Annotated in this window: 58 protein-coding genes (2 of these 58 cut by a window edge); 42 read left to right on the top strand and 16 right to left on the bottom strand. The window is 63.4% G+C overall.

The features are described 5' to 3' along the window. The 5 genes from FKL89_RS16105 to tsaB all read right to left on the bottom strand — a co-directional run. Nucleotides 1-184 carry the start of a TPM domain-containing protein gene (locus FKL89_RS16105; protein WP_156863764.1) on the bottom strand. Its footprint begins 866 nt before the window's first position, so 184 of the gene's 1,050 nt are visible here — the first part of the coding sequence; it begins with the start codon at nt 182-184; its stop codon lies beyond the left edge, outside the window. 12 nt (nt 185-196) lie between these two features. Beyond that, nucleotides 197-823, bottom strand: coding sequence for a LemA family protein (locus tag FKL89_RS16100; RefSeq protein ID WP_156863763.1), 627 nt, complete (start codon nt 821-823; stop codon nt 197-199). A gap of 187 nt (nt 824-1,010) precedes the next feature. Further along, nucleotides 1,011-1,817 carry a uracil-DNA glycosylase gene (locus FKL89_RS16095; RefSeq protein ID WP_156863762.1) on the bottom strand — a complete coding sequence of 269 codons (807 nt, stop codon included), beginning with the start codon at nt 1,815-1,817 and terminating at the stop codon, nt 1,011-1,013. Continuing rightward, nucleotides 1,814-2,344: a ribosomal protein S18-alanine N-acetyltransferase gene (gene rimI, locus FKL89_RS16090; RefSeq protein WP_156863761.1), complete on the bottom strand. Its 531-nt coding sequence runs from the start codon at nt 2,342-2,344 to the stop codon at nt 1,814-1,816. The genes FKL89_RS16095 and rimI overlap by 4 nt, the downstream gene beginning before the upstream one ends. Continuing rightward, nucleotides 2,344-3,084: a tRNA (adenosine(37)-N6)-threonylcarbamoyltransferase complex dimerization subunit type 1 TsaB gene (gene tsaB, locus FKL89_RS16085; RefSeq protein WP_156863760.1), complete on the bottom strand. Its 741-nt coding sequence runs from the start codon at nt 3,082-3,084 to the stop codon at nt 2,344-2,346. The genes rimI and tsaB overlap by 1 nt, the downstream gene beginning before the upstream one ends. Before the next feature lie 106 nt (nt 3,085-3,190). Between tsaB and rlmD the strand changes: the two genes are divergently transcribed. The 13 genes from rlmD to FKL89_RS16020 all read left to right on the top strand — a co-directional run bounded on the left by rlmD (nt 3,191) and on the right by FKL89_RS16020 (nt 19,307). Next, a complete protein-coding gene (gene rlmD / locus FKL89_RS16080; RefSeq protein ID WP_156863759.1) occupies nt 3,191-4,495 on the top strand; it encodes a 23S rRNA (uracil(1939)-C(5))-methyltransferase RlmD in 1,305 nt (434 codons plus the stop codon). Between the two features lie 666 nt (nt 4,496-5,161). Then, on the top strand, nt 5,162-5,719 hold the full coding sequence (locus tag FKL89_RS16075) for an ANTAR domain-containing response regulator (RefSeq protein WP_156863758.1): 558 nt from the start codon (nt 5,162-5,164) through the stop codon (nt 5,717-5,719). A 209-nt stretch (nt 5,720-5,928) separates the two neighbouring features. Further along, nucleotides 5,929-7,242, top strand: a complete 1,314-nt coding sequence (locus tag FKL89_RS16070) for a CmpA/NrtA family ABC transporter substrate-binding protein (RefSeq protein ID WP_238363391.1) — start codon at nt 5,929-5,931, stop codon at nt 7,240-7,242. A gap of 101 nt (nt 7,243-7,343) precedes the next feature. After that, on the top strand, nt 7,344-8,249 hold the full coding sequence (gene ntrB, locus FKL89_RS16065; protein WP_420361148.1) for a nitrate ABC transporter permease: 906 nt from the start codon (nt 7,344-7,346) through the stop codon (nt 8,247-8,249). A gap of 17 nt (nt 8,250-8,266) precedes the next feature. After that, nucleotides 8,267-9,061, top strand: a complete 795-nt coding sequence (locus FKL89_RS16060; RefSeq protein WP_156863757.1) for an ABC transporter ATP-binding protein — start codon at nt 8,267-8,269, stop codon at nt 9,059-9,061. 10 nt (nt 9,062-9,071) lie between these two features. Next, a complete protein-coding gene (gene nirB, locus FKL89_RS16055) occupies nt 9,072-11,540 on the top strand; it encodes a nitrite reductase large subunit NirB (RefSeq protein ID WP_156863756.1) in 2,469 nt (822 codons plus the stop codon). A 32-nt stretch (nt 11,541-11,572) separates the two neighbouring features. Further along, nucleotides 11,573-11,890, top strand: coding sequence for a nitrite reductase small subunit NirD (gene nirD, locus FKL89_RS16050; RefSeq protein ID WP_156864747.1), 318 nt, complete (start codon nt 11,573-11,575; stop codon nt 11,888-11,890). 5 nt (nt 11,891-11,895) lie between these two features. Further along, nucleotides 11,896-14,757: a nitrate reductase gene (locus tag FKL89_RS16045; RefSeq protein ID WP_156863755.1), complete on the top strand. Its 2,862-nt coding sequence runs from the start codon at nt 11,896-11,898 to the stop codon at nt 14,755-14,757. Nucleotides 14,758-15,056: 299 nt separating this feature from the next. Next, a complete protein-coding gene (gene rpsP, locus FKL89_RS16040) occupies nt 15,057-15,326 on the top strand; it encodes a 30S ribosomal protein S16 (RefSeq protein ID WP_156863754.1) in 270 nt (89 codons plus the stop codon). A gap of 138 nt (nt 15,327-15,464) precedes the next feature. Continuing rightward, nucleotides 15,465-15,977, top strand: coding sequence for a ribosome maturation factor RimM (gene rimM / locus FKL89_RS16035; RefSeq protein WP_156863753.1), 513 nt, complete (start codon nt 15,465-15,467; stop codon nt 15,975-15,977). A gap of 24 nt (nt 15,978-16,001) precedes the next feature. Continuing rightward, complete coding sequence (gene trmD, locus FKL89_RS16030; RefSeq protein ID WP_156863752.1) at nt 16,002-16,748, top strand: tRNA (guanosine(37)-N1)-methyltransferase TrmD; 747 nt, start codon at nt 16,002-16,004, stop codon at nt 16,746-16,748. Between the two features lie 168 nt (nt 16,749-16,916). Next, on the top strand, nt 16,917-17,321 hold the full coding sequence (gene rplS / locus FKL89_RS16025; protein WP_156863751.1) for a 50S ribosomal protein L19: 405 nt from the start codon (nt 16,917-16,919) through the stop codon (nt 17,319-17,321). Nucleotides 17,322-17,471: 150 nt separating this feature from the next. Beyond that, complete coding sequence (locus FKL89_RS16020) at nt 17,472-19,307, top strand: RDD family protein (protein WP_156863750.1); 1,836 nt, start codon at nt 17,472-17,474, stop codon at nt 19,305-19,307. Between the two features lie 33 nt (nt 19,308-19,340). Here the strand turns inward: FKL89_RS16020 and FKL89_RS16015 are convergent, their stop codons facing one another. The 5 genes from FKL89_RS16015 to FKL89_RS15995 form a co-directional block, all read right to left on the bottom strand. Then, complete coding sequence (locus FKL89_RS16015) at nt 19,341-19,577, bottom strand: sulfurtransferase TusA family protein (RefSeq protein WP_156863749.1); 237 nt, start codon at nt 19,575-19,577, stop codon at nt 19,341-19,343. Nucleotides 19,578-19,699: 122 nt separating this feature from the next. Further along, nucleotides 19,700-20,290, bottom strand: a complete 591-nt coding sequence (locus tag FKL89_RS16010; RefSeq protein ID WP_238363390.1) for a BON domain-containing protein — start codon at nt 20,288-20,290, stop codon at nt 19,700-19,702. An 11-nt stretch (nt 20,291-20,301) separates the two neighbouring features. Beyond that, entirely contained in the window at nt 20,302-20,940 is a 639-nt protein-coding gene (locus tag FKL89_RS16005; protein WP_156863748.1) for an SIS domain-containing protein, read from the bottom strand. 5 nt (nt 20,941-20,945) lie between these two features. Next, nucleotides 20,946-21,311 carry a YraN family protein gene (locus tag FKL89_RS16000; RefSeq protein ID WP_238363389.1) on the bottom strand — a complete coding sequence of 122 codons (366 nt, stop codon included), beginning with the start codon at nt 21,309-21,311 and terminating at the stop codon, nt 20,946-20,948. Between the two features lies 1 nt (nt 21,312). After that, nucleotides 21,313-22,581 carry a type 1 periplasmic-binding domain-containing protein gene (locus FKL89_RS15995; RefSeq protein ID WP_156863747.1) on the bottom strand — a complete coding sequence of 423 codons (1,269 nt, stop codon included), beginning with the start codon at nt 22,579-22,581 and terminating at the stop codon, nt 21,313-21,315. Between the two features lie 104 nt (nt 22,582-22,685). On the opposite strand from FKL89_RS15995, the gene rsmI reads away from it, so the two are divergent. The 20 genes from rsmI (at nt 22,686) to FKL89_RS15895 (ending at nt 39,459) form a co-directional block, all read left to right on the top strand. Further along, nucleotides 22,686-23,504, top strand: coding sequence for a 16S rRNA (cytidine(1402)-2'-O)-methyltransferase (gene rsmI / locus FKL89_RS15990; protein ID WP_238363388.1), 819 nt, complete (start codon nt 22,686-22,688; stop codon nt 23,502-23,504). A 168-nt stretch (nt 23,505-23,672) separates the two neighbouring features. Further along, a complete protein-coding gene (locus FKL89_RS15985) occupies nt 23,673-24,569 on the top strand; it encodes an ABC transporter ATP-binding protein (RefSeq protein WP_156863746.1) in 897 nt (298 codons plus the stop codon). A gap of 5 nt (nt 24,570-24,574) precedes the next feature. Further along, complete coding sequence (mlaE, locus tag FKL89_RS15980; protein ID WP_156864743.1) at nt 24,575-25,363, top strand: lipid asymmetry maintenance ABC transporter permease subunit MlaE; 789 nt, start codon at nt 24,575-24,577, stop codon at nt 25,361-25,363. Between the two features lie 29 nt (nt 25,364-25,392). Then, nucleotides 25,393-25,938, top strand: coding sequence for an outer membrane lipid asymmetry maintenance protein MlaD (gene mlaD, locus FKL89_RS15975; protein ID WP_156863745.1), 546 nt, complete (start codon nt 25,393-25,395; stop codon nt 25,936-25,938). Next, the gene (locus tag FKL89_RS15970) at nt 25,935-26,633 is read left to right on the top strand and encodes an MlaA family lipoprotein (protein ID WP_156863744.1); all 699 of its coding nucleotides are present in this window, start codon (nt 25,935-25,937) and stop codon (nt 26,631-26,633) included. Before mlaD ends, FKL89_RS15970 begins: the two co-directional genes overlap by 4 nt. Before the next feature lie 12 nt (nt 26,634-26,645). Continuing rightward, nucleotides 26,646-27,239: an MlaC/ttg2D family ABC transporter substrate-binding protein gene (locus tag FKL89_RS15965; RefSeq protein ID WP_156863743.1), complete on the top strand. Its 594-nt coding sequence runs from the start codon at nt 26,646-26,648 to the stop codon at nt 27,237-27,239. A gap of 16 nt (nt 27,240-27,255) precedes the next feature. Beyond that, nucleotides 27,256-27,492: an STAS domain-containing protein gene (locus FKL89_RS15960; RefSeq protein WP_156863742.1), complete on the top strand. Its 237-nt coding sequence runs from the start codon at nt 27,256-27,258 to the stop codon at nt 27,490-27,492. 66 nt (nt 27,493-27,558) lie between these two features. Next, nucleotides 27,559-28,479 (top strand): ABC transporter ATP-binding protein, encoded by a 921-nt coding sequence (locus FKL89_RS15955; RefSeq protein WP_156863741.1) that lies wholly within the window; start codon nt 27,559-27,561, stop codon nt 28,477-28,479. An 8-nt stretch (nt 28,480-28,487) separates the two neighbouring features. Beyond that, nucleotides 28,488-29,306, top strand: a complete 819-nt coding sequence (locus FKL89_RS15950; protein WP_156864742.1) for an ABC transporter permease — start codon at nt 28,488-28,490, stop codon at nt 29,304-29,306. After that, entirely contained in the window at nt 29,306-29,569 is a 264-nt protein-coding gene (locus FKL89_RS15945) for a BolA family protein (RefSeq protein WP_156863740.1), read from the top strand. Before FKL89_RS15950 ends, FKL89_RS15945 begins: the two co-directional genes overlap by 1 nt. Further along, nucleotides 29,562-30,824, top strand: a complete 1,263-nt coding sequence (gene murA / locus FKL89_RS15940; protein ID WP_156863739.1) for a UDP-N-acetylglucosamine 1-carboxyvinyltransferase — start codon at nt 29,562-29,564, stop codon at nt 30,822-30,824. The genes FKL89_RS15945 and murA overlap by 8 nt, the downstream gene beginning before the upstream one ends. Beyond that, nucleotides 30,821-31,465: an ATP phosphoribosyltransferase gene (hisG, locus tag FKL89_RS15935; RefSeq protein WP_156863738.1), complete on the top strand. Its 645-nt coding sequence runs from the start codon at nt 30,821-30,823 to the stop codon at nt 31,463-31,465. The genes murA and hisG overlap by 4 nt, the downstream gene beginning before the upstream one ends. A 37-nt stretch (nt 31,466-31,502) precedes the next feature. Next, the gene (gene hisD, locus FKL89_RS15930) at nt 31,503-32,792 is read left to right on the top strand and encodes a histidinol dehydrogenase (protein ID WP_156863737.1); all 1,290 of its coding nucleotides are present in this window, start codon (nt 31,503-31,505) and stop codon (nt 32,790-32,792) included. A gap of 139 nt (nt 32,793-32,931) precedes the next feature. Then, nucleotides 32,932-34,026 (top strand): histidinol-phosphate transaminase, encoded by a 1,095-nt coding sequence (hisC, locus tag FKL89_RS15925; RefSeq protein ID WP_156863736.1) that lies wholly within the window; start codon nt 32,932-32,934, stop codon nt 34,024-34,026. 68 nt (nt 34,027-34,094) lie between these two features. Further along, nucleotides 34,095-34,697, top strand: a complete 603-nt coding sequence (gene hisB / locus FKL89_RS15920) for an imidazoleglycerol-phosphate dehydratase HisB (protein ID WP_156863735.1) — start codon at nt 34,095-34,097, stop codon at nt 34,695-34,697. Nucleotides 34,698-34,699: 2 nt separating this feature from the next. Beyond that, entirely contained in the window at nt 34,700-35,350 is a 651-nt protein-coding gene (gene hisH, locus FKL89_RS15915; protein ID WP_156863734.1) for an imidazole glycerol phosphate synthase subunit HisH, read from the top strand. A gap of 72 nt (nt 35,351-35,422) precedes the next feature. Next, nucleotides 35,423-36,151 carry a 1-(5-phosphoribosyl)-5-[(5-phosphoribosylamino)methylideneamino]imidazole-4-carboxamide isomerase gene (hisA, locus tag FKL89_RS15910; protein ID WP_156863733.1) on the top strand — a complete coding sequence of 243 codons (729 nt, stop codon included), beginning with the start codon at nt 35,423-35,425 and terminating at the stop codon, nt 36,149-36,151. 5 nt (nt 36,152-36,156) lie between these two features. Next, complete coding sequence (locus tag FKL89_RS15905) at nt 36,157-36,396, top strand: hypothetical protein (RefSeq protein WP_156863732.1); 240 nt, start codon at nt 36,157-36,159, stop codon at nt 36,394-36,396. 79 nt (nt 36,397-36,475) lie between these two features. Then, on the top strand, nt 36,476-37,237 hold the full coding sequence (gene hisF, locus FKL89_RS15900) for an imidazole glycerol phosphate synthase subunit HisF (RefSeq protein WP_156863731.1): 762 nt from the start codon (nt 36,476-36,478) through the stop codon (nt 37,235-37,237). A gap of 230 nt (nt 37,238-37,467) precedes the next feature. Beyond that, nucleotides 37,468-39,459 carry a sialidase family protein gene (locus FKL89_RS15895; protein ID WP_156863730.1) on the top strand — a complete coding sequence of 664 codons (1,992 nt, stop codon included), beginning with the start codon at nt 37,468-37,470 and terminating at the stop codon, nt 39,457-39,459. A gap of 183 nt (nt 39,460-39,642) precedes the next feature. Here FKL89_RS15895 and FKL89_RS15890 read toward each other — a convergent pair whose 3' ends face one another. Further along, nucleotides 39,643-40,134 carry a DUF456 domain-containing protein gene (locus tag FKL89_RS15890; protein WP_156863729.1) on the bottom strand — a complete coding sequence of 164 codons (492 nt, stop codon included), beginning with the start codon at nt 40,132-40,134 and terminating at the stop codon, nt 39,643-39,645. A gap of 82 nt (nt 40,135-40,216) precedes the next feature. Between FKL89_RS15890 and FKL89_RS15885 the strand changes: the two genes are divergently transcribed. Continuing rightward, complete coding sequence (locus tag FKL89_RS15885) at nt 40,217-42,340, top strand: exo-alpha-sialidase (protein WP_156863728.1); 2,124 nt, start codon at nt 40,217-40,219, stop codon at nt 42,338-42,340. A gap of 10 nt (nt 42,341-42,350) precedes the next feature. Here the strand turns inward: FKL89_RS15885 and FKL89_RS15880 are convergent, their stop codons facing one another. Then, complete coding sequence (locus FKL89_RS15880) at nt 42,351-43,292, bottom strand: LysR family transcriptional regulator (protein WP_156863727.1); 942 nt, start codon at nt 43,290-43,292, stop codon at nt 42,351-42,353. 115 nt (nt 43,293-43,407) lie between these two features. Between FKL89_RS15880 and FKL89_RS15875 the strand changes: the two genes are divergently transcribed. The 4 genes from FKL89_RS15875 (at nt 43,408) to FKL89_RS15860 (ending at nt 48,409) form a co-directional block, all read left to right on the top strand. Beyond that, nucleotides 43,408-44,262 (top strand): SDR family oxidoreductase, encoded by an 855-nt coding sequence (locus FKL89_RS15875; RefSeq protein WP_156863726.1) that lies wholly within the window; start codon nt 43,408-43,410, stop codon nt 44,260-44,262. 99 nt (nt 44,263-44,361) lie between these two features. Then, nucleotides 44,362-45,471 carry an alkene reductase gene (locus FKL89_RS15870; RefSeq protein WP_156863725.1) on the top strand — a complete coding sequence of 370 codons (1,110 nt, stop codon included), beginning with the start codon at nt 44,362-44,364 and terminating at the stop codon, nt 45,469-45,471. A 1,057-nt stretch (nt 45,472-46,528) separates the two neighbouring features. Then, nucleotides 46,529-47,335 carry an RCC1 domain-containing protein gene (locus FKL89_RS15865; RefSeq protein ID WP_162527550.1) on the top strand — a complete coding sequence of 269 codons (807 nt, stop codon included), beginning with the start codon at nt 46,529-46,531 and terminating at the stop codon, nt 47,333-47,335. 270 nt (nt 47,336-47,605) lie between these two features. Next, the gene (locus FKL89_RS15860; RefSeq protein ID WP_156863723.1) at nt 47,606-48,409 is read left to right on the top strand and encodes a DUF1190 domain-containing protein; all 804 of its coding nucleotides are present in this window, start codon (nt 47,606-47,608) and stop codon (nt 48,407-48,409) included. A 97-nt stretch (nt 48,410-48,506) separates the two neighbouring features. Here FKL89_RS15860 and FKL89_RS15855 read toward each other — a convergent pair whose 3' ends face one another. Continuing rightward, entirely contained in the window at nt 48,507-49,244 is a 738-nt protein-coding gene (locus FKL89_RS15855; protein ID WP_156863722.1) for an SDR family NAD(P)-dependent oxidoreductase, read from the bottom strand. Between the two features lie 202 nt (nt 49,245-49,446). On the opposite strand from FKL89_RS15855, the gene FKL89_RS15850 reads away from it, so the two are divergent. Next, nucleotides 49,447-50,343, top strand: coding sequence for a hypothetical protein (locus FKL89_RS15850; protein WP_156863721.1), 897 nt, complete (start codon nt 49,447-49,449; stop codon nt 50,341-50,343). 141 nt (nt 50,344-50,484) lie between these two features. On the opposite strand, the gene FKL89_RS15845 is transcribed toward FKL89_RS15850, so the two are convergent. The 3 genes from FKL89_RS15845 to ettA all read right to left on the bottom strand — a co-directional run bounded on the left by FKL89_RS15845 (nt 50,485) and on the right by ettA (nt 53,613). Then, complete coding sequence (locus FKL89_RS15845) at nt 50,485-50,817, bottom strand: hypothetical protein (RefSeq protein WP_156863720.1); 333 nt, start codon at nt 50,815-50,817, stop codon at nt 50,485-50,487. 183 nt (nt 50,818-51,000) lie between these two features. Continuing rightward, entirely contained in the window at nt 51,001-51,699 is a 699-nt protein-coding gene (locus FKL89_RS15840; protein ID WP_156863719.1) for a hypothetical protein, read from the bottom strand. Nucleotides 51,700-51,951: 252 nt separating this feature from the next. Continuing rightward, on the bottom strand, nt 51,952-53,613 hold the full coding sequence (gene ettA, locus FKL89_RS15835) for an energy-dependent translational throttle protein EttA (RefSeq protein ID WP_156863718.1): 1,662 nt from the start codon (nt 53,611-53,613) through the stop codon (nt 51,952-51,954). A 193-nt stretch (nt 53,614-53,806) separates the two neighbouring features. On the opposite strand from ettA, the gene FKL89_RS15830 reads away from it, so the two are divergent. The 3 genes from FKL89_RS15830 to FKL89_RS15820 form a co-directional block, all read left to right on the top strand. Then, entirely contained in the window at nt 53,807-54,676 is an 870-nt protein-coding gene (locus FKL89_RS15830) for a PhzF family phenazine biosynthesis protein (RefSeq protein WP_156863717.1), read from the top strand. Nucleotides 54,677-54,804: 128 nt separating this feature from the next. Further along, on the top strand, nt 54,805-55,980 hold the full coding sequence (locus tag FKL89_RS15825; RefSeq protein WP_156863716.1) for a sensor histidine kinase: 1,176 nt from the start codon (nt 54,805-54,807) through the stop codon (nt 55,978-55,980). Next, on the top strand, nt 55,977-56,260 hold the beginning of the coding sequence (locus FKL89_RS15820; RefSeq protein WP_156863715.1) for a LytR/AlgR family response regulator transcription factor. Its footprint extends 472 nt past the window's final position; 284 of the gene's 756 nt are visible here — the first part of the coding sequence; its start codon is at nt 55,977-55,979; the stop codon falls past the right edge of the window. The genes FKL89_RS15825 and FKL89_RS15820 overlap by 4 nt, the downstream gene beginning before the upstream one ends.

Raw genomic sequence — 56,260 nt, 5'->3', positions numbered from 1 at the left:
CCCGCGACGACAGCGGTGGTATCGCAGCGAGGTCCTGCGCGCCGGCCGCACACAGTGCGAACAGCCAGAGCAGCACACCAACAAGCCACCGGGTGGCAGGGCGGCGCGCGTCGGTGGCGATAGCGTCAGCGCGCGGGTGCGCAGACAGGGGCGTGACGATCGGCACGCTGGTCAGCGAGGCCAACGATTCGTGAGCTTACGGCTTGGCCGGAGCGGGCGCGGCAGGTGCCGGTTTGTTGAAATCGACCTTCGGAGCAGTCTTGATCTCGGCTTCGTTTTCCACGGTGAACTGCGGCTTTTCCTTGAAGCCGAACACCATCGCGGTCAGGTTGCTCGGGAACGATACCACCGAGTTGTTGTAACCCTGGATGGCCTTGATGTAGCGATTGCGCGCTACCGTGATGCGATTCTCGGTACCTTCCAGCTGTGCCGTCAGATCGCGGAACAGGGCGTCACTCTTGAGGTTCGGGTAGTTTTCGGCTACGGCGAGCAGGCGGCTCAGGGCGCCCTGGAGCTGGCCCTGTGCGGCGATGAAGTTCTTGAACGCAACCGGGTCATTGACCAGCTCCGGCGTGGCCTGGATGCCCGTAGCCTTGGCGCGCGCTTCCACGACCTTGGTCAGCGTGTCCTGCTCCTGTGCGGCGTAACCCTTCACCGTGTTGACCAGGTTCGGGATCAGGTCGGAGCGGCGCTGGTACTGGTTGAGCACTTCCGACCATGCGGCCTTGATCGACTGATCGCCCTGCGCCATATCGTTGTAGCCACAGCCGGAGAGGCCGGCGGCAGCGATGACGGCAGCAAACGCGAGAAAAATTCGTTTCATCAGAGGTTCCTCCGCTGGCGCCCACAGCGTGAATGGAAGAGCGCAAGTTTGACGATGCCCGCAATATGCCCGCTGCGCGGGTGATTTTCAAGCGACATTGAAAAGGACGTGACGGTGAGGTGTTGCACGCCACCGGACGACGCCATGAGCGATGGACTGCGGGGAGGCGGCGTTGCAGATGGCGGGCTCAGGGCACCAGTGTGCAGGCTTTCATCAGATCATCCCATGCCTTGGCCTTCTCGGTGGGGGTGCGCAGCAGGTAGGACGGGTGGTAGGTCACCACCACCGGGATCGACTCGTAGTTGCCGCCACTGGCGCGCATGGCGCCCACCGTGTCTTCGCGATTCAGCAAAGTCTGGCCCGAGAATTTTCCTGCCGCCAGCAGCAGTTTTGGCTGTGCCAGTGCGATCTGCCGCCACAGATAGGGCTCGCAGGCGGCAATTTCATCCGGTTCGGGGTTGCGATTGCCGGGTGGGCGACACTTGATCACGTTGGCGATGTAGACGCCATCGCCGCGCTTTTTGCCGACGGCCGCAAGCATGGCGTCAAGCAGTTGCCCCGCCTTGCCGACGAAGGGTTCGCCGCGTTTGTCCTCCTGCTCGCCGGGCGCTTCGCCGATCACCATCCACAATGGCGAGCGGTCGCCGACGCCCGGCACCGTGCGGGTCCTTGTCTTGCACAGCTTGCAGGCGGTGCACTTGGCAATGCTGGCAGTGAGTTCGTCCCAGGACATATTGGCAATGGTCGCCGCGCGATCGTGGTGTGCCAGTTGCCCGGGGGCGCCATCGACAGGTAGCTCCGCACTTGGCGTTTCCGGCACGGCCGCCGGGGTGGCAACGGCGGTGACCGCGGGTTCAGCGATCGTCACTGCAATGTCTGCCTCGCTCGCAGCGATCTTCGACGCGGTTGAGTCGCCGACGGCACCAGGGACACCTCGCGCCTGCCAGATGGGCGTGAGCCCGATTTCCCGCAGCATCACTTCGCGCGAATTCACGCCGCCTCCGCGTTGTCGTGGTTGCCCGGTACGGGCTCACGCAGTGTCAGGGGTACCTGCATCAGCCACGCATCCTCACGTTCGCCGTCGTGCGATCCACTCGGGTAATACTTGCGACGCATTCCGGTCCGCACAAAACCGCGCGATGCGTAGAACGCCTGTGCGCCCTGATTGGAGGCACGCACTTCCAGATGCACGGTGCGGGCGCCACTGGCGTAGAGCCGATGCGCCAGATCGTTCCACAGCAGCGCCGCCACTCCCTGCCGGCGGCCGGCCGGGGTGACTGCGATGAGTAACAACTCTGCCTCGTCAAGTAGCAGTCGGGCGACGGCAAAACCACAAAGGCGCCGATGTTCGCGGGCGGTCAGGCACAGATAACCGGAGGTCAACGCATCCTGAAAGTTGCGTTCCGTCCACGGATGCGAGTTGGATTGCCGCTCGATGTCGAGCACCTCGGGCAAGTCGTCCTCTCGCATCAAGGCGACGGCTGCGTCCGAGAAACTGAGGGTGCTGGCCGTGGTCAGCATCAGGCGGCGACAGCTTGTGTTGCCCGGCGGTGGGCGAGGCGTTCCACTTCGGTTTGCGCTACGTTATTGCGCACATAAATGGGTTCTGCTGCGAGTGGGTCAACGTTGGCGCCCTGCGCCAGCATCACGGTGGCCACGCGCGCCACGCCAACCGCCCATTGGTTCTCGATGGTGCGATTGCGCTCGCGGTCAATGACACTGGCAAGCGCATCTGGTTGCGCCGCCGCCACCAGCGGCGCACCGGAGCCCAGCAACAACGCGTTGCTGGCGAGTGTGACGGAAGACGGGTGTTGTACCGTGGTCGCTGCCATACGTTGCATGGGGGCGCCGCTCGCTTTGAGCTGACGCACGAAACTGGCGACATAGACCTCGCCCATACGAGCGTCCAGGGCGACCGTGACCTGCGCGCAGTCGTCCACCGCCTGTTGCGCGAGGGCATCGAGCGAGTCGACCGCCAGCAGCGGCTTCTGCCAGGCATAAGCCAGCGACTGCGCGGTGCTACAGGCGGTGCGCACCCCGGTGAACGAACCGGGGCCGGCACCAAAAGCGATGGCTGCAATCTGGCCCACGTGGCCGCCCCAGCGGGCGAGTACGCGTTCGACGGCGGGCAGCACCCACGCGGACAGTTTGGCGTCATCCCGAACGATCTCCACGATGGCACTGTCCGATTGCGGCGCGTCCGGCAGCAGCGCGACGGCGCCCACATGGGCAGAGGTTTCGATGGCGAGAATCACGGGCATGGCAGGGATTTTAGGTGCCGGCGGCAGCGCCACCGGAGTCGGCGCGCGGGCTGCTGGCCCGTCGGATCCCTAAAATCGTGGCCACTTTGCCGTTTGGCCCTCTGCCATGTCTGTCACGCTCCACATTGAATCCACCGATCACGAAGGCCAGGGCATCGCCCGCAATGACGGCAAGACCGTATTCGTCGAGGGAGGGTTGACCGGCGAAACGGTGGTGGCGCGCATCATGCGGTCGAAGCCGAACTATGACAAGGCAACGGTGGAGCAGGTGCTGCGGCCGAGTCCGTTTCGCGTAGCGCCGGATTGCCCGCACTTCGGTGTCTGCGGCGGCTGCAGCATGCAGCACCTGGATGCCCGCGCGCAGGTCGCCGCCAAGCAGCGCGTGCTGGAAGACAACTTCAAACACATCGGCAACGTGCAGGCCGAGCAGATGCTGCCGCCCATCGAAGGGCCACACTGGGGGTATCGCCATCGTGCGCGACTGTCGGTGCGCCATGTCGTGAAGAAGGGCGGCGTGCTGGTTGGCTTTCACGAAAAGCGGTCAAGCTATGTCGCCGACATGCGCGAGTGCCGCGTGTTGCCGCCAGCCGTTTCGGATCTGCTGGTGCCGTTGCGGGCGCTGATAGCGAGCCTCGCGATCCGGGATCGCGCACCGCAGATCGAGTACGCCCAGGGCGATGGTCTGCCAATGCTGGTGCTCCGCCATCTGGAGCCGGTCGGCGATGCTGACCTCGCCCTGTTGCGCGCTTTCGCTGCCGAACACCAGGTGCAGTGGTATCTGCAACCTAAAGGCCCGGAGACTGCGCACCCGCTGCCGGGCGAGGCGCATACGCTCGGCTACGTGCTCACCGAGTTTGGCCTGCGCTACCGTTTCCAGCCGACCGAATTCACCCAGGTCAACCCGCACATCAATGCGATGCTGGTGCGCCGGGCGATGCGGCTGCTGGAGTTGCGACCGGATGACCGCGTCGGCGATCTGTTCTGCGGCCTCGGCAATTTCACCCTGCCGATTGCCCAGCGGGCGGCGTTTACCTACGGCATTGAGGGCTCGGCGCCGCTGATTGCCCGGGCGCGCGAGAACGCTGCTGGAAACGGGCTGGCCGATCGCGTGGACTTTGCCGTGGCCAACCTCTTTGAAATTGCGGAAGACTGGTTCGACACGCTGCCGCAGCTCAACAAACTGCTGATCGATCCGCCGCGCGACGGCGCGTTGGCGGTGGTGAAGGCGTTGCCGCCGGCCGCCAGCGGGCGTCTTGAGCGACTGGTGTACGTGAGTTGCAGCCCATCCACGCTGGCGCGCGATGCTGCAATTTTGATTCATGAAAAAGGCTATCGGCTGGCGGGCGCGGGCGTGGCCAACATGTTCCCGCACACGGCGCACGTCGAATCCATCGCGCTTTTTGTGCCCTGAAGCCCTGCTTGCCGAGGCGCTTGCAGGCGCCGGCAGTAGCCCTGAATCAGGCGATTTTGGCCGCCATTTCTGGTGGCTTGCAGACGTTATTCGATTGTCATTTCGCGTCGGTTTGCGGGTTCGTTCTCAGCCGCAAGACTTTGCGCAACCTATTGATTTATAAGGTTTTTACTATTTCAGGCAAAAAAAAGCCGGGGTTTTGCCCCGGCCTCAAATTGCTGTTGATTCTAACTAAGTCACCCCAGAAACTATACCGAGCGAGGGTCTCTCGCACGACATAACCCCTGATTTGACCAGACGATTATAGCCACAGGATTTTCTGCAAAAAAAGCCCGCTGAAAGCCAAAACGGCACTGCTCCGGGTCTGTTGTAGCAGCGTCACAACTGCGTCGCTGAATTGCGACACCGGGCATCTGTGGGCAACAGCTTCATCGACTTATCGTTATTTGTAAAGGGCTTAGCGCAGTATTTTTACCAAAGTCGACTTGAGAAATTTTCTGTCTATTGCCCTCACCGGGACGTAATTTCACGCAAAAGGCGTTGCCAAAAATCTTGCTGGTCCACACGTTGCACAAAAATTGCTGTACTGCAGCATAAGTGCGCATCACGTGGTTCAGTGCACCGTTGCTGAACATCGTAAGCGCTCGCTCTCCCGGAGCACACCAGTTGCGCGTTCTGTTGCTTCATAACACCCAGCATGACCTGCCAGCGGTCGAGTCGATGCTCGCATCGAGCGGCTACACGGTGCGCAGCGTGCCGGTGAATGCGCTGACGCTGCAGGCCGAGGTGGACCACTGGAACCCGGACCTTATCCTGATTGCGTCGGACGATGCGGCGCGCGATGTCATGGAGCAGGTCTGCGTGGTGTCGCAGTTTCGCGAACGCCCAATCGTCGTATTTACCGAGGATGACGATCCCGTTGCCATGCGCTCGGCGATGCAGGCGCGGGTGTCGGCCTATGTGGTCGCCGGGCTCAGCCCGAAGCGTCTGCGCACGGTGATTGACGTCGCGCTGGAGCGCTTCAGGCACGATCAGGACCAATATGCGCAGTTGCTTGATGCCAGACGTCAGGCCAACCGCGAGCGGGTGATTGCCCAAGCCAAGGCGCTGCTGCGTCGACAAGGGCTCAGTGAATCCGACGCCTATGCACAACTGCGCAGTCAGGCAATGCGTGATCGCTGCACCATTTCCGAAATTGCCGAGCGCCTGCTTGCTGGTGCATGAGCGAATGTTGCGGCGCAAAATTGGTGCATGCACACACGCAGGCGGTAATACGGGTCAGTTGCGACGCTGGCACGACTCTCGCTTAACGGGCCTGTAGCGATCAAAGGCGATCGCAACAGTCTCTCCAGTCCGAACAATTCGCTTTTCCTTGAGCACAGGGGCTCGTGACCAACCGGTCGCGCGCCCCTTTTTCTTTTGCGGAGTACGTCATGAGCGCTATGCGCAACCCGGTTTCTGAATTGAATGGTGAAAGCGCAGCCGATCAGGATTCGGTATCGACCGCGTTGGCGCCGCAGTCTGCTGTGCGCCGCAAGATTGTGAAAAGCGCCGGCGCTGCGAGCCTGATGTCGCTGGTGCCCGCCGCCGTCCGCCAGGGCGCGTGGGCGCAGGGTTCCGACGCACCGGAAAAGAAGGAGGTGAGGATTGGCTTCATCCCGCTGACCGACTGCGCCAGCGTGGTGATGGCGTCGGTGCTGAAGCTCGACGAGAAATACGGCATCAAGATCATCGCATCCAAAGAAGCCAGCTGGGCTGCCGTGCGCGACAAGCTGGTGAATGGCGAGCTCGACGCGGCGCATGTGCTGTACGGCTTGGTCTACGGCGTGCACATGGGCATCGGCGGGCCGAAAAAGGACATGGCAGTGCTCATGACGCTCAACAACAACGGGCAGGCGATCACGCTGAGTAATCTGTTGAAAGACAAGGGCGTGACCGACGGCCCTTCGCTCGCGGCGCTGATGAAGAAAGAGAAGCGCGAATACACCTTCGCGCAGACCTTCCCGACAGGAACGCACGCGATGTGGCTCTATTACTGGCTTGCCGCCAACGGCATCAATCCGATGAGCGATGCGAAGGTAATTACCGTGCCGCCGCCCCAAATGGTGGCCAACATGCGCGTGGGCAATATGGACGGCTACTGCGTTGGTGAGCCGTGGAACGCACGCGCGATCTTCGACAAGATCGGCTTCACGGCGGTCACCACACAGGATATCTGGACGGATCACCCCGAAAAGGTGCTTGGCACCACCGACGAGTTCACCAAAAAGTATCCGAACACGGCGCGTGCGATGACCGCCGCGATCCTTGAAGCGTCGCGCTTCATCGATCAGGAAGTCGACAAGAAGAAGACCGCCACCATCCTCGCTGACAAGGCCTATGTGAACACCACCATGGAAGTGATTGAGGATCGCTGGGAGGGCAAGTACGACAACGGGATTGGCAAGAAGTGGACCGATCCGAACGCGATGAAGTTTCACAAGGACGGTGCCACCAACTATCCCTATCTTTCAGACGGCATGTGGTTCCTCACCCAGCACAAGCGCTGGGGCCTGCTGAAAGAGCACCCGGACTATCTCGCTGTCGCGAAGGCAGTCAACAAGATCGACATCTACAAAAAGGCGGCCGCCGCTGCCAAGGTGAATGTGCCGAAGAGCGATCTGCGCTCGTCGAAGTTCATCGATGGCGTGGTGTGGGACGGCAGCAACCCGAAGGCCTACGCCGAAGGTTTCAAGATCAAGGCCTGAGTGCCCCCCAAGGCCTTAGCGCCCCATTTCGAATGACGGAGCAACGCATGAGCGCCACTCTCACCGCAGACAGCATGATGACCACGACCACCGCGAGCACCATGACGCCCGCACCACTTATGCACGCAACCCCGGCCCCGGAGGCGGCGACGGAAGTTGCCGCACCCACCGAAGCCCAGCTCAAGGCGGCGGCTGAGCGCGATGCACTGACCCAGGCGGCGGCGCGCCGCCGCCGCGAGCGGCTGGCTGCGTTCGTGCAGCAAGTGGTGCCCGGCATCGTCGGCATCCTGTTGTTCCTGTTGCTCTGGCAGGGCGTGGCGCAACTCGTGGGCAACTTCCCCGGCCCGGCCAAGGTGTGGGACAGCGCGGTGAAGCTGTTCAGCGATCCGTTCTACCAGAAGGGACCGAATGAGCAGGGCATTGGCTGGAACATCCTCTCGTCGCTCAAGCGCGTCGGCATTGGCTTCGGGCTCGCCGCGCTGGTGGGCATTCCGCTCGGCTTCGTGATCGGCCGCTTCGCCACGATGGACCGCATGACTGCACCGATCATCTCGATCCTGCGTCCGGTCTCTCCGCTGGCCTGGCTACCGATTGGGCTGATGGTGTTCAAGGCGGCCAATCCCGCTGCGATCTGGGTGATCTTTATCTGCTCGATCTGGCCGATGATCATCAATACGGCCGTCGGCGTGCAGCGAATTCCACAGGATTACCTCAACGTTGCGCGCGTGCTGAACCTTTCCGAATGGAAGGTGTTCACGAAGATTCTGTTTCCCGCCGTGCTGCCCTACATGCTCACCGGCGTGAAGCTCTCCATCGGTGTGGCGTGGCTGGTGATCGTTGCGGCAGAAATGCTCACGGGTGGCGTTGGCATTGGTTTCTGGCTGTGGGACGAATGGAACAACCTGGTGATGGAGCACATCATCATCGCCATCTTCACCATTGGCATTGTCGGCCTGATCCTCGAGCAGGCGCTGATCTGGATCGCCAGGCGCTTCCAGTTTGAATAGATGTTTGGAGACAAACCATGACGCAAGGCTTCCATCTCGTCGTCGACAACGTCGACAAGCGTTTCAACACCAAACAGGGTGAATTCATCGCCATCCGCGACATCAATCTGCGCGTGCAGCGCGGCGAATTTGTTGCACTCATCGGGCACTCCGGCTGCGGCAAATCAACGCTGCTGAACCTGATCGCGGGCCTCAGCACAGCGAGCAATGGCGTGCTCGTCTGCGCGGGCCGCGAGATCGCCGGGCCAGGGCCGGATCGGGGTGTGGTGTTCCAGAACCACTCGCTGCTGCCGTGGCTGACCTGCTTTGACAATGTGTATCTCGCCGTCGAGCGTGTGTTTGCTGCGTCGGAGTCGAAAGCCCAACTCAGGGCGCGTACCGAAGCCGCGCTCAAGATGGTTGGCCTTGCGCATGCGATGCACAAGCATCCGAACGAAATCTCCGGTGGCATGAAGCAGCGTGTGGGCATTGCCCGGGCGCTTGCCATTGAACCTGCCGTGCTGCTGCTCGACGAGCCGTTCGGCGCGCTCGATGCACTCACTCGCGCGCACCTGCAGGACGAGCTGATGCGCATCGTCGCCGAGACGAAATCGACGGTGGTGATGGTCACTCACGATGTGGACGAAGCCGTGCTGCTCTCCGACAAGATCGTGATGATGACCAATGGCCCGTCGGCGACGATTGGTGAAATTCTCGAGGTGAACCTGCCACGTCCGCGTGACCGGCTCGCGCTGGCCGAGGACACCGACTATCACCACTATCGCAAGGCAGTGGTGGAGTTTCTGTACGCCAAACAGAAGAAGGCTGCGTAGGAGCCCCGCCATGAGCGCAAAGCAGAAACTGGCCGTGATCGGCAACGGCATGGCGGGCATCCGCACGATCGAGGAGTTGCTCAAGATCGCGCCGGACAAATACGAGATCACCGTGTTCGGGGCGGAACCACACCCAAACTACAACCGCATCCTGCTGTCACCGGTGCTGGCAGGCGAGCAGACGATCAAGGACATCGTGCTCAACGACTGGGACTGGTACCGCGACAACTGCATCAATCTCGTTACCGGCAAGAAGATCACCGACATCCACCGCACACGACGGGAATTGACGGCCGACGACGGTGAAAAATACAGCTACGACCGCCTGCTCATCGCCACCGGCTCGAATCCCTTTATCCTGCCGATCGAAGGCAACAAGCTGCCCGGCGTGATTTCCTATCGCGATATCGCTGATACCGAAGCGATGATCGACGCTGCGAAGCGCTACAAGAAAGCCGTGGTCATCGGTGGTGGCCTGCTGGGCCTCGAAGCGGCGAACGGTCTCAAGCTGCGCGGCATGGACGTGACCGTGGTGCACGTGATGCCCTGGCTCATGGAGCGCCAGCTTGACGAGCGCGCCGGCAAGCTGCTGCAGGCATCGCTGGAGGCAAAAGGCATCGAGTTCCGCATGCAGGCGCAGACCGAAGCACTGGTCGCGGGTGAGTCTGGCCGCGTCGCCGCGCTGCGCTTCAAAGGCGGCGAGCAGATTGCAGCTGACCTCGTGGTGATGGCGGTTGGCATCCGACCCAACACTGAGCTTGCCGCGAAGTCAGGCCTCGCCGTGAGCCAGCGCCCCGGCGGCATTCTGGTCACGGATACGCTGCAGACGCTGACTGATCCCCGCATTTACTCGGTGGGTGAGTGCGTCAATCATCGTGGCATGGCGTATGGCCTGGTGGCGCCACTGTTCGAGATGGCGAAGGTCTGCGCCAACCATCTGGCCGAGTACGGCATTGGCCGCTACGTGGGTTCGGTGACCTCGACCAAGCTCAAGGTGACCGGCATTGATCTGTTCAGCGCCGGTAACTTCCAGGGCGGTGAAGGCACTGAGGACATCGTGCTGTCCGACCCGATGGGTGGTGTCTACAAACGCCTGGTGATCAAGGACGACAAGCTGGTCGGCGCCTGCCTGTATGGCGACACCGTGGATGGTTCGTGGTACTTCAAGCTATTGCGCGAAGGCAAGACCATCAACGAGATTCGCGATCACTTGATGTTTGGTGAATCCAACATCGGTGACGTCGGCCACGAAGGGCACAGCAAAGCCGCCCAGATGAAGGACACCGATGAGGTCTGTGGCTGCAACGGCGTCTGCAAAGGTGTCATCGTCAAGGCGATCAAGGACAAGGGCTTGTTCACGCTGGACGAAGTGCGGAAGCACACCAAGGCCTCATCATCATGCGGATCGTGCACGGGGCTCGTCGAACAGATCCTGATGTTCACCGCAGGGGGTGATTACAGCGCGACGCCGAAGATGAAGCCGATGTGCGGCTGCACCGATCACACGCATCAGGGCGTGCGCGACGCGATTCGCGAGGCCAGGCTGCTCTCGGTGCAAGGCGTGATGCAGGCGTTGCAGTGGCGCACGCCAAACGGTTGCGCGTCGTGCCGCCCAGCGCTCAACTATTACCTGATTTCGACGTGGCCGAAGGAGGCGCTGGACGATCCGCAGTCGCGCTTCATCAACGAGCGAGCGCACGCCAACATCCAGAAGGATGGCACCTTCAGCGTGATTCCGCGCATGTGGGGCGGCGAGACAACTGCTGACGAACTGCGCCGCATCGCGAACGCAGTCGACAAATACAAGATTCCCACTGTAAAGGTCACCGGCGGCCAGCGTATCGATTTGCTTGGTGTGAAGAAGGAAGATCTGCCCGCCGTGTGGAAGGACATCGGCATGCCGTCCGGTCATGCCTATGCCAAGGCGTTGCGCACGGTGAAAACCTGCGTCGGCTCCGAGTGGTGTCGCTTCGGCACCCAGGACAGCACACAGATGGGCAAGGACCTCGAACGTGCAATGTGGCGCATGTATGCGCCGCACAAGGTCAAGTTTGCGGTGAGTGGCTGCCCGCGCAACTGCGCCGAGGCGGGCATCAAGGATGTCGGTGTGATCGGTGTTGATTCCGGCTGGGAGCTTTACGTCGCCGGCAATGGTGGCATCAAGACCGAAGTCGCGCAATTCTTCGTCAAGGTGAAAACGTCTGCGGAAGTGCTCGAATACACCGGTGCCTTCATGCAGTTGTACCGTGAAGAGGGCTGGTACCTTGAGCGCACGGTTCACTACGTTTCACGCGTCGGCCTCGACTACGTGAAGAAAAAGGTGCTCGACGACGCGGCCAATCGCAAGGCGCTGTGGGAGCGGCTGCAGTTTGCACTCGACGGGGAGCCCGATCCGTGGTTCGAGTTCGACAAGGCGCGTGTTGACACGCGGCAATTCATTCCGATCAAACCCGTAGCGGGTGCCGCGGTGGCAGCCTGAATGCAAATCACATGAGCGCAATCGAGACACAAATGGGCTGGAGATATGTCTGCAAACTGGACGAGCTGCCGGTGCTGGGCGCCCGCGTCGTCGAACGGAGCACGGAAGCGGGAGGTAACGTCGCCGTCTTCCGCAACGATCAGGATGCCGTGTTCGCGCTGCTCGACCGCTGTCCGCACAAGGGCGGCCCGCTGTCGCAGGGCATCGTGTTTGGCGAACGCGTCGCCTGCCCGTTGCACAATTGGTCGATCGAGCTGAAGAGCGGCGAAGCGGTAGCGCCGGACGCGGGATGTACCCAACGATTTCCGGTCCGGATTGAAGCCGGTGAGGTTTTCGTCGACCTCGGCTGATTGGCATGCACGAGGTCCGTACGACCTGCCCTTACTGCGGCGTTGGCTGTGGCGTGCTCGCTACGACTGATGGCGAGAAGATTACTGCTGTCCGTGGCGACCCCGATCACCCGGCGAATTTTGGTCGCCTCTGCACCAAGGGCAGCACGCTGCACCTGACGACAACGCCCTATGGTCGCGCGCTTTACCCGGAGATGCGCGACAGCGCTGACCGTTTGCAGCCCCGAAAGCGCGTGTCGTGGGACGCGACCCTCGACGCACTGGTCGACAAGTTTGCCTCCACCATCGCTGCCCACGGCCCCGATAGTGTCGGCTTCTACATCTCCGGGCAGCTGCTGACCGAGGACTACTACGTCTTCAACAAGCTCGCCAAGGGTCTGATCGGTACCAACAATATCGACACCAATTCGCGACTTTGCATGTCGTCCGCGGTTGCCGGCTACAAGGCGACCCTCGGCGCCGATGCGCCGCCCGCCTGCTACGACGACCTGAATCACGCCGAGCTGATTGTGATTGCTGGCAGCAATGCGGCTTGGACACATCCGATTTTGTATCGGCGTCTGGAGGACGCAAAGGCGAAGAACCCGAACCTGACCGTCGTCTGCATTGATCCACGGCGTACCGAGACGGCCCGTGCCGCAGATCTGCACCTGCCAATCCTGCCCGGCACTGACGTGGCGCTGTTCAACGCCGTGCTGCACTGGCTTAGCTGGGAAGACGCAATTGATGCGGCGTACATCAATGCCCACACCGAAGGTTTCGGCGAACTCAAGTCATTGGTGCGCGAGTGCACGCCTGCGTGGGCGGCGCGCATCTGTGGCGTAGACGAGGTGCAGATCGTTGCGTTCGCGAAACTTTGGCAGCGTTCGGCAGCAACGCTTTCGCTGTACTGCCAGGGGCTCAATCAGTCGTCTTCTGGCACGGACAAGAACGCCGCGCTAATCAACCTGCACCTGGCCACGGGGCAGATCGGCAAGCCCGGCGCCGGTCCGTTCTCGCTGACCGGGCAACCGAATGCGATGGGCGGCCGTGAGGTGGGCGGCTTGGCCAACCTGTTGCCTGGGCATCGCGACGTCACCGATGCTGACCACCGGGCAGAAATCGAAGCGCTGTGGTGCCTGCCGGCTGGGCGCATTTCGGCAACATCGGGCAAGACGGCGATCGAAATGTTCGACGCGGTCAAGCGCGGCGAGATCAAGTTGCTCTGGATTGCCTGCACCAATCCTGCGCAGTCGTTGCCCGATTTGCCATCAGTGGCCGAAGCGTTTGCCAAGGCCGAGTGCGTGATCGTGCAGGAAGCGTTCAAGACCACCGAAACCGCGCGGCTGGCCGACGTGCTGCTGCCAGCATCGACTTGGGGAGAAAAGCACGGTACGGTGACCAACTCGGAGCGCCGTATCACGCACTTGAACGCCGTACTGCCGCCGCCTGGCGAGGCGCGGCATGACTGGGACATCGTGGTGGAGTTTGCGCGGCGGCTGGAGGCAAGACTTTCCCCCCTCTCCCTTGAGGGGAGAGGGGCGGGGGAGAGGGTGAACGTTGCAAGGGAGCTTCCTCTCCCGCCACCATCCCCCTCTCCCCATCCCTCCCCCACGAGGGGGGAGGGGGCTACCTTGTTTCCCTACGCAAACCCCGAAGACATCTTCAACGAGCACCGCGAGACAACGCGCGGACGCGACCTTGACATCACCGGGCTCGACTACGCGTTACTCGATCGTGCCGGCCCGCAGCAGTGGCCACTGCGCGAGGGCGAGGCGACGGGGCGAGCGCGGCTCTATGCGGACGGTGTCTTCGCTACCCCCAGCGGTCGTGCCAAATTCCGTGTGACGCCGTACAAGGGCGTAGCCGAACCAGTCGATGCGCGTTATCCGCTTGCGCTGACGACTGGCCGGCTGCGTGACCAGTGGCACGGCATGAGCCGTACCGGCCGCGTGCCGCAGCTTTATGGCCACGAGCCGGAGCCGATGCTCACCATGAACCCGAACGACATGGCGCGACGCGGGCTCACGGCAGGAGAAGTGGTGCGCGTGGCGTCGCGTCGTGGCGAGCTGCTGATCCGGCTGGCGGCTAGCGAGGACATCCGCTCGGGGCAGTGCTATGTGCCGATGCATTGGGGCAAACTGTCGCTGGCGGCGAGTGGCTCACACGGCATCAACGCACTGACGGTGCCGGCGTTCGATCCGGTGTCGAAGCAGCCGGAGCTCAAGCACACGGCCGTGCGGGTAGAGCGCGCAGCGCTGCCGTGGTCGCTGGTGGCCTTTGCCTATGTCGAGGGCGGTCGCGATCCGGTGGCTGTGACCGACGAGCTGCGCGAGATTGCGCGGGGGCTGCCCGGCGATCCGCAGGGGGTGTTCGCCAGCACCACCCTGATTGGCAGTGAACATCCGGGTGTCGTACTGCGGTTGGCGGCCGAAAAGGCGCCGGAACGCACGACGCTGGAGCAGATTGATCGCGTGCTGGGCCTGGTTGGGCGGGCGACGCTGGCTTACGACGATCCAAGGCGTAACCTCAGCCGTCGGGTGCGCGTTGACGACGACCGTCTTGCCGGCGTGCGGCTGGCGGGCGATCTGGCGGCCGAAGCATGGATGCGCGACTTCTTCCTGTCGGGTGCGTCGGTGGCGGAGCTGCGGCAGCGCCTGCTCGCCGGCAGCGCGCAGGCGCCGCAGGGCTTCAAGCCGCGCGGCAAGGTGGTCTGCAACTGTTTCAACGTGGCGGAGAGCGAGATCGCGGAATTCTGTGCCGGTGTGCCAGGCGACGCTGCGGGCAAGCTCGGCGCGCTGCAGGCGGCGAAGCGATGCGGCACCAACTGCGGGTCCTGTCTGCCGGAGCTGCGGACGCTCGTTGCCAGCGCTGTCGCTGCAGCGTGAGCGTTGCCGGTGTGTCGGCCTACTGTGAATTTGCCGATAACAGCTCTTTGTGCAAAGCCTTATCTTAATTGGGCGAAGCACGTAAAATCGCTATAAGTCGATAAATAGCACTTTCGGTCGTCTAGCCAAACTTGAATGCGGGTTTAACAAGAAAGCTGATACTAACTGGCAGTGGCTAACCGACCACTGGAGCGCCGAGACTAGGCAAAAGTCGCTCGGCGAGCTACAATTTAAGGCTAACCAAATTTCTATCCGGTCCCGGTGCAACCGTTCACGTGGGACGCTAACCGAGAATACTCATGGTTGTTATCCGTCTTTCCCGCGGTGGTTCCAAAGGTGCCCCGTTCTACAACATCGTTGTCAGCGATTCGCGCAACCGTCGCGATGGTCGCTTCATTGAGCGTCTGGGTTTCTACAACCCGGTCGGCAAGGAAGGCGCCGAGAACTTCCGCGTTGCTTCTGACCGCCTGACCCACTGGGTCGGCAAAGGCGCGCAGATGTCCGACACCGTGGCCCGTCTGGTCAAGGTTTCGGCCAAAGCTGCTGCGGCTGCTCCGGCCGCCGCTTAACGCAGGCTGGACTTCGGGGCGCCGCTGATTCGGCGCTGCGCCCCGGTCACTGCGGTGGCTGCTGATTCCTTGCAGATCCTCCACGCGGTCGCCTCTGTACCCGCCCGACCGGCTGGTATTTTCCCAGCGTAGCGAACCGTGGCGCAGCCCCCCGATCTCATCGCACTCGCCAAAGTCGGTCGTCCGTACGGATTGACCGGCGCGGTGCATTTGTACCCGTATTCCGCAGACGCGCAGACACTGCTCAAGGCCAAAACGCTGACCATCGGCAATGCCGATTTCGCGGTCACGCGCTCGCGTCGGCACGGTGAAAGCATCGTTGCCCAACTGGTCGGCATTGATTCGCCCGAAGCGGCTGCCAAACTGACCAACAAGGAAGTGTTCGCGGACCGCGCGGCCTTCGCGCCGCTTCCAGATGGTGAGTTCTACTGGATTGACCTGATTGGTCTCACCTGCACCAACGGCGATCGCGTGTTCGGTGAAATTACCGAAATCTTTGAGGCTGGTGCACACCCCATCCTGCGTATCCGCCTTGCGCCACCCGAAGCCCGGGCCGGCGAGGACGAGCTGATTCCCTTCGTCGACGCCATCGTGCGTTCGGTCGATCTGGCGGCACGCCGGGTTGATGTTGACTGGGCTGGTCTCGACTAGCTTTCACTGAGAGCGACTACTCACATGCTCTCGGTTTCCCTGCTGGCTGCATTTCCCGATCTGGTTGAGCATGCGCTCGACTACGGCGTGACCGGTCGCGCACGCGAGCGCGGGCTCTGGCGCTGGCGCGGCTTCGGGCTGCACGAGTTTGCCAACGATGCCCGCAAATCGATCGACGCACGCCCTGCGGCTGGCGGACCGGGCATGGTGCTGATGGCCGGACCGCTTGACCGTGCGCTGACGGCTGCCCGCGAATGGCATGGCGCTGCGCCGACGGTGGTTTTTTTGAGCCCGGATGGCGCGCCGTTGACGCAGCCGCGCGTGCGCGACTTTGCACAAGCCCCTCATCTCTGCTTTGTCGCGGGCCGCTACGAAGGCATTGACCAGCGCTGGATCGACGGCAATGTCGACGCTGTCGTTTCCCTCGGCGATTACGTGCTGTCGGGCGGTGAGCTGGCGGCGGCGGTTGTGGTGGATGCCTGCATCCGCCTGCTGCCCGGCGCGCTGGGCGACAACGAATCGACGGCGTTCGAATCCTTCGCTGACGATCAAGGTGGTTGGCTCGACTGGCCGCAGTATGCGCTCACTGTCGGCGATGAGCCTTTGCCGCTGGGGCTCTCGGGTGGTGATCACTCGGTGATTCAGCGCTGGCGGCTGAAGCAGGCGCTGGCGCGCACCTGGCGCCGACGCCCCGATCTGCTGGCGCGCGCCAAGCTGTCGCTCGAAGAGCGTGCACTGATCGACGAAATTGCGCTAGAATCAAAGGCTTAGCGCAGAATTTCTGCACTGATTTCCAGCGCGTCGGGTCGTTTGTCGGGCAACCGCGAACCCTGCGCACGGAACCTGATGTGTGTTGAGCGTGCTGCTTTGGTCGGCATCGCAGGCTGGGTTGTCCCACCGCACACCTCTCAGACTCTGAAAACACCAAAAGGAAACATCATGTCAAAAACCGCACGTGGCGGCGCCACCAAGTCCCTGATCGCAACGCTCGAACAGGAAGAAATCGCCCGCCTGAACAAGACCGTTCCCACCTTCGCCCCCGGCGATACCGTCATCGTCAACGTCAACGTCGTTGAAGGCGAGCGCAAGCGCGTTCAGGCTTACGAAGGCGTGGTGATCGCCAAGCGCAACAAGGGCCTCAACAGCTCGTTCATCGTGCGCAAGATTTCCAACGGTGAAGGCGTCGAGCGTACGTTCCAGCTGTACTCACCGCTGATCGCGTCGATCGAACTCAAGCGCCGTGGTGCTGTGCGCCGCGCCAAGCTCTACTACCTGCGTGATCGTTCGGGCAAATCGGCTCGTATCCGCGAAAAGCTCGAGACCAACAAGCCGGCTGCCGCGTAATTCCGGCCCGCACGCTGTCGCGCAGAAGTTTGCGCAGCAAAGAGACGGCCCTTCGGGGCCGTTTTTCTTTGGTAGGACACGACAGCGTCATAGTTCGAGTGCGGCAATTGCAGCGGCTATCATCGCGGTATTCCTTTCACGGCAACCGGCATGCGCAACAGCATTTACGACGCGCTTGAGATCAGTGCATCGAGTTCTGTCGCAGCAATTCAGGCGGCAGTGCGTACCGTTGTCCGGCGGTTCTGGGCGGTGCCGCGCGACGCATCGGGCGACTCGGAAGAAGCCGTCCGCTTCGCCGCGCTGGCGGCATCCATCCTCGGCAATCCGGTTCGGCGCAAGGACTACGATGTCGCACTCAATCCCGGTGTCGGCAGTGGTCCCTGGCGTCTGCCGATTGGCAACCGGGAGGCGTCGGCAGGCGAGGGCAGCACCAACTCCCGTGTGCTGGGCGAGGGCGCCGAGGTTTCGCAACTTTCGGTCGATGCCGCTCCTCCCAAGGCGCTACCCGGTGTTGACGCCCTCGCGGAGCCGCTGCCGGATGGCAAAGCATGGCAGTCCCCGCTGATTTGGGGTGGCTTCGCGATTGCCTTTCTGCTGCTGTGGTTTGGCTGCTCCCAGTTGCTGGGTGAGCTGGCCCGCTGGAACCTGATGCACTCGGTGGCGGTCGCGGGTGCGTTGGCAGGCCTGCTGTTTGCGGCGGCGCTCTGGTTGGGGCGTGCCCGGGAACCGGCCGCTGCGGTGGCCAGCTTGTCGCGGCTGGCAATCATCAAATGGCGGCGCGAAGGCTCAATCTTCATTGGCTTGCCACCACCGCAGCACGACACGGCGTGGATTTTCAAACTGCGTCTGATGGAACTCACGCGCAGTGCAGCCGGCTTCGTCACCGCCACCAATCCGTGGCGACGACTGGTAGCCCGTCTGGTGGACTACTCGCTGGTTGCGCTCGCAACCTATGGTCTGATTGCGCTGGCCGACGCTTTCGTTCCCGCCTCCGGCCTCTGGTTTGCGGCATTACGTTCGCCCCTGCTGTTCCCGGCCATCGTCGTTCTGCTGACTATCCCGTTTGAAGCCATCACCTTGCGCACGCTGCACACGACCCCTGGCAAATGGTTGCTGAGCATGGTCGTTGTGCTCGCGGCCAGCCGGCCTGCCGATCAGGCGATGCCGGGCGATGCCCAATTGGCGTGGGGGCGGTCGCTGCGCGTTGCGTGGTCCGGCGCAGCCCTGGGCGTGTGGCCGGTGGCACTGGTTCGCCTCGCGGCCAATCTGCGGGCGGCCCGGGACCGGGAAACTGAATGGGATGCGAGTGGTGATTCCATCGTGATGGCACGATCACTCACGGTTGTTGCAGTAGCGACCGCGCTGAGCCTGCTGGTCGCCGCCGCTCTGATCGTGCTCGGGGCGTGGTATCGCGATGCGGTTACCTTCGGGCCACAGTTGTTGACGACCACGACGCATGTGGGCAGTGACATCGCCCGGCTGATCGGTACCGACCACAAGCCGTCATCGGTGAATCCGCCCGCAGCGGTGCCCAGCACGTCGCCGGCAGTCGGCAGTGAAATCCGTCAGCCTGAACCGTCGAGCCCGGCGCCGGTGGTGGCACCCCGGCCCGAGGTGGTGGCGCCAGCGCCGCGTCCTGCACCCGCCGCGCCCGTGATGGCGGCAAAGCCGGCACCGAACTCAGTGGCCGAGTCCGAGATGGAGAAGCAGGCCAATGCAGCGCATGCCCGACGCGTCCGCATCGATGGCTACGCCAGACAGGCCGAAGCGGCGCGCCGTTCCGGCAATTACGCCGGTTTGCAATCAGCCTGCCAGCAGTGGACACAGGAACAGCCGGGAAGCCCGGAAGCCTGGCGTTGCTACGGTTTGGCGCAACAGCAGAATGGCGCCGGTCGCGATGCCTTGCCGGCGTTGCGTCAGGCCCTGAAACTGGAGCCCAAAGACTCACAGGTCGAAGCCGCGATCTTGCGCATCCTTCGTCCGTAGTGACTCGCGAACGGCAACTGCGCGATCAGGCTGCTATTTGCGACGCAGCAGGAATACGAACTCGCCGTTGGCGGCCGACTGATCAACCAGCGTATTTCCGGTCTGCCGGGAGAATGCCTGAAAGTCGCGTTGCGACGCAGGGTCGGTCGCCACCACCTTCAGCACTTGTCCGCTCAGCATGTCGTTGAGAGCCTTCTTGGTGCGCAGGATCGGCAGCGGGCAGTTGAGCCCGCGCGCATCGACTTCGCGATCTACAGTGACTGGGTTCATGGCGGTGGTTCCGGAACAAAGCGCTGGCGACCGGAAGACAACTGATCGCGTCGCGCGGGCGATGATTGCCGCAACTGCAGTGCGGCTGGCGGCCGCACCCCCTGTGCGGCAATCTTCTGATTTTAGTCGAGGTACTCGAACAGGCGCACCACCCGGCTGACGCCGGCCGTCGTACTGGCCAGTTGCGCGGCCGCGTCCGCTTCGCTGCGCTTGACGATGCCCATCAGATAGACCACGCCGGCTTCGGTGACCACCTTGACGTGATTGGGCTGGAAGCGATTGGCTTCGAGGAATCGCGTCTTGACGATGGTGGTCAGGCGGGTGTCATTGCTGACCGCCATCACACCGGCCTGCGGACCAACGGCCATCTCGTTGAAGATGCGCTTGATACCGGCAACGGTCGCGACTTCCTCCTCGACGCCCTTTTTCACCGCCTCGCTCGCTGCTTCACCGCTGATCAGCACGTGCCGGTTGTAGCTGGTGATGTTGACGTGCACCTGATTGTTGTAGCGCGTCTTTACCTTCAGCAGCGCGCGATTCTCGATGTTCTCGTCATCGACAAAAACACCCGAACTCCGCCGGTCTTCGGCCATCATCACCGCCGTGGCGGCGCCACCGATGACCAGGGGCGCACAGCCCGACAACAGTGTTACCGCCGTTACTGCAGCCACGCTGACCAGCATCAGGGTACGGGTGGTAACCGGGGAATTCACACGCTGACTCATCACAAGCCTCCAAGCAAGATTCGATCAATGACATCACACAGCGCATGAATGCCGACGCGGTGCAGTTCCTGTACGCGCATTATGCGGGTAGCGGGTACGTTGATGAGATGGTCGTTCGCGCCCAGATGTTCCCGCAGCCGGCCGCCGTCTTCGCCGGTGAATGCAATCACCAGCATCTCGCGTTCATGTGACGCCGTGATGGCGGCGATCACATTGCCCGAGTTGCCGCTGGCCGAAAACGCAATCAGCACGTCGCCGGCGCCGCCCAGCGCCCGCACTTGCCGTGAGAACACGTCGCTAAAACCGTAGTCATTGCCAATGGCGGTGACGGTACTGCTGTTGGCCGACAGCGCGATGGCCGGCAGGCCCGGCCGTTCCTGCTCCAGTCGTCCCACCAGTTCGGCCACCAGATGCTCGGCATCGGAGGCCGAGCCACCATTGCCACAAGCAAACACGCGGTGGTTGTCCATGAAGGCCTGCACAATGGCCTGCGCGGCGGCGGCAATGCTGTGCGCCGTCGCGCGGCCGGCGGTCGCGGCCGCCTCTGCGGCGTCGTGGAAATGCTGTGCGATCACAGTAACGCCCGCAGCGCGCGCAGGATCGCCGCTCTCGGTCGCAGGTTCCCCCGGTGCTGTCATCGCCGTCAATCTCCAAAAACATTCTTAAGCCATTCTGCACGACGGGTAGCGTCGAACAGCACCGCGTCAACGCGGCAGGGCGGCGTACGGTTCAAGCCGCTCAGGTAGAGGCCGATGGCGCGCTCCAGTCGTTCGCGCTTTTGTCGTCCGATGCTGCCGGCGGCGCCGCCAAAACGCTGGCTGTCGCGCTTGCGGACCTCAACGAAGACCAGCGTCTCGCCGTCACGCATGATCAGATCAATCTCACCCATGCGGCAACGCCAGTTGCGTTCGACCGGAATCAATCCGTGCTGCATGAGAAATGCTTCGGCGTCGCGCTCGAAACGCTCGCCGATGTCGCTGCGTGTTGCGTCGGGCAAGGCGCCAGCCAAGTCAGGGCCCGATCCTGACCAGACTGCGTTCGCGGAATTCGCCAACCATCGGCGTGCGGCGGTATTGCGAGTCCCGCAGTGTCAGACGGCCGATGGCACCGTCGAAGGCGGTCGGCAGCGCTTCACGTCCGGCCACAAGCGTCAGTCGCGCAGCGTCAACACCGAGGGCATAGAGCCGCGCCAGTGTCGGCGAAACAGCTGCGGCGTCGGGGGTTCCGGTCTGAGTTGGTGCCGGTGCAAATCCGGCGAATTCGGCGCGTTCAGCATCAATCAGCCACGGTGCGTCGGCGATGCGCACGCCGGTCCAGTCGACTGTGCGCTCCAGCGAGGTTTCATAAGCCGCGCTGGTGGCATATACGGCGATATTGCGCAAATAGGGTCGCAGCTCGGTCAGTACTGCGCCGCCACCGGCAAAGAGGACGCAGTCAACGTGCTCCTGCCGCCAGCCATCCGCCGCCCGGCGCCAGCTCTCGCGACTACCCAGTCGGGTCTGTTGAATGGCAATGGCATTGCGCTCGCGCCACGCCGCGTACATCGCCACCGCAACCCGGTTGGCGATCGGGCCGGCGGCTTCCACCACCAGCGGTTTGCGGCAAGCGTCCTCGCCCGCCTGCTGCGTGATGGCCTCTGCTTCCGATTCAAGATCCGGCGCTAGCACTGCCAATGGAGTTGGTGGGGATGCGCCCAGCGGCGACAGCATCAGGGTCGGGCGCACCACGGGCAGCTTCGCCGCCGCCAGTGCGGTGACGTCGGCGCGACTCAGCGGGCCAATGACCCAGTCCACCGAGTCATCGACGCAGCGACTGTAAGTCGCGACCACGCCGTCCACCGGATAGGCACAGTCAATGACCACGACATCCTGCTTGTGGCCGCCGAACACGGCCATCGCGCCATCACGCACACTGCCAGCGGCACGACGCAACAACGCCTGCTCGGTCGGCAACAGCAGCACCACACGCAAGGCATTCCCCGGCTGCGTTGTCGCCGCCGCGCTATCGGAGCCGGCGGCAGCCGGCGCTGTGGGGTCTTTGGCCGGCGGTTGCGCCAAAATGGATGCTTCTGGCCGGGCGGCTGGTGCAGGGCCGGGGCGCGTCGCGGCGGGCGTGGTGGCCGGTGCCGTCGGTGTTGCGGCAGGTGTCGTGGCGGGTTGCGCCACCGCCAGGGTTGCCAGCGCTGCGCCAAGCCATGCCACACCACGCAGCAGATGCCTTCGGCCAGCGCCGGATGGGCGGGTTGCCAGCGGTGTCAGCGGGTAATTTCGGGCAGCCATTGATCAGAGTGATGAGAGGAGCGCAGCGCGTGACGCAGATGCAAAACGGGCAGGGTAGGCCAGACAGGCCCACACAGGAGCCCTTGCAGGCGGGATTGTATGTAGTGGCGACGCCGCTCGGGAACCTCGGTGACATCACGCTGCGTGGCAAACAGGTGCTGGCGGGCGCTGCCTGCATTGCCTGCGAGGACACACGGATGACGCGCGAGCTGCTGCGCCTGCTCGATATCGCGCCGCCGATGCTCGTCTCCGTGCGTGAGCACAACGAGCGGGAAGCCTCGTCTGGCGTGGTTTCCCGCATCGCCGCCGGCGACGCGGTGGCGTATGTCAGCGACGCTGGCACGCCGGCGATTTCGGACCCTGGCGCGCGACTGGTGGCGGCGGTCCGCGCTGCGGGGTTTCCGACAATTCCGATTCCGGGCGTGAGTGCCGTGACCGCTGCGCTGTCGGTGGCGGGGTTTGAATCGACGGCGTTTACCTTCCTTGGCTTTGCGCCGACCGCAAAAGGCGAGCTGACCACGTTCGTCGAAGCCATCGCTGCGCGGGTGGAAACCAGCGTCTTCTTCGAATCGCCGCACCGGATCGACAAGACGCTGCTGGCGCTGGCGGGCGGCTTGCCGCCCGAGCGTCGCGTCGTCATTGCCCGGGAGCTGACCAAGAAGTTCGAGACCGTGTCGGCATTGAGCGCGGGCGAAATCGGTGACTGGCTGGTCAGCAACGCCGAACGCTTGCGTGGGGAATTCGTCGTCGTGGTAGCCGGCGCCGATCAGGCCGCGCGAGCATCGGCCATCAACGGCCGCACCCTGCTCAAGGCACTGCTCCCGGAGCTGCCGCCTGCCCGCGCAGCCAAAGTGGCTGCCAAGCTCAGCGGCGAGGATCGCGAGACGCTCTACGCGCTGGCCGAATCCATGAAGTTCGGCTAGCAGCTTTTCAATGAAATGACGACTGAATAGGGCTCCAAGGCAAAAATTGCAAAAAGTCGACTATTCAGAAAAAAGGCTCGAAGCCCTTGATAAATGGCGTTTTGACACAAAAGTTGATGCAACTGTGCAGTGCAACGAAACGCCCGTAAGCCCGATACAATCGATCCAATGACTGTGGCCGACGCCTCCCTTTCCATCGCTGCGCCTGCCGCTTCCGCCGCTCCCGTCGGGGCGGCTGCTGGCGCGCCTGCGCCATCGTCGCCGTGCGCTGCCGGCGACGCGCTGGTCGAACTCAAAGACGTCAGTTTCGGCTACACCAAAGACCGGCAAATTCTGTCCGGCGTCACCCTGACCGTGCCGCGTGGCAAGCTGGTCGCCGTCATGGGCGGCTCTGGTTGCGGCAAGACGACGGTGCTGCGGCTGCTTTGCGGGCAGATTCGCGCGGGCGCCGGCGAGGTGCTGGTTGGCGGCAAATCAGTCGCCACCATGACGCGTGACGAGATGTACGCTCATCGCCGACGTCTGGGCATGCTGTTCCAGTTCGGCGCGTTGTTTACCGACATGACCGTGTTCGACAACGTCGCCTTCCCGATGCACGAGCACACTGACCTGCCGGACGAAATCATCCGCGATCTGGTACTGATGAAGCTCAATGCCGTCGGTTTGCGCGGCACTGCGCACCTGAAGCCGAGCGAGCTGTCCGGCGGCATGGCACGGCGCGTTGCGCTGGCGCGCACCATCGCGCTTGACCCGCAGATCGCGCTGTACGACGAGCCGTTCGCCGGCCTCGATCCCATCTCGCTGTCGGTGGTCGGCCAGCTGATCCGCCGCCTGAACGACGCGCTTGGCATGACCTCCATTCTGGTGACGCACGATGTCGCCGAGTCGCTGAAGATCGTCGACTACATCTATTTCATCTCCGAAGGCAAGGTCGTCGCCCACGGCGATGTGGCGTCGATCAAGGCCAGCACCGATCCGTTCGTCCGCCAGTTCGTCGACGGCGAGCCCGACGGCCCGGTGCGCTTTCACTATCCGGCCAAGAGTCTCGCCGAGGACTTCGCGTGAAGCCCGTGCTGCGCATCCTGTCGCGTCTTGGCCACGCGACGATTGGTGGTGTCGAGCGGCTCGGCTTCGCGGCACGCTTCTTCTCGGCAATCCTGCGCCAGAGCGGCACCTCGGTGGTGCGCCCGCAACTGGTGATCAAGGAGATTTACCAGGCGGGCGTGCTGTCGCTGATCATCGTGCTGATGAGCGGCATGTTCATTGGCATGGTGCTCGCGCTGCAGGGCTACGAGACGCTGGTGCGCTTTGGCGCTACCGAGTCGATGGGTGTGCTGGTAGCGCTGTCACTGGTGCGCGAGCTGGGGCCGGTGGTCGCAGCGCTGCTGTTCGCCAGCCGCGCCGGCTCCGCGATGACCGCCGAGATCGGCCTGATGAAAACCACCGAGCAGCTCTCGGCCATGGAGGTGATGGCGGTTGATCCCATCGCCCGCGTGGTGGCACCGCGGTTCTGGGCGGGCGTGATTTCGCTGCCGTTGCTGGCAGCGCTGTTCTCCGCGCTGGGCATCTATGGCGGCTATCTGGTCGGCGTGCGCCTGATTGGCATCGACGGCGGCGCCTTCTGGGGGCAGATGCAGGCGGCCGTGGACTGGCGTTACGATGTCTTCAACGGGGTCATCAAGAGCCTGGTGTTCGCCGTGGCGGTCAGTCTGATCGCCGTGTTCGAAGGGTATGATGCCAACCCGACGGCAGAGGGCGTCTCGGCGGCCACCACGCGCACCGTTGTGATATCGGCGCTGGCAATTCTGGCGCTTGATCTCATGCTGACCATCTTCATGTTCCGTGGCGGCACGCATTGACCGCCCGGGCCTAATCTTCAAACCACGTCATGAATCGAAAAGTCATTGATCTCTGGGTTGGCATCTTTGTGGCGATCGGGCTCGCCGCGATGGCCTTTCTTGCGCTCAAGGTTGGCAATCTGCTGACAACGAGCGAAGAGCGCACCGGCTATCAGGTGGAAGCGCGTTTCGACAATATCGGTAACCTCAAGCCCCGCGCGCCGGTCAAAAGCGCTGGTGTGGTGGTCGGCCGCGTGGAGTCGATTCGTCTCGACGACAAGACCTTTGAAGGCGTGGCGCGGCTGCACATTTACTCGCACCACCAGTTCCCGCGCGACACCATCGCCGCGATCTTTACCTCCGGCCTGCTGGGCGAACAGTTTGTCGGCCTCGAAGCCGGCGGCGACAGCGTGATGCTCAAGGACGAGGAGCGGATCAAGAAGACGCAATCCGCCGTGCAGCTCGAAAAACTGATTTCCCAATTCATGTTCAGCAAGGCACAGGAAGCGCCGTCGCCAGCGCCTGCTGCTGCCGCCACCCCCGCCACTGCATCGCCTGCGCCGGCTGCCGCCGCAGCGCCCGGAGCCAAACCATGAAGTCTGCCGCGATCCTGACCCTGACTGCTGTTGCCACGCTTGTACTCGGCGGCTGTGCATCGTTCCGCAGCGCCGCGCCCGGCGACCCGCTGGAGCCGATCAACCGCGGTATTTTCTCGTTCAACAGCACCTTCGATCACTATCTGTTCAAGCCGATCGCGAAGGGCTATGACGCCGCCGTGCCCAATCCGGTGAAGAAGGGCGTCAGCAATGTGTTCCAGAACGCCTCTGACGCGCAGTCGATCGTCAGCGATGCGCTGCAACTGAAGGGCGCCAAGATGGGCGATGACCTCGGTCGCGTGATGATCAACACCACGTTTGGCCTCGGTGGCATCTTTGACCTCGCCACACCGATGGGTATCGAGCGCGGCAACGAGGACCTTGGGCAAACGCTGGGGTATTGGGGCATCGGTGCTGGTCCCTATGTCGTGATCCCTTTCCTTGGCCCATCGTCGGCCCGTGATCTGGTTGGTCGCTATGGCGATGGCAAGATTGACCCGGTGGCGCTGGTGTCATCCGTTCCGGTGCGCAACTCGTTGATGGGCGCGCGCGTGGTCGATACCCGTGTCAGCCTGTTCCCGGCGGAGGCGCTGATGAATCAGGCGGCACTGGATCGTTACACGTTCATGCGCTCGGCCTACCTGCAACGGCGTCAAAGCCTGGTGCTCGATGGCAAGCGTCCGAAAGAAGAATAGGAAGTACAGGCAATGAAATTCCCGAAATGGCTGTTTGCGCTGTTCGCAGCCACCGTTTTCGCTACCGCGCAGGCGGAAACCGCCCCTGACGCTCTGGTCAAGACTGTCGCCACCGACGTCACCAATGTTCTCAAGAGTGATCCCGGTGTGCTGGGTAATGCCGCCAAGCTCAGGGACCTGATCGAGTCCAAACTATTGCCCAATTTCAACTTTGGTCGCATGACGCAATTGGCGATGGGCCGCAACTGGGCGAAGGCGTCACCGGAGCAGCAGACCGCACTGACCCGTGAGTTCCAGACCCTGCTGGTGCGCACCTATTCCGGCGCGCTGGCCAACTTCCGCAACAACACGATTGACTACCGTCCGCTGCGCATGCAGCCGACCGAAACCGATGTCACCGTCAAGACTGTGGTTAACCAGGCCAACGGTCAGGGCATCCCCATCGACTACTCGATGGAAAAGGGTGCCGACGGCAAGTGGCGCGCCTATGACGTGGTCGTAGCGGGCGTCAGCCTGGTCACCAACTACCGCGAGGAATTCAACACCGTGGTGCGCGACCAGGGCGTGGATGCATTGGTGAAGCAGTTGCAGGCCAAGAACAAGTAGGGCACAGACCGTCGTCATGCAACTCGTCGGTGAACTCACCTTTGCCAATGCCCACACCTTGTGGGAGGGCTTTTCCGTTGACGCCAAAGGTGTTGATCGCATCGACGTTTCTGGTGTGACGCAGGTGGATTCCGCCGGGCTGGCGCTGATTTCGGCGCTCAAGCGCCAGGCCGGCCCGCAATGCCGCGTGGTCGGCCTGACCTCCAAGCTGGCGGCGCTTGCCGCCGCTTACGATGTAGAGTCGCTGTTCTGACGGGGGCCGCAGCGGCTGGCAAGTCGCCGCCAGATAAAATTGCGGGTTGTCCAGAAAGCTTGTGCCGTGACCACCGCTTCCGCCTGTGCCGCCGTCGAAGTTGTCGACGTCTGTAAATCATTCCCGAATGTCCGCGCACTCAACCACGTTTCGCTACGGGTTGAGCAGGGCGAGTTTTTCGCGCTGCTGGGGCCGAATGGCGCCGGCAAGACCACGCTGATCAGCATCCTCGCCGGGCTCGCCCGCGCCGATAGCGGTGTCGCCAGGATCATGGGTTTTGACTCGGTCAGCCACTATCGCGAAGCGCGCAGCAACCTTGGCGTCGTGCCGCAGGAGCTGGTCTTCGATCCGTTCTTCACGGTGCGTGAAACGCTGGCGTTGCAGGCCAAGTATTACGGCGTTGCCGGCGCCGACGCATGGATCGATGAGATCCTGCATAACCTTGATCTGACTGGCAAGGCCAGCACCAACATGCGCGCGCTGTCGGGTGGCATGAAGCGCCGCGTGTTGGTCGGGCAGGCGCTGGTGCACAAGCCACCGGTGATCGTGCTCGATGAGCCAACGGCTGGGGTTGATGTCGAGCTCAGGCAAAACCTGTGGACCTTCATCAAGCGCCTGAACAAGGAAGGCCACACCATCATCCTCACAACGCATTACCTCGAAGAAGCCGAAGCGCTCTGCAATCGCGTGGCGATGCTCAGGGGCGGTGAAATTGTCGCGCTCGACACCACGGCCAATTTGCTGCGCGGCATGTCAGGCATCACCGTGCAAATATCCGCTGACGCCCTGCCGCCGGCATGGCACGCGCGTGGCAGCGTGCAAGCCTCGGGCGCATGGGGCTTCACACTCTCCGGCTATGCCGAGCTGGAAACGCTGCTGGCGGCGTTTCGCGAGGCCAACATCACCGTGCGCGAGATGAAACTCGGCGAAGCCGATCTCGAACAGGCGTTCCTGAAATTGACCTCACGTGAAGGAGCGAGCGCGTGAGCGATGCCCTGCCGTCTTCTCCTGCGGTGCGTTCGGCATCTGCAACCGGCTTGCGCCTCGGCCCCGGCTTCAAGGCGCTCTTCTACAAGGAGTGCCTGCGCTTCTGGAAGGTGGCGTTCCAGACCATCGTCGCGCCGGTCGTCACCACGCTGCTCTACCTGCTGATCTTCTCGCACGTGCTCGAATCGAACGTCAAGGTCTACGATGGTCGCGTCGCCTACACCGCATTCCTGATTCCGGGCCTGGTGATGATGGCGGTGCTGCAGAACGCATTTGCCAACAGTTCGTCTTCGCTCATCCAGTCCAAAATGATGCGCAGCATTATCTTTGTGTTGCTGCCGCCGATCACCTCGTTTGAGCTGTTCTGCGCCTATGTCTTCGGCGCCATGGTGCGTGGCCTCGCGGTGGGTCTGGGCGTTTGGCTTATCACCTTTCCGTTTGTCGGTGCGGCCGCCGCCGTGCCGCAGCATCCGTTGTGGGTCATCGGCTTCGCGGCGGGTGGCAGCGCCATCCTCGGCACACTCGGACTGATTGCCGGCATCTGGTCGGAGAAGTTCGATCACCTCGCGGTGTTCCAGAACTTCATCATCATGCCGCTCACCTTCCTGAGCGGCGTCTTCTACTCGATTCACTCTCTGCCGTCGTTCTGGCAGGGTTTGTCGCACGTCAATCCGTTCTTCTACATGATCGACGGCTTCCGCTACGGCTTCTTCGGTATCGCCGATGTCAGTCCGTGGCGCAGTCTGGCCGTGGTCGTCTTTTTTGTCGTCGCACTCTCGGCCATCGCGCTCAGAATGCTGGCGACGGGCTACAAATTGAGGCAGTAATGGTTACTCCTGACGACGTCAAAAACTACATCGCAGCCGGCCTGCCGTGTACTCATCTCGAAGTGGAAGGCGATGGCCAGCATTTTTTCGCCACCATCGTCAGCGAAGAGTTTCGTGGCCTCACCATGATCAGACAGCATCAGCGTGTCTACGCTGCGATGGGTGATCGCATGAAGGCGGAAGTGCATGCACTGTCGATGAAAACCTATACGCCCGAGAAGTGGGCACAACTCAACGGCGGAGACCTCGTCAACAATGGATAAGCTCCGCGTTACCGGTAACGGCCCGCTACGTGGCGCCGTGCGGATCTCGGGCGCCAAGAATGCGGCGCTGCCGATCCTCTGCTCGTCGCTGCTGGTGAAAGCGCCGGTCACTTTTGTCAACGTGCCGCAACTGAACGACACACGCACTACTGTCCGTCTGCTCAACCAGATGGGCGTGACGGCCGCGCGCACCGAGACGCACCGCGTCGAGATCGATGCCAGCACGCTGACCAAACCGGTCGCCGAGTACGATCTGGTGAAGACCATGCGCGCATCCGTGCTCGTGCTCGGCCCGCTGGTCGCACGATGGGGCGAGGCACGGGTGTCGCTGCCGGGCGGTTGTGCCATCGGCCAGCGGCCGGTAGACCAGCACCTGAAGGGACTGGAGGCGATGGGCGCCGAAGTCACCCTCGATGGCGGCTACATCAATGCCGCCGCACCGGGCGGCCGCCTCAAGGGCGCGCATATCGTGATGGACATGGTGACGGTCACCGGCACCGAGAATGTCATGATGGCCGCCACCCTGGCCGACGGCGTCACCGTGATCGAGAACGCAGCGCGCGAGCCGGAAGTCGTCGATCTGGCCAATTGCCTGATCGCGATGGGCGCCGACATCAAAGGTGCAGGCACCGACACCATCACCATCACCGGCGTTGATAACCTGCACAGCGCCACCTACCGCGTGATGCCCGACCGCATCGAGGCGGGCACCTTTGCCTGTGCCGTTGCCGCCGTGGGCGGCGAAGTCACGCTGCTCGACGCACCGGTGACCGCGATGGATGCCATCTTCGACAAGCTGCGCGATGCTGGTTGCAGCATCGCCGTCAACGGCAGCAATGTCACCGTGTCGCGCAAGGGGCCGCTCAAGGCGGTGAGCGTGAAGACCGCGCCGTATCCAGCGTTCCCGACCGACATGCAGGCGCAGTTGATGGCGATGAACGTCGTCGCCGAAGGTACCGCAGTGATGACCGAAAACATCTTCGAGAACCGCATGATGCACGTCTCCGAGCTGTGCCGTCTCGGCGCGAAAATCGACATCACTGGCAACACTGCCGTAGTACAGGGCGTGAGCGAGTTGAAGGGCGCCAACGTAATGGCCACCGACCTGCGCGCCTCGGCCAGCCTGGTCATTGCGGGCCTCTGCGCCACTGGCACAACCATGATCGACCGCATCTACCACCTCGACCGCGGCTACGAACATATCGAGGACAAGCTGATCGGCCTCGGCGCCACCATTGAGCGCGTGTCGTCGTGATCACCTTCGCGCTGTCCAAGGGCCGCATCCTGGACGATACCCGTCCGCTGCTACGCACGGCGGGCATCGACGTGCTGGAAGACCCGGAATCCTCGCGCAAACTGATCCTGCCGACGCAGCGCGACGACGTGCGCGTAGTACTGGTGCGCGCCAGTGACGTGCCCACCTACGTGCAGCAGGGCGGCGCCGACATCGGCATCTCCGGCAAGGACGTGCTGATGGAGCAGGACACGGCCGGTCTCTACGAGCCGCTCGACCTCAACATCGCCAAATGCCGTCTGATGGTCGCCGTGCGTAACGAGACCGATTACGAAGCGCTAGTGCAGCGCGGCCGCCGACTGCGCGTGGCGACCAAGTACATCCAGACCGCGCGCGCCCACTTCGCCAAGAAAGGCGTGCACGTTGACCTGATCAAGCTCTATGGCTCAATGGAGCTGGCCCCCCTGGTGGGCATGGCTGACGCCATCGTTGACGTGGTGAGTAGTGGTGCCACGCTCAAAGCTAACAATCTCAAAGCAGTAGAAAAGATCGCCGACATTTCAGCGCGCCTGATCGTCAATCAGGCCGCGCTCAAGACCAAGCGCGACGCACTGATGCCGATTGTGGAGAGCTTTGCGAAATCAGTCGAAGCGCGCACTTGAAGCGCGAGACATTGCATCCAGGCCCATCGCTGTCACCATGAAACTCCTTGATTCTTCCGTCCCCGATTTCCTGGCCTCGCTCGATGCGCTGACGCATCATGCGGGTGCACTGGACGAGAGCGTGGATCGGGCGGTGGCGGACATCCTGGCCGACGTCCGCACGCGTGGCGACGCGGCGGTGCTGGCTTACACGCAGAAATTTGATCGCCTCAGCGCTGAGTCAATGGCGGCGCTTGAACTCTCCAAGCACGAGATGAAGGCGGCGTTCGACACGCTGGATACTGACTTGAAAGCCGCGCTGACGCTGGCGCGCGACCGCATCGAGGCCTATCACCGGCGGCAGGTCATGGAGAGCTGGCGCTATACCGAGGCCGATGGCACGCAGCTTGGCGTTAAGGTAACCCCGCTGGATCGCGTAGGGCTGTACGTGCCCGGCGGCAAGGCGGCGTACCCGTCGTCGCTGCTGATGAACGCGGTGCCCGCCAAAGTCGCGGGTGTGCGCGAAGTCATCATGGTGGTGCCAACACCGGACGGCGTGAAGAACGCGACGGTACTCGCCGCGGCACATCTCGCTGGTGTGGATCGCGCGTTCACCATCGGTGGTGCGCAGGCGGTGGGCGCGCTGGCCTACGGCACTGGCACCGTGCCCGCGGTGGACAAGATCGTCGGCCCCGGCAATGCCTATGTGGCTGCAGCCAAGCGCCGCGTGTTTGGTCTGGTCGGCATCGACATGATCGCCGGACCGTCGGAGATTCTGGTGATCGCGGACGAACATGCCAACCCGGACTGGGTGGCGATGGATCTGTTTTCGCAGGCCGAGCATGATGAGGTCGCGCAGTCGATTCTGCTCACGCCGAGTGACTCGCTGATCGCCGCCGTGCAGGCCAGCATCGCGAAACTGCTGCCGACGATGCCGCGGAAGGACATCATCGCTGCATCGCTCGCCAACCGCGGCATCATCGCCAAAACGCGTTCATTGGGAGAGGCCTGCGACATCGCCAATCGCATCGCGCCTGAGCATCTGGAGCTTTCTGTGGCCGACCCCGAGATGCTGCTGCCGCTGTTGCGCCATGCGGGAGCCATATTCATGGGGTATGGCAGTAGCGAATCCATCGGCGACTATGTTGCCGGCACCAATCACGTGTTGCCCACTTCACGCTCAGCGCGCTTCTCGTCGCCGCTGGGTGTGTATGACTTCCAGAAGCGCACCAGCCTGATCCACGTCTCGCCGCGAGGCGCGGCGACACTCGGTCAGGCAGCTGCGACGCTCGCTTATGCGGAAGGCCTGCAGGCGCATGCGCGAGCGGCGGAACTGAGGATCAAGTAAGTGTTTTCTCCCTCTCCCCTTGTGGGAGAGGGCCGGGGAGAGGGGGTAGTGGATAGGAATCCACACTTTCCTCTTCCTGCGACCATACCGCTCTCCCTAACCCTCTCCCACAAGGGGAGAGGGAACCAAAACGACCGACATGACGAAATCCGAATTCATCGCCAGAACCATCCGGCCCGAAGTGCAGGCGCTCAAGGCCTACCCCGTCACCCCGCCATGGACAGGGATCAAGATCGAGTTGATGGAGGACAACCACCTCGATGCTGCCAACAACACCGCCACCTCGCGCGCGATGCGTGATGCCATCGCGCGTGCCGTGGCGGACGCAGCGTTCAACCGCTACCCCGATCCGGCAGCACCTGCGCTGAAAGCGAAGCTGCGCGAGAAGTTGGGTATCTCGCCGGAGCATGGCATCCTGCTCGGCTCCGGGTCTGACGAGGTGATCTCGATGGTCTCGCAGGCGCTGCTGGCGGGCGGTGGTACCGTGCTCTCGCTGGAGCCGTCGTTCGCGGTGTTCCGCAACGCGGCGGTAGCCTGTGCGGGCCGCTACGTGGGTGTGTCGCTGAACGCTGACTTCTCGCTCGATCTGGACGCCACTCTCGCCGCGATCCAGCGCGAGCAGCCGAAGCTCATCTGGGTGGTGTATCCGAACAACCCCACCGGCAACAGCTACAGCGACGAACAGATTGAGGCTATCGTGCGCGCTGCACCGGGTCTCGTGATTATCGACGAGGCGTACGAGCCGTTTGCCGGGCGCAGCTGGTCAACGCGGCTCAACGATTTCCCGAACCTGCTGGTAATGCGCACGCTGTCGAAGATTGGTCTCGCAGGTGTGCGCCTGGGCTACCTGTTTGGCGCGCCGGAATGGATCAACGAGATCGACAAGGTGCGCGGGCCGTTCAACGTGGGTGTGCTGCAACAGGTCGCGGCGACCGTGATGCTTGATCACTACGACGAGCTGAAGCGCCACGCCGCACTGATGGTGGCCGAGCGCGAGCGCCTGTTCGCCGAATTGCAGAAGCTGCCGGGTGTCAAAGCGTTCCCGTCAAAGGCGAACTTCGTCTTGACCCGCTTCCCGGATGCGGCGGCCGTGTTCGAGGGCCTGAAAGCACGGGGCATTCTGGTGCGCAACCTCTCGCCAATGCACCCGCTGATGGCCAACACGCTACGCATCTCGGTCGGTACGCCAACAGAGATGCAAGCGCTGCTCACAGCCTTGAAGGAAATCCTGTAGGAGCGGCGTGGCCGCGACCGCTCTTCGGTACATTCGGTCGCGGCGAAGCCGCTCCTACAATTAGGGTTATGAACACTTTCGCACCCCGCGCCGCCACCATCGAGCGCAACACCAAGGAAACGCAGATCACCGTTGCCATCAATCTCGATGGCGATGGCAAGGCCGATCTGCAAACCGGTGTGCCCTTCCTTGACCACATGCTCGACCAGCTCGCGCGGCATGGCATGATGGACGTCACGGTGCATGCGAAGGGTGACTTGCACATCGACGCGCACCACACGGTGGAAGACATCGGCATCACGCTCGGCCAGGCGTTCAAACAGGCGGTGGGTGACAAGGCGGGTATCAATCGCTACGGCCATTCGTACGTGCCGCTCGATGAAGCCCTGTCGCGCGTGGTGGTCGATCTCTCGGGGCGACCGGGGCTTGAGTTTCACGTGCCGTTCACCCGCGCCATGATCGGCACCTTCGATGTCGATCTGACGCATGAGTTCTTTCAGGGCTTCGTCAACCACGCGCTGGTGTCGTTGCACATCGACAACCTGCGCGGCGACAACGCGCATCACCAGTGCGAGACGGTGTTCAAGGCCTTTGCCCGTGCGCTGCGTATCGCCTGCGAGCGTGATGCACGCGCGGCGGGCGTGATTGTTTCGACCAAGGGCGTGTTGTAGCGATGCAGACTATCGCCATCGTCGACTACGGTATGGGCAACCTGCGTTCGGTCGCCAAGGCGTTCGCACACGTGGCACCGGACCAGCATGTGATGATTACTGCCAACGCCGAAGAAATCGCGGCGGCGGATCGCGTGGTGCTGCCCGGCCAGGCCGCGATGCCGGAGAGCATGGCGGCGCTGAATGCTTCGGGCCTGCGTGACGTGCTGTGGACGGCATCGAAAGACCGCCCGTTCTTCGGGGTCTGCCTTGGCCTGCAGATGCTGTTCGAGACGACCGAAGAGGGCGACGTACCCGCGCTGGGCTACCTGCCGGGCCGCACGGTGCGCTTTCCGTTGCAACATCGCGACTATGATGGCACCGCCCTCAAGGTGCCACACATGGGCTGGAATCAGGTTGCCTTTCCGGCGCACGCGCGCATGCACCCTTGTTGGGCGGGCGTGGCCGATGGCAGCGCGTTTTACTTCGCACACAGCTACTACGCCGTGCCGTCACAAAACGGCCTGATTGCCGCGACAACGAACTATCCTGATCCGGTTTGCGTTGCAGCGGCACGCAACAACATTTTTGCGGTACAGTTCCATCCTGAAAAGAGCGCAGACGCTGGTTTGCGTGTTCTCAAGAATTTCTCAACCTGGAACGGAACGGTCTAACTTACCGCTCTTTCGCCAATCATTGACATCCCCGGCGCTGCGTTGCACGCCGCGACTTCCCTACACATCCCCATGCTTGTCATTCCTGCGATTGATCTCAAAGACGGTCATTGCGTTCGCCTGCGTCAAGGCGACATGGACAACGTCACCGTGTTTTCTGAAGACCCGGCGCAGATGGCGCGCCACTGGGTCGACCAGGGCGCCACGCGCCTGCATCTGGTGGACCTGAACGGGGCCTTCGCCGGCAAGCCCGTCAATGAGGGCGCGATCAAGGCTATCCTCGCCGAAGTCGGTGAAGACATTGACGTGCAACTCGGCGGCGGCATCCGCGATCTCGACACTATCGAGCGCTATCTCGACGACGGCATCAACTACGTCATCATCGGCACCGCAGCGGTCAAGAACCCGGGATTTCTGCATGACGCCTGCAACGCCTTCCCCAGCGCGGTAATCGTCGGCCTCGACGCCAGGGATGGCAAAGTCGCCACTGACGGCTGGAGCAAGCTCACCGGCCACGATGCGCTGGACCTGGGCAAACGCTTCGAGGACTACGGCATCGAAGGCATCATCTATACGGATATTGGTCGCGATGGCATGGGCACAGGCATCAACATCGAGGCCACGGTCCGCCTCGCGCAGCCGCTGCGGGTGCCGGTATACGCGTCTGGCGGCATTCACAACGTCGATCACATCAAACTGCTCAAACCGCACGAAGCTGACGGCATCGCTGGCGTGGTCTGCGGGCGGGCGCTTTACGAAGGTACGCTGGATTTCAAGGCGGCCGTGGCGGCGCTCAAGTGAGTGTGATGAACGCTGAGGGCGACGGTCTCGGCTTCACTTTCAAGCGCAACAAGAACGGCGAAGTCTGGGTGGCCCATCACGGCCGAAAGGTAACCACGCTACGTGGTGCAGCAGCCGTTGACTTTCTGGCAGAAATTGATGATGCAGGCCTGGTCGAGCAGCAGCAACTGATGGCGCGCATCACGGGCCACTACAAACGCGGCAACGAGCGGCTCGCGTCGAACCATCCACGCAATCGTTCCTGACTTATCCAAGCATCGTGCGTCTCCTTCCCATTTCGTCATTCGTCATTCGTCTTTCGTCCTTACGTGCGGAGCACGCGTAATGCTCTGCAAACGAATCATCCCCTGCCTCGATATAAAGGACGGCCGCGTCGTCAAGGGCGTCAACTTCGTCGGCTTGCGCGATGCGGGCGACCCGGTCGAGGTAGCAAAGCGCTACAACGACCAGGGCGCGGACGAGCTTTGCTTTCTTGACATCACGGCCAGCGTCGAGGCACGCGGGCTGCTCTACGACCTGATTGAGCGCGTCGCCTCGCAGGTGTTCATTCCGCTTACAGTGGGCGGTGGTGTGAAGACCGCCGAAGACCTGCGACCCCTGCTGAACGCGGGTGCCGACAAAGTGAGCATCAACACCTCCGGCGTCAATAACCCGCAGATCTTCAACGACGCCAGCCACTTCTACGGCGCGCAGTGCGTGGTGGCGGCGATCGACGCCAAGAAGCGCGCCGACGGCAGCGGCTGGGAAGTTTTCGTGCACGGCGGGCGCACGCCCACGGGCAAAGACGCGGTGGCCTGGGCGCGCGAAGTGGCTGAGCGCGGCGCCGGTGAAATACTCCTCACCAGCATGGACCGCGACGGCGCCAAGATTGGCTTTGACCTCGAACTTACCCGTGCCATCGCCGATGCCGTCAGCATCCCGGTGATCGCCTCCGGCGGCGTCGGCAACCTGCAGCATCTGGTCGACGGCGTCATCAAGGGTGGCGCCGATGCCGTGCTCGCCGCCAGCATCTTTCACTACGGCGAACACACCGTGGGCGAGGCGAAGGCGATGATGCGGACCACAGGAATACCCGTACGCCTCTAGCCCGGGCTGGCGCGAAACGCCGCCACAGTGTAAATTCCAACGGTTTTGACGGGCAGATACAGCCGGAGTAAGCGCTAACAGCGTTGGCGTGGTCGCCGCGCAGGCTTCCGGCAGGCTGACACTTCCAGCTGCCACTTCCCGTCCGTTCTCATGGGCTCGCTGATCGAGCGCAGCCCCGCGCAATGGTGCCATCGGCGTCCGTTGCGACTGGAATATCCCGAGAGACCCACATGAATTCATCCTGGTTGTCGCGTTTACTGGTTTTGCTCGCCCTGTGTGGAGGTGCCGCCTGTCCGGGTGGCTCGCCCGCCGCGCAAGTGGTCACGGTAACGGTGGTCGAGTACTACAACGCAGCGCTGGACGCTTACTTCATCACCGGTCGCCCGCAGGAGCAGGGTTATCTCGACGGTCTCGGCGGTGATTTCGTTCGCACCGGCATGACCTTCGGTGCGCGTTCATCGCCATCGGGTACAGAAGGTGAAATTCGTGTCTGCCGCTTCTTTATCAGTCAGTCCAATCCGTTTGTCAGCACCCACTTCTACGGCCGTGATGACACTGATTGCGCAGCGCTGCGTAGTACCCGTCCTGCCGGGTTTACTGACGAAGGCATCGAGTTCTACACAGTGCAGCCAACGAGCAACGGTGCCTGCGTTTCGCCGAACAGCATTCCGGTGTATCGCAGCTTTCGCCCCGGCGTTGGCGGCCGATCGCCCAATCACCGCTACAGCATCACGCGCGAGCGCTTCGATGCCTTGACGGCGGCTGGCTGGGCGCCAGAGGGCGTCGTCTTCTGCGCACCCATCGCCGCGCCGTCGACCGAGCCGGCGCAGGCATCCTTCAAACGAACCGTGTCGGCAGCGGCGTCGCCGCTGGCCGGCGATTGCCGTGATTGGCCCACCGGCAGCGCGCGGGTCGGCAGCGAAGCCTCCACCCAGCTCGCCATCAATCCTGGCAATCCGCGCCATCTGACCGCCACCTGGTTGCAGGATACCGGCAGCAATGGCGCCTCGCGTGGTACCGCCAGCGCGGTGTCGTTTGATGCCGGGCAGAGCTGGCAGACCAGCAGTCCGAAGTTCACCCGTTGCTCTGGTGGCAACGCCGCCATCGGCGGCGATTTTGAGCGGGTGACCGATATTGCAACGGTGCTGACCAGCGATGGTTTGGCGCTGCAGATGGCCCGCGTGGCGAGCGGCGAGCTCTACACCACGTTCGCCCGCAGCGCCATCATGATTGCGCGCAGCAGCAACGGCGGCCGTAACTGGGACGAAATGGCGACACTCGCCATTGAGCCCACGCCGACTTACAACCTCGACAAGCCGGTGCTGGTGGCCGATGCCGACGACAGCCGTTATCTGCACGCGGCGTGGTGGCGCACCAATGTCGAGACCGGTGTCACCGCGTTGCGCTACACGCGCACTTCCGATACTGGCTACATCTGGACCGATCCGGTGCAGATTCTGACGAACGTTCCCGGCAGCTCAATGAACCAGGGGCGCCTGCTCAGCCTGCCCAACGGCGTGCTGGTCTATGCCTACATCGACGTGGTGCGGCTGTCGCCGAATCCGCAACTGGTGGGCAGCTGGTTGCGCGTGATTCGCTCCAGTGATCGCGGCCAGACGTGGTCGGCTCCGATCACGGTGTCACGTGCTGAATCGGTCGGCACCACATCAGCCGATCGCACCCGCGTTGCCCGCGACAGCGCCGGCCTGGTCTCCATCGCTGGCCGTGGCAACAAGGTCTATCTGGCCTGGCAGGATTCGCGCGTGGGGGGCGGCTCGCACGACGGCATCGTGCTGGCGCGCTCCACCGATGGCGGCGCCAACTGGTGGGACGCGGTGCGCGTGAACGGCAGCGACACCATCCCGGCCTTCACGCCGACGGTCAGCGTCCGCCGCGATGGCATCGTCGCCGTGTCGTATTACGAGCTGGCCAGCGCCTCTGCCTTGCCGTCCTCGCCAATGCCGGTTGCCTTCCGCATCGCCCGCTCAACGACCAGCGACGCCGACACCTGGCGCAATGTTGCGGTGGAGGATGCGTTTGACTTCTCGGCGGCGCCGGGCAGCAGTCGTGGTCGCATTACGAACGGTCTGTATCTGGGGGAAGTGCACGGCCTGGTGAGCACCGGTACCAGTTTCTCGGCGCTCTACGTACGCACCCGCGCGACGCCCACCGACAGCACCGAGGTGGTCTTCGCCAACGTGGCGGATGGCTCGTTGCGCTAGTCGTCGCGTAGCGGCTTTTTCGGCAAACGCTCATTCAATCGGGGCTTCGCCTCGATTCAGCAAAAAGTCGACTTAACCGCAAACCGGCCGTCAAGCCCAATTGGCTCAAGCTTGGACGGTAAATGCTGCTTTTGGCGGCTTGTGTGTGCAGCCCACCGCGCCCGGCGGGTTGGCCCGCCCGGTTCAGCCGGTGAACACCAGCGCGGCAACAAAAATGCCGATCATCATGAACACCAGCACCAGCTTGACGATGGTGCCCACGATCAGGCCGAGCCAGGTGGCAAGGCCAACCTTGGCGGCTTGCCGGGTGTTCTTCTGCGCGATGTACTCGCCGATGACCGCACCCACGAACGGCATGAACAGCACGCCGACCAGCCCCATGAAGATGCCGGCGATGGTGCCGAGTGCGGCGCCGATGATCGCCAATTTGCTGGCGCCGGCTTTTTTTGCACCGAGGACGGTGGCGAAATAGTCGGTCACCCAGGCGATGACCGCCAGCACGGCGATGATGGTGACTACCCACCACTTCACCCGCGTGAAGTCGTCCAGCCAGGCGCCGAGCACGATGCCGGCCAGCACCAGCGCCGTGCCGGGCAACGCCGGCAGCACGCTGCCAGCAACGCCGACCACAATCAGCAGCACCACGGCGACCCAGCCCAGCATTGCAGCATCCATTGAGTCCCCGCCTCCAAAATCCGACAATGCGGGCAGTGTAAGCGCGCGGTCCTGATGCGCACTGCCCACCTCCGGAGAGATCATGATCCGTTCGCGTCTGCTGTCGACCGCTACCCACATCGCCGCGATGCTGTCCCCGCTTGTGCTGGGGCCGGTGGCCGTGGCCCAAACTTCCGCTCCGGTCACAGTCGTTGAGTATTACAACGCGACGCTCGACGCTTACTTCATTACCGGTCGTACTGCTGAGCAGACGACGCTGGACGCGTTGCCCGCCGATTTTCGCCGCACCGGCATGCAGTTCGCGGCAGCCGCAGCTGGCGCAGCCGCACCAGCGGGCGATGTACGCATCTGCCGCTTCTACATCAGCGTCGCCAGTCCGGCGAGCGCGTTCACCAATTCCCACTTCTATGGACGGGAAGGCATCGACTGCGAGGCAATACTCGCGCAGCTGCCGGCCGGGTTCAGCTACGAAGGCTTCGATTTCGCAGTCACGTCGCCAGCGACACCGGGGGCCGCCGGCTTGCCTGCCGTATGCCCGGGCAACGCGCCGACCCGCGTCTATCGTGCGTTCCGGCCCGGTGCCAATGGGCGCACCGGCAATCATCGCTACACCGTCAGCAGCGCCAGCTATGAGGCGATGATCGCCGCTGGCTGGGCCGGCGAGGGCGTTGCCTTTTGCGTTTCCACAGCGACTGACGTGGCGCGGTCTCCGGAAAAGAGCTTTCAGCGCGTGCTGACCGGTGCTGCCCCCAATGTGTCACCGTTTTCGCCAACCTGCAGCATCGCCCAGAGCGGCACTGCCTACATCGGCGCCGAAGTCGAGCCCTATCTGGCAATGAACCCATCCAACGCGCAGCATCTGCTTGCGGCGTGGCAGCAGGACCGCTGGGCCAACGGCGGCGCGCGGGGCACGGCCTCGGCGGTGTCGTTCGACGGTGGCAATAGCTGGACTTCCAGCCGCGCCGCCTTCTCGCAATGTGGCGGCGGCGACTACGAGCGCGCCACCGACCCGTGGGTCACTGTCGCCCCCGGCGGTGCGGCGTACCAGATGGCGCTTGGCTTCAGCGGGCAGGAATCGACGCCAAGCTCGATCAGCGCCATGATGGTGGCACGCAGCGCCGATGGCGGCATCACCTGGGGCGCACCAACGACGCTGATCCGTGATGTCGGCGCCACCTTCTTCAACGACAAGAACATGATGGTCGCCGACCCGCAGGATGCGCGCTACGTGTACGCCGTGTGGGGCCGACTGCTCTCGAATGGCGGTGGCCCGGCGTACTTTGCCCGCACCACCAATGCCGGCACGACCTGGGACGCCGCACGCAGCATCTATGACCCCGGCAACACCAATCAGACCTTCGGCAACCAGATGATTGTGCTGCGTGACGGCAGCGTGCTCAATTTCTTCACCGACATCATTCGTGCAGCCACGTCGGCCAGCGCACGGGGATCGTATCTGCGCGTCATTCGCTCGACTGATCGCGGGCAGAGCTGGAGCACGCCGGTGACTGTGGCGCTCGATCTCGGTATCGGCGTCAGCGACCCGGCCGCCGGGCGCGTTCGTGACAGTCGCGGGCTGCCCTCTGCCGCGGTCGGTCCGACCGGCGAGATCTTCGTTGTCTGGCAGGACGCGCGCTTTTCGCAGGGCGCCTACGACGGCATTGCGCTGTCGTCGTCAAAGGATGGCGGGCTCTCCTGGAGCGAACCCCTGCGCATCAACGCCCGTGCCGATGTCGCCGCGTTCGGCCCCAGCATCGCCATCCGCGCCGACGGCACCGTCGGTGTCAGCTACTTTGACTTGCGTGCTGCCAGCAGCGCCGGTGCGCTGACGACGACGTATCGCCTGACCACGTCAAGCGACGGCAAGTACTGGCGCGAGAGTGGCATCGAATCCGCATTTGATATCACCCAGGCGCCGTTCGCCAATGGCTGGTTCATCGGCGACTATCACGGACTGATTGGTCGCGGCACCAGTTTCGGCGCGCTCTACGCGCGTGTCACTGGCGATGCGAACAACCGCACCGACATCGTCTTCGCCAATCTCGCCGAGGGCACGCTGAAGTCTGCTGCACCGCGCTACCTTGCGACTGCCGGCATGACCGAGGCAGCGGCATCAAGCTGGCTGCGTGAAGCGGCACTGCAGGCGGCGGATCGCACAGCTCGTGCCCGCGTCCGTCGCGACGACGTACTGCCGCCGTCGCCATAGTTGCGGGCGGTCAGGCCTCGTACTGCTGCAGATCCTTCGGCGTCACGTGCAGCGAGACTTCATGCTGCAGCGTGTCCAGTGCGAAATCGACAAAGGCGCGAATGCGCGGCGCCACAAACTCGCGGTGCGGGTAGTGGATCACCATCTCCCGCCGCCCGAGATCGTTGCAGTGACCAAGCACTGATTTGAGCTTGCCGCTGGCGAGATAGTGCCAGGCAAAGTGCGCCGCAACGCGCGCAACGCCGATGCCCGCAGCAGCGGCATCGCCGACCGCCTCGGTGTCGGAGAGCGTCAGCACCGGTTGCGCCGGTTCGAACTGCACCGCCTTGCCCTTGACCTGGAAGTCCCAGGTGGACGTCGCGCCCGATGCGAAGCGCAGCGCAATGATGCGATGCTTCGCCAGATCGTCGGGTTGCTTCGGCACGCCGTGCTTGCGCAGATACGCCGGGCTCGCCACGCAGATCGTATGCAGCGCACAGACGCGCCGTGTGATCAGCGACGAATCGGCAATCGCGCCGCCGCGAATGGCCACGTCGTAGCCCTCACGCACGATGTCCACCTTGCGGTCATCAAAGCTCAGGTCAAGCCGCACGTCGGGGTAGCGCTTGCTGAATTCGGGCAATAGCCGCAGCAGATAGCGCCGTGCGAAGGCTGCGCCGGTGGTCACCCGCACCAGTCCGGACGGCGCGCCAGTACGGTCACGCAACGCCTGCACGGCATCGTCAAGCGTGGCAAGGCCCATCTGCGCGTGCTGCAGGAACACGCTGCCCTCCTCGGTGAGCGCGATCGAGCGTGTGGTGCGGTTGAACAGCCGCACGCCGAGGCTCTCCTCCAGTCGCGCGATGCTCGCTGCCACCGCCTGTGGCGAAAGATCCAGCGAGCGTGCCGCACGGGTGAAGCTGCCAACGCGTGCGGCAGCAACGAAGGCGATAGCGCCCCGGATGTGGTCCATTATTTACAACACAATATGGATAATGTTGAAACAGTCTACCCATTTTTGTTGATCGCAATCTGCCCAACAATTCGCTCCATCGCAATTTATTCACCTGATGCAACAGGAGCAAATCATGGGCAACAAAATTCTCGTCACCGGCGCCAGCGGCAATATCGGCAGCGCACTCGTCAACGAACTCAAGGCGGCCGGCGCCGACTTTGCGGTGATGACCAGCAAACCCGGCACGGCAATCGCTGGCGTCGAAACCCGGCACGGCGACTTTGCCGACATCGGTTCACTCACCAAAGCATTCGCCGGAATCGACACCTTGTTCCTGCTGTTCCCGCTGGTGCCGAACAAGGTCGAGCTGGCACGCAACGCTGCGGCCGCGGCCAAAGCGGCGGGCGTCAGGCACATCGTTCGCTCCAGCGGTGCCGGTGCTGACGCCGCCAGCCCGTTTGCGCTGCCGAAGCTGCAGGGCGAGATCGACGACATCCTCGCCGGCACCGGCATCGCCACCACTTTCCTGCGACCCAATGTGTTCATGCAGAACTACGCCAACTACCAGACGCAGGCGATCAAGGACGGCACCATCTACGCCGCCGACGGCGGACAGGCGCAGAGCTTTGTCGATACCCGCGACATCGCCGCTGTGGCCGCCCGCGTGCTCACCGCGCCCGCCACGCATGCGGGCAAAGCCTACACGCTGACTGGCGCCGAGGCAGTTACCGGCATTGAAGCCGCGCGACTGATCAGCGCCGCTGTCGGGCGCCCGGTGCAGCATGTGAGCGTGCCGACCGAAGCAGCGGTGGCGACGATGAACCAGTGGGGCATGCCGCCGTTCATCGTCAACGTGATGGATTCGCTGAACCACATCATCAGCGCGGGTTACGCCGCCGGAGTTTCACCAGACGTGGAATCGCTGCTCGGCCGCAAACCGCGCACGTTTGCCGCGTTCGTGGCGGAGAGTGCGGGAACCTGGAAGTAGTCGCACGACGCCACGGCACAATGTGGCGCTGATTTTGATCTGGAATAAACGGGAACAGCCCCAAGCTTGGAAAATCCACGTTTTCCTGAACTGTTCCCGATGAATTCCATGTCCGCTGACCCGACAACGCTGTTTACCCCCGTTCGTGTGGGGGCCATCGAAGCTGCCAACCGCATCTTCATGGCGCCGCTCACCCGCTGCCGCGCCACGCCGGGGACGGACGCCGCCAACGCGCTGATCGCCGAGTACTACGCACAGCGCGCCAGCGCCGGGCTGCTGGTCACGGAAGGCACGCAGATCCTGCCGTCGGGCAAGGGCTACATGGGCACACCGGGCATCTACAGCCCCGAGCAGGAGGCCGGCTGGCGGCTCACCACCGATGCCGTGCACGCCAAAGGCGGCAAGATCGTCGCCCAGCTCTGGCATGTCGGCGCCATCTCGCACCCTGACATGCAACCCGGCGGCGTGCTGCCGGTGACGGCCAGCGACGGCTTCAAGCCCGGCGGCACGACCTACACGCAAAACGGCAAGGTCGAGCGCGTGGCCGCCCGTGGCCTCACCACGGCCGAGGTCAAAGAGATGGTCGCGGCGTTCAAGCACGCCGCAGAGGTAGCGAAACGCGCCGGCTTTGACGGCGCCGAGATTCACGGCGCCAACGGCTACCTGATCGAGCAGTTCACCCGCGACAGCTCCAACCACCGCACGGATGAATACGGCGGCAGCATCGAAAACCGTATCCGCTTCGCCGTGGAAGTCGTCGACGCCGTGATCAGCGTGTTCGGCGCTGATCGCACGGGCATCCGCCTCTCCCCGGTCACGCTGGCCAACAATGCCAAGCCCGACAGCAACACCCAGGCCACCTACGGCGCGCTGGTCGAGGCGCTCGCCGCGCGCAAGGTCGCATTCGTGCACTTCATCGAGGGCAACACCGGCGGCGCCCGCGACCTCACCGGCTTTGACTTCGCGTGGGCGAAAAAGACGCTCGGCGCCGCCGGCGTCACCTACATCGCCAACAACAAGTACGACCGCATCCTCGCCATGCACACCATCGCCCACGGCGCGGCCGACGCCATTGCCTTCGGCGTACCGTTCCTGGCGAACCCGGACCTGCCTGAGCGCCTGCGCCGCGACGCGCCGCTCAACCCGCCGCGACCGGCGCTGTTCTACTCGTCCGGGGCCGAGGGCTACACCGACTATCCGGCGCTGTAGACGAGGGCGCGATCGGCCGCCGTCCGGATCGTGCTGCGCCGGACGTAGCCGCGATGGAGCAACGCGGAATCGAGGGTGACCTTGGCTTGCCAATAATGCCTCGATTCCGCTGTGCTGCATCGAGGCTACGGCGCGAATGCCGCTACACCCGTGACGCGCTCACTGGCGACGCATCAACTTTTTGGCAAAACGCCCAACAGAATTGGGCTCAGTACCTCATTTAGCCAAAAGTCAACTTGTGACTCAAATGGCATTGAAGCCCATATCGAATAAGTGTTTCAGCAAAAAGCTGATCAAATTTCCGCTGTCGTCGGCAGGCATAAATCCCGCCATTCCCCGATAACATCGTTGCATCACCCGGGCGGCAACCCGCGCCGGGGCACAACATACCGTTTCGTCCGGCAGAGGGGGTTCAGATGCAAACAGGCACATTGCGCCGCAGCGTTGCGCGCGCGTCGAAGGGTTTGATGGTGGCGGCGTCCGTGCTCGTTGCGGCGACAGCCGTCGCACAGATGCGGCCCATGGAAAAGTTCATTCGCGTGGGCATCGGCACCGGGCCCGGCAATACCACCGTGTGCGGCCTTACCGACACCAACCTGTTGCGTTGCTGGGGGAGTGGATCGTACGAGTATCCGCAGGTCCTCGACCAGCTGGAGACGCAATCCGGTGCGTACACCTTTCGCAGTTTCTGGATGGGTCCGAGTGGCGTCTGCTCAGTAATGGACAACGTCGCTGATGGCACCTCGCGAACTGGTTGTTCAGCGGTGGTGTACTCAGCGACGGCTAGCGCCGCGACTTGGGCCGATTTCGGACAAACAACTGTGCTAAGAAGTTCGTCGGCAGCGTGGGCGTCGCCGGTGCTCGCGGGCGCAAGATTGCGATTGGTCCTATCAATACCTGCGCGATTTACGGCGCCAGCGCGACCCCGGGCTCGGCTGGCCAAGTCGCCTGCTCAGGCGAAAACTGGGCTGGCGTATCGCTTGGCATACCCTCCGTTGGCAGCACCGTGTTTGGTAGCGGCGTCATTGCCGGGTTGATCAATATCGTTGATATCTCCGTGTCGACCGATGCTAGCTTCACCTTAAACGACGATGGCGGCGGATTTACCTGTGCGGTGGAAGGGCCCGGTGCCGATCAGGGCAAAGTCAAGTGCTGGGGCTACATCTTGGCGGGCCAGCTCGGTAACGGTCAAACGGCAGTGCCGCCGACGACGTATGGCGCATCGTCCCCCGTCGTCGCCACCGGCATCAGCACGGCCACCGCCGTCTCCACTGGCTCGCGACACACCTGCGCGGTGCTCGCGGACAACACTGCGAGCTGTTGGGGGGCCAACCCGGATGGTCGGCTTGGCAACAACAACGGGGCGGTGGTGAACGTACCGACTGTGGTGGCCGGGCTTTCCGGGGTGACATCGGTCGTCGCCGGTTACACCCATTCCTGCGCCATCGGCACCAGCGGCAACGTCTTCTGCTGGGGGAACAACGCCGGCGGCCTGCTCGGCAACACCAGCTTTACCGGCGCATTCAGCAGCACGCCGCAGCAGGTGACCGGCGTTACTGGCGCGAATACGCTCACGATCAGCCAAACCGGCGCCTGCGCGACACTCACCAATGGCAGCATCCGCTGCTGGCCCGCAGCCACCGACTTCCCGGCGATCGCGGTGCCAGGCGACTGCAACATGGATTTCGACGGCAACGGCAGTGTGTCCGCCACTACCGACGGCTTGATGGGGCTGCGCGCGCTGCTCGGCCTCTCCGGCAGCGCGGTAACCAACGGCGCTCTCGGTGCCGGGGCGCGCTGGAGCTGGCCAGAAATTCGCACGGTGATGACGCGCAACTGCGGCATTCCGGGGATTGCACCATAGCGCACAGCACAACGGAATCGAGGCATTGGTTCACCGCGCCAAGGTCACCCTCGATTCCGCGCTGCTGCATCGAGGCTACACCCCGTTTAACGGCAAGTAGGGTAGGCAACTCGTTGCCCACGCGTCGCCTAACTTCCCGCAAACGGAACCGCCCACCCGCTACCTGACTCACGTCCCCGCCGTTCGTCGGTCGCGGCATTGAGTTCCCGCCCACCGGCCTGCACATTCGCCTGCGCGCACTGTTGCTCGCATGACGGGCGGAGGCCATTGATGATTTCCCTGTTCAACACCAAAGCGGTTGTGCTGGCTGTGGGCGCCGCGACGCTGGCGCTTGCCGGCTGCGACCAGGCCACGCCACCGCGCGCGATGCCCAATACGCCGCCCGCTGCCGTCGCGCAGGCGTCGGCCACCGGCGTCAGCGCCGCTGCACAAGCGCCGACAATGCAAAACGGCACCGAGGCGATCAAGGCCTGCATCGCCAATGGCCTCTCCGAGGCTACCTGTGCTCAGGTGTATCACGACATGATGGCGGGCCGCCCGCCGCAGGGCGCCGCCACCTTTGCCGAATGCGAGGCGAAGTATGGCGTGGGCCAATGCGGCAGCAACCCGGTGCCCACCGCAAGCGGCACCGGCAGCGTGTTCCTGCCGCTGGTGGCGGGCGCGGCACTGGGTGCGCTGGGCGGTTATCTGCTGTCGAAAAACCTGGCCCCGAAAGGCGCCTATGTGCCGCCCACCGACTGGCTGAAAAATCGCCCGAGCATCAGCGCACCGCAGAACCCGGTGGCGGGCGCGGCAGTCGGTGGTGCCAGGAGCACCAGCGCTTATGCGCAGGCGCCGGGCAGCTACAACACCAATGCGCCGAAAGTGGCGGGCGTGGATGCAAAGACTGCGCAGTTCGGCACACCCGGCGGCGCCAAAAGCAGTGTCGCGCCGCCACCGGTCTCGCAGCCAGGTAGCGCGTACAGCCCGCAGGCGCCGGCCGCCAACGCGCCGCGTTACGGTAGCGGCAACTACGCCTACAAGGCGCCGCAAACGTCGCGACCGGGGGCGCGCAATCTGGGGCGTCGGCGCTAAGCCAGGCGAATCACCGTAGCCCGGCTGCTCGCAGCCGGGTTCGCTTGCACGACGGTTACAGCCACCTCCCGGATGTGAGCATCCGGGCTACCTCCACCTACCCCACGCTGAGATAGCCGCCATCCACCGGCACCAGCGTGCCGGTCATGTAGCGGGCGGCGTCGGAGCAGAGGAAGAGGATTGGGTCGGCGATTTCGGCCGTCTCGGCCCAGCGACCCATCGGGATGCGGCCCATGATCTGCGCGTTGCGTTCCGGGTTCTCGCGGGCGCCGCGCGAGAGCTCGGTGATCACCCAGCCGGGTGCCACGCCGTTGACGCGAATGCCGTCCGCCGCGTAGGCCGCGCCGAGTGACATCACCAGATTCTTCACCGCGCCTTTTGATGCCGAATACGCCGGCTGCACCGGCCCGCCGAAGTAGCTCATCACTGACCCGATGAACACGATGGCGCCCTTCGACTGCGCCAGCAGTGGCCGCGCCGCAGTGGCCACCCGCATGCCGCCGTTGAGGTTGACATCAATCACCTCCGCGAAGGTTGCCGGCTCATGCTCGGCGCCACGGCGGATGATGCCGGCCGAGTTCACCACATAGTCCAGCCGCGGCACGCTGCCGATCAGGCGCCGCACGGCGTCGTCGTCACGCACGTCGAGCGCCTCAATGCGGATGCCCGCGAACGCCGGGTTCACCTTCGCTGCCATCAGCTCCTGCTCGGTCACACCGCAGGCGATCACGCTAGCGCCCGCGCGCTTGAACGCGAGCGATGCGGCGGCGCCAATGCCGGAGACGCCGCCGGTGACGAGGGCCACTTTGCCAGCGAAATCGAAAGTAGTGTTCATGGCGGTGTTGCTTGCGGTTGGTTACGGTGTGGACGTCCGCGAATGTAGCCGAGGTTTGCCAGCGCGGGCGTTACGGGTTCGATGTAACGGTCTGTAACGCGGTGGCGGCGGTTCTGTAGGGTTTGGCCACGTCTTTAATAGCAGAATGCCAGTGACCGTAAAGCGCGTCGTGGCAGCAGACAAAAACTGATCGGAGGCCAGCATGGCACGTTACGTGGATGTGATCTTTGACGTTGTTCCCATTCAAATCGAGCTGCAAACCAAACAGTACTCGATGTACCGGCCAGAGGCCTGGATGAGTTCACCACAATGGTGGGCCAAAGGCGTGCGCGGATTGCCGGCCGCCACCGTGGCAGCATTCCCTGGCTTCAAGGGTTACGGGGCTTACAAAGAGACGCCCGGCATTTCGATTGAACTGTTCAACCCCGATGGCTCGCGCTTCGTCTACCTCGGACTTTCCGGCGGGATGGGTGGCGGCACCGTCTATGGCCCGCGTACTGGGCCAGCACTACCACGCACCGGGCAATGGCGGCCGACCGACAAGCCGATTCCGCACACCTGGTTTGGCCTGATGTTCAAGGCGGGCGGCGGCCTCGGTCTTGGCGCCGAGGGCCAGGCGGCGGTGATGATCAGCTCGATGAACCGGCCGCATGGCTGCACGATTGGCGCGTTGAGTGGCCGCCTCGGGCCATCGGTGGGCGGGTCAGGTGGCCTGGCCATCGCCTTCGCCACCGGCTTCACCCACGCCGATGACTTCAGCAGCTACACGGCGGACGGCCTCGACTGGGCGCTGAGTTTTGGCGGCAAGTTCGGCGACTATGTGAAGAGCGCCGGCAAGCTGGGCACCGTATTGCGCGGCGCCAACGGCATGCTGGAATCACTTGAAGGAGCAGCGCGACTGAAGGCGCTGAAGGACGTAGCGCTGAAGCCGGGCGTCGAAGCCGAGATCTACGGCGTTGCCAAATCACTCATCTCCGGCAGCCTGATCGACACTGACCTGCAATCCATCACCGTGGTCGACATCCCGCTCGCCGGCGTCGGCGCCGAGATCGGCATCTACTACGCGAAGACCGGGTACAAGTGTTTGTCGGAGTGGTAACAGGCGGGCCGTGGACGTGCGCGTTCGGGTCTTTGTGGTGTCGTAGCCTCGATGCAACGAAGTGGAATCCTGGGAGACCTTGCGCGATAAACAAATGCCTCGATTCCGCTGTGCTGCATCGCGGCTACCGGTGTACGCAGGCTAACGATCGGGGTCGGCCGCGTGGCCTAGTCCCGTCAGCGTGCCGCCTAGCAATGCCGCCGCAGCGCTCCACTGCATACCGGTGACGTTGAATGGGAAGTAAACGCGGATGAACAGCCCAGCGCCGGCGATCAGCAGCGGAATGCCGGTCACGTAGCAAAAAATTACCAGCACCCGCCGCCACGCGGGAACGCCGCGATCCTTCATCTGCTGCCAGAACGAAGGCGAGCGAAACGTCACATCGTGATGGCAGGATGTGCAGATCGCCGTGTTCGCCGCGTTGACCGTATTGCATCGAGCGCAGCGCCAGTCGTAGTCGGGGGCTCTGATCATTCGCGCAGGTTAGCGCGTGGTGGTGCGTTGTGGCAGGCCAGTGCGACGGTTGGAACTTGGCCGGCTTGAGGCGGCGAGTTGCGCGACGGAACGCTGAGCGTGGCTTTCAAACGCGGTCCGGCACGCAGTCTTCATGCGTCGGAACCGCAAGCGTTCCGACCTACGCGCTACGATTTTTACGTGCTATTCGCGAATCGCGCAGAATGCGGTGCCATCAAGGCGATAGCCCATCGCCTGCAAACTCGTAAGTGTTGCGGCATTGGCAACGTACCGATACTTCGGCTGGCTCGCGCCCTGAGCGATTCCGCTGACCCGAAAGACCGGTGTGAGCGTGCTGTTGGCGCACGTCGCCACACCGTTTGAAGTCGTGACGGCGGGCGCCGAGAAGGCAACTCCCTCGTATGTCCACCACCGTGCGCTGGTCGGCGCGGTGTTGACCTTGCCCATCCAGGTCGCGAATTCCCCTGCATCGGCTGTGAAAAAGTGCGTCACCGTGCCCGCTTCGTCGGCACCAAGAAAGCGATGTACTGGTACTAGATCACCAACCCGCGGCAGCCGCAGCCGCAGCGGCGTGAGTTGCCAGCCATCGCCCGCACCGCCGCGCTGAATGAAAACAAAGTCTTCATCCTTTGAGCTGATGAAATAGTTTGAACCGGTCGCACTACCGCGCAAGACATACTCGAACACTTCGATAGTGCTGCCGGGGAGCGTCGCAACGGCATCGGCGCCCCAGAACGCAATCTTTGCACCTCTGTCACACAGCGCAGTTTGCAGATCGTTGCTGCTGCTGTAGACGCGCGAGCTTAAATTGGCTCCGGTGGTCGTGAATTGCGTCGAATAAAAGTTCCCTTGCGCGTCAACCTGAATGTAGACAGGTGCCACACCCGGAGCTTGAGCAGGCAGTACCGTACATGTGGGTAGTCCTGTAGCAGGATCCGGAGCAGAGGCATGTGCCAGAGGGAGTCCGCACAGCGAGAGCGCGGAGACAATCGCTTTGAGGTGGGCGAAGCGCGTGGAGCTATGCATCTTGCGGTTCCTCTCGTCACTCATTTGGGCTGTTCCAAAAACGGACGTTAACACTGCGATCAAGTTGACATCCGTCTCTGTCGGGCCAGCCAAACCCTTGACCGTCGACTACTTCAACGCCTTGAACCGCACCCGATGCGGCTTGGCGGCTTCTTCACCCAGACGCTGAATCTTGTTGTTCTCGTACTCGCGATAGTTGCCTTCGTAGAAGAACCACTTGCTGTCGTTCTCGGCGGCCAGGATGTGGGTGCAGATGCGGTCGAGGAACCAGCGGTCATGGCTGATGATGACTGCGGTGCCGGCGAATTCGCCAAGCGCGTCTTCGAGGGCGCGCAGCGTTTCCACGTCGAGGTCGTTGGACGGTTCGTCGAGCAAGAGCACGTTGCCGCCCTTGAGCAGCGTCTTGGCCAGATGCAGACGGCCGCGCTCACCGCCGGAGAGGTTGCCGACAATCTTCTGCTGGTCCGGGCCCTTGAAGTTGAAGCGGCCGATGTAGGCGCGGCTCTGCATTTCGAAGCGGCCGACCTGCAGGATGTCGGCGCCGCCGGAGACGTCTTCCCACACCGTCTTGTCGTTCTGCAGGTTCTGGCGGGACTGGTCGACGAAGGCCATCTGCACCGTGTGGCCGATGACCACTTCGCCGCTGTCCGGCTTCTCAACACCGGTGATCAGCTTGAACAGCGTGGATTTACCGGCGCCGTTGGGGCCGATCACACCGACGATGGCGCCCGGCGGGATGCGGAACGAGAGGTCGTCGATCAGCACGCGGTCGCCGTAGCTCTTGGTGACGTTCTTGAACTCGATGACCTCGTTACCCAGCCGCTCGGCGACCGGGATGAAGATTTCGTTGGTCTCGTTGCGGGCCTGGTATTCGTGGCTGGACAGCTCGTCAAAGCGGGTGAGACGCGCCTTGCTCTTGGCCTGGCGGCCTTTCGGGTTCTGCCGCACCCATTCCAGCTCTTTCTTGAGCGCTTTCTGGCGGGCGGATTCCTGTGATTCTTCCTGCTTCAGGCGGGCCGATTTCTGGTCGAGCCATTCGCTGTAGTTGCCCTTCCACGGGATGCCGTGGCCACGGTCGAGTTCGAGAATCCATTCGGCGGCGTTGTCGAGGAAGTAGCGGTCATGGGTGACGGCCACCACGGTGCCGGGGTAGCGCGCGAGGAACTGCTCCAGCCAGTCCACGCTCTCGGCGTCCAGGTGGTTGGTTGGTTCGTCGAGCAGCAGCATGTCGGGTTTTGAGAGCAGCAGGCGGCAGAGTGCGACACGGCGCTTTTCACCGCCGGAGAGCAGGCCCACCTTGGCGTCCCACGGCGGCAGGCGCAGTGCGTCGGCGGCGACTTCGAGCTGCTGCTCGGTGTTGTGGCCGTCACCGGCAGCGATGATCGCCTCCAGCTCGGCTTGCTCTTTGGCCAGCGCGTCAAAGTCAGCGTCCGGCTCGGCGTAGGCGGCGTACACCTCGTCCAGCCGCTTCTGCGCGCTGGTCACGCTGCCGAGGCCTTCCTCGACGATCTCGCGCACCGTCTTGTTCGGGTCCACCTCGGGCTCCTGCGGCAGATAGCCGACCTTGATGCCGGGCTGCGGGCGCGCTTCGCCAGTGAAATCCTTGTCAACGCCCGCCATGATGCGCAGCACGGTGGATTTGCCGGCGCCGTTGAGGCCGAGCAGGCCAATCTTGGCGCCGGGGAAGAACGACAGCGAAATGTCCTTGATGATCTGGCGTTTCGGCGGAACAAGTTTGCTCACGCCATTCATGGTGTAGATGTATTGCATAGATCCGATCAGCGGTTCGAATGTGTCATTCCCGCGAAGGCGGGAATCTAGACCCGGCACGTTGATCGAAGTAGAGACGACCACGAATGCGCCAGGCTCGCGCACGGTCTGGGTTCCCGCCTCCGCGGGGACGACAGGCCACATGAGCTTTGCCCGTATTATCTCAGGCCCATCATTCCGGTGCCTGTACGCCATGCGCAGCTTCCGCTACCAGCTCGTCAACGTCTTCGTCGAATCCGATACGGCCACCTTCGGCGGCAACCCGCTTTGCGTGTTCGAAAACGCGCACGGCATGACGGATGCGGAGATGCAGGCGCTGGCGGCGCAGTTCAACCTGTCGGAGACGACTTTTGTGTTGCCCCGCGCCGGCACCCATCCGCGCGTGCGCATCTTCACCCCGCGTTACGAGTTGCCATTTGCCGGCCACCCAACGGTGGGCACATCGCACGTTTTGGCCAGCCTTGCCGCCACCGAAACCGGCACCGCGCCCGACCGTTTGACGCTCGGCCTCAACGCGGGCGACATCCCTGTGACTTGCGACGTTGGCGCCTGGACTTTCACTGCGAACGGGCACACCTCGCGGCCGATCAACGCCTCGCGCGAGCGCTTGGCGGAGGCGGTTGGCTTGACGCCGGCCGACCTTGCGGGAGAGCCACGCTTCGTGTCCACCGGCGCCGAGCAGTTGATCATTCCAGTGCAGTCGGTTGCTGTGCTGGCGCGGGCGAAGCCGGTTGCTGACAAGCTACAGGCGGATTTTGCGAACGACGCCGGCCGTTACATGGCCTATCTCGTCGCGCGGGTAGCGCCTGGCCGCTTCCAGACGCGCTTTTTCTTCCCGACCGCGAGCGGCATGACGGAGGATCCCGGCACTGGCTCCGCCTGCGCCAATCTTGGCGGCTATCTGCTCGACGCCGGTGAACCGGCGCCGTCGCAGTTCACGGTGACGCAGGGCGAGTTCATCAACCGTCTCAACGTGTTGCAACTCTCGCTCACCGACGAGCGCCGGGTGCGCGTGGGCGGCCGCGTGCTGGCGCTGGGCGCGGGGGAAATTCACCTGCCGTAGCAGTTCCCATCGGCGCCCGCTGCGGCGCAGGGCGTCACGCATCCAGCCAAGTCGTCATCCGTCGCGTCAGGTCGCCATCGGCGCCACGCCCGCTGACGGCACGGCCATGGCTGGCTAAGCTCCCGCCCATGACTTCACCGCTCACCCCCGTCAGGCAATGGTACGCCGCGCTCGAAGCGCGCAAACTGGCAGCGCTCACGCCCGAATTGCGCGAAGAGGTGCTGGCGTTTGACGCCAGCATGCGACGCCACAAGTGGCGCATGCTGGCTGCGTCGTTCGCGATCTGGATGGCGGCGGCGGCAGCGTTCCGCTTCGGTGTGAATGACACCGGCTGGGTCGAGGCGCTGGTGCTGTCGTTTTTGCTGCTTGCAGCGACCGGGTTCTCGCTGCTGTCGGTGTGGTTCGGCCACTACAAGTTTCGCCTCAACACGCGGATGGTGCTGAAGGTAGTAGGGCTCAGCGTTGCCGGGGCGCTGGTGGGCGGGATGATCGGCCGCCTGTCCCGTCGCGGCACGCTGGACGGTATGTTTGATGGTCTGGGCAGTGTCGGCAGCCGCGTGTTCATCGCCGGCCTGATCGTCGGCGCGATCTATGGATTGCTGATTCTCGTGGTGGTGCAGATGCGGCGGCGTTTGCTGCAGGCCCGACACGCGGCGCTGCAACGGCAGGCCGAAGCCGACCGCACGGCGCGGCAGCTGGCCGACGCACGACTGAAGCTGATGCAGGCGCAGGTGGAGCCACACTTTCTGTTCAATACGCTGGGCACGGTGCAGGACCTTGCCGAGGGCAAGGCGCCGGAGGCGGCAGCGCTGACACGGGAGCTGATCACCTTCCTGCGGGCGGGCTTGGCCGGGCTGCGCACCGAGACCACCACGCTCGGGCGTGAATTTGAAATGGCGGCGGCATTCCTCGCCATCATGAAGACGCGGATGGGTGATCGCCTGGCGTTTTCGCTTGAATTGCCGCAAGCGCTCGCCGGCGAGCCGGTGCCGCCCGCCATGCTGATCTCGCTGGTGGAGAACGCCATCAAGCATGGCCTGGAACCGGCGCTGGACGGCGGTGACCTGCGTCTGAGCGCGCAGCTGGACGGTGACACGCTTCGCATCGCGGTCGCGGATAGCGGTGTTGGCCTCGCGGCAGCCACCGGCAACGCATCGGACGGCGTCGGCCTGTCCAACATCCGCGAACGGCTGGCCGCGATTTACGGTGAGGCCGCAACGCTCAGCGTTCGCGACAATCCCCCGCATGGTGTGGTGTCCACCCTTACTTTGCCAAGAACGAAAGCCACCGGGAGCACCCCATGACCACCGCACTGATTGCCGACGACGAACCGGTGATGCTGGCGCGCATTCGCAATGCTCTCGCGGAGGCGTGGCCCGAGCTGGACGTGGTTGCCGAATGTCGCAACGGCGTGGCGGCGCTGGAGGCGTTTCATGCGCACAAGCCCGACGTCGCATTCCTCGATATCCGCATGCCGGGCAAGACCGGGCTGGAAGTGGCGGCCGAGATTGGCGACAGCGCGCATGTGGTGTTCGTCACCGCGTACGACGAGCACGCGATCGCTGCCTTTCAGAATGGCGCGGC

It is taken from the genome of Casimicrobium huifangae (assembly GCF_009746125.1).
In the GTDB taxonomy this organism is placed as follows: Bacteria; Pseudomonadota; Gammaproteobacteria; order Burkholderiales; family Casimicrobiaceae; genus Casimicrobium; species Casimicrobium huifangae.
The sequence above is the reverse complement of the archived record's forward strand: the minus strand, read 5'-3'. Positions and strand labels throughout refer to the sequence as shown.

What these genes read in the sequence shown, in the direction of transcription:
- FKL89_RS16100 (WP_156863763.1), bottom strand. Translation starts at nt 823, where the DNA reads ATGAAACGAATTTTTCTCGCGTTTGCTGCCGTCATCGCTGCCGCCGGC.
- rimI (WP_156863761.1), bottom strand. Translation starts at nt 2,344, where the DNA reads ATGCTGACCACGGCCAGCACCCTCAGTTTCTCGGACGCAGCCGTCGCC.
- tsaB (WP_156863760.1), bottom strand. Translation starts at nt 3,084, where the DNA reads ATGCCCGTGATTCTCGCCATCGAAACCTCTGCCCATGTGGGCGCCGTC.
- rlmD (WP_156863759.1), top strand. Translation starts at nt 3,191, where the DNA reads ATGTCTGTCACGCTCCACATTGAATCCACCGATCACGAAGGCCAGGGC.
- FKL89_RS16070 (WP_238363391.1), top strand. Translation starts at nt 5,929, where the DNA reads ATGAGCGCTATGCGCAACCCGGTTTCTGAATTGAATGGTGAAAGCGCA.
- ntrB (WP_420361148.1), top strand. Translation starts at nt 7,344, where the DNA reads ATGACGCCCGCACCACTTATGCACGCAACCCCGGCCCCGGAGGCGGCG.
- FKL89_RS16060 (WP_156863757.1), top strand. Translation starts at nt 8,267, where the DNA reads ATGACGCAAGGCTTCCATCTCGTCGTCGACAACGTCGACAAGCGTTTC.
- nirB (WP_156863756.1), top strand. Translation starts at nt 9,072, where the DNA reads ATGAGCGCAAAGCAGAAACTGGCCGTGATCGGCAACGGCATGGCGGGC.
- nirD (WP_156864747.1), top strand. Translation starts at nt 11,573, where the DNA reads ATGGGCTGGAGATATGTCTGCAAACTGGACGAGCTGCCGGTGCTGGGC.
- FKL89_RS16045 (WP_156863755.1), top strand. Translation starts at nt 11,896, where the DNA reads ATGCACGAGGTCCGTACGACCTGCCCTTACTGCGGCGTTGGCTGTGGC.
- rpsP (WP_156863754.1), top strand. Translation starts at nt 15,057, where the DNA reads ATGGTTGTTATCCGTCTTTCCCGCGGTGGTTCCAAAGGTGCCCCGTTC.
- trmD (WP_156863752.1), top strand. Translation starts at nt 16,002, where the DNA reads ATGCTCTCGGTTTCCCTGCTGGCTGCATTTCCCGATCTGGTTGAGCAT.
- rplS (WP_156863751.1), top strand. Translation starts at nt 16,917, where the DNA reads ATGTCAAAAACCGCACGTGGCGGCGCCACCAAGTCCCTGATCGCAACG.
- FKL89_RS16020 (WP_156863750.1), top strand. Translation starts at nt 17,472, where the DNA reads ATGCGCAACAGCATTTACGACGCGCTTGAGATCAGTGCATCGAGTTCT.
- FKL89_RS16015 (WP_156863749.1), bottom strand. Translation starts at nt 19,577, where the DNA reads ATGAACCCAGTCACTGTAGATCGCGAAGTCGATGCGCGCGGGCTCAAC.
- FKL89_RS16005 (WP_156863748.1), bottom strand. Translation starts at nt 20,940, where the DNA reads ATGACAGCACCGGGGGAACCTGCGACCGAGAGCGGCGATCCTGCGCGC.
- FKL89_RS15995 (WP_156863747.1), bottom strand. Translation starts at nt 22,581, where the DNA reads ATGGCTGCCCGAAATTACCCGCTGACACCGCTGGCAACCCGCCCATCC.
- FKL89_RS15985 (WP_156863746.1), top strand. Translation starts at nt 23,673, where the DNA reads ATGACTGTGGCCGACGCCTCCCTTTCCATCGCTGCGCCTGCCGCTTCC.
- mlaD (WP_156863745.1), top strand. Translation starts at nt 25,393, where the DNA reads ATGAATCGAAAAGTCATTGATCTCTGGGTTGGCATCTTTGTGGCGATC.
- FKL89_RS15970 (WP_156863744.1), top strand. Translation starts at nt 25,935, where the DNA reads ATGAAGTCTGCCGCGATCCTGACCCTGACTGCTGTTGCCACGCTTGTA.
- FKL89_RS15965 (WP_156863743.1), top strand. Translation starts at nt 26,646, where the DNA reads ATGAAATTCCCGAAATGGCTGTTTGCGCTGTTCGCAGCCACCGTTTTC.
- FKL89_RS15960 (WP_156863742.1), top strand. Translation starts at nt 27,256, where the DNA reads ATGCAACTCGTCGGTGAACTCACCTTTGCCAATGCCCACACCTTGTGG.
- FKL89_RS15945 (WP_156863740.1), top strand. Translation starts at nt 29,306, where the DNA reads ATGGTTACTCCTGACGACGTCAAAAACTACATCGCAGCCGGCCTGCCG.
- murA (WP_156863739.1), top strand. Translation starts at nt 29,562, where the DNA reads ATGGATAAGCTCCGCGTTACCGGTAACGGCCCGCTACGTGGCGCCGTG.
- hisD (WP_156863737.1), top strand. Translation starts at nt 31,503, where the DNA reads ATGAAACTCCTTGATTCTTCCGTCCCCGATTTCCTGGCCTCGCTCGAT.
- hisC (WP_156863736.1), top strand. Translation starts at nt 32,932, where the DNA reads ATGACGAAATCCGAATTCATCGCCAGAACCATCCGGCCCGAAGTGCAG.
- hisB (WP_156863735.1), top strand. Translation starts at nt 34,095, where the DNA reads ATGAACACTTTCGCACCCCGCGCCGCCACCATCGAGCGCAACACCAAG.
- hisH (WP_156863734.1), top strand. Translation starts at nt 34,700, where the DNA reads ATGCAGACTATCGCCATCGTCGACTACGGTATGGGCAACCTGCGTTCG.
- hisA (WP_156863733.1), top strand. Translation starts at nt 35,423, where the DNA reads ATGCTTGTCATTCCTGCGATTGATCTCAAAGACGGTCATTGCGTTCGC.
- FKL89_RS15905 (WP_156863732.1), top strand. Translation starts at nt 36,157, where the DNA reads ATGAACGCTGAGGGCGACGGTCTCGGCTTCACTTTCAAGCGCAACAAG.
- hisF (WP_156863731.1), top strand. Translation starts at nt 36,476, where the DNA reads ATGCTCTGCAAACGAATCATCCCCTGCCTCGATATAAAGGACGGCCGC.
- FKL89_RS15895 (WP_156863730.1), top strand. Translation starts at nt 37,468, where the DNA reads ATGAATTCATCCTGGTTGTCGCGTTTACTGGTTTTGCTCGCCCTGTGT.
- FKL89_RS15890 (WP_156863729.1), bottom strand. Translation starts at nt 40,134, where the DNA reads ATGGATGCTGCAATGCTGGGCTGGGTCGCCGTGGTGCTGCTGATTGTG.
- FKL89_RS15885 (WP_156863728.1), top strand. Translation starts at nt 40,217, where the DNA reads ATGATCCGTTCGCGTCTGCTGTCGACCGCTACCCACATCGCCGCGATG.
- FKL89_RS15880 (WP_156863727.1), bottom strand. Translation starts at nt 43,292, where the DNA reads ATGGACCACATCCGGGGCGCTATCGCCTTCGTTGCTGCCGCACGCGTT.
- FKL89_RS15875 (WP_156863726.1), top strand. Translation starts at nt 43,408, where the DNA reads ATGGGCAACAAAATTCTCGTCACCGGCGCCAGCGGCAATATCGGCAGC.
- FKL89_RS15870 (WP_156863725.1), top strand. Translation starts at nt 44,362, where the DNA reads ATGAATTCCATGTCCGCTGACCCGACAACGCTGTTTACCCCCGTTCGT.
- FKL89_RS15860 (WP_156863723.1), top strand. Translation starts at nt 47,606, where the DNA reads ATGATTTCCCTGTTCAACACCAAAGCGGTTGTGCTGGCTGTGGGCGCC.
- FKL89_RS15855 (WP_156863722.1), bottom strand. Translation starts at nt 49,244, where the DNA reads ATGAACACTACTTTCGATTTCGCTGGCAAAGTGGCCCTCGTCACCGGC.
- FKL89_RS15850 (WP_156863721.1), top strand. Translation starts at nt 49,447, where the DNA reads ATGGCACGTTACGTGGATGTGATCTTTGACGTTGTTCCCATTCAAATC.
- FKL89_RS15845 (WP_156863720.1), bottom strand. Translation starts at nt 50,817, where the DNA reads ATGATCAGAGCCCCCGACTACGACTGGCGCTGCGCTCGATGCAATACG.
- ettA (WP_156863718.1), bottom strand. Translation starts at nt 53,613, where the DNA reads ATGCAATACATCTACACCATGAATGGCGTGAGCAAACTTGTTCCGCCG.
- FKL89_RS15830 (WP_156863717.1), top strand. Translation starts at nt 53,807, where the DNA reads ATGCGCAGCTTCCGCTACCAGCTCGTCAACGTCTTCGTCGAATCCGAT.
- FKL89_RS15825 (WP_156863716.1), top strand. Translation starts at nt 54,805, where the DNA reads ATGACTTCACCGCTCACCCCCGTCAGGCAATGGTACGCCGCGCTCGAA.